67 protein-coding genes, 1 tRNA gene and 1 pseudogene are annotated in these 42,964 nt (G+C 38.9%); 44 read left to right on the top strand and 25 right to left on the bottom strand.

What is annotated here, in order from left to right:
- The 17 genes and pseudogenes from QMG11_RS16605 to QMG11_RS16525 form a co-directional block, all read right to left on the bottom strand.
- The coding region (locus tag QMG11_RS16605) for a YopX family protein (RefSeq protein WP_281837442.1) at nucleotides 1-323 on the bottom strand (323 nt) is incomplete at its 3' end.
- Between the two features lie 9 nt (nucleotides 324-332).
- A complete protein-coding gene (locus QMG11_RS16600; RefSeq protein WP_281837441.1) occupies nucleotides 333-629 on the bottom strand; it encodes a hypothetical protein in 297 nt (98 codons plus the stop codon).
- Nucleotides 614-844 (bottom strand): hypothetical protein, encoded by a 231-nt coding sequence (locus tag QMG11_RS16595; protein ID WP_281837440.1) that lies wholly within the window; start codon nucleotides 842-844, stop codon nucleotides 614-616. The genes QMG11_RS16600 and QMG11_RS16595 overlap by 16 nt, the downstream gene beginning before the upstream one ends.
- A 60-nt stretch (nucleotides 845-904) precedes the next feature.
- Nucleotides 905-1,480, bottom strand: coding sequence for a DNA cytosine methyltransferase (locus tag QMG11_RS16590; protein WP_281837439.1), 576 nt, complete (start codon nucleotides 1,478-1,480; stop codon nucleotides 905-907).
- 72 nt (nucleotides 1,481-1,552) lie between these two features.
- A pseudogene (locus QMG11_RS16585) lies at nucleotides 1,553-1,603 on the bottom strand (hypothetical protein); the annotation flags it as partial.
- 16 nt (nucleotides 1,604-1,619) lie between these two features.
- Entirely contained in the window at nucleotides 1,620-1,862 is a 243-nt protein-coding gene (locus QMG11_RS16580; protein ID WP_281837438.1) for a DNA cytosine methyltransferase, read from the bottom strand.
- Nucleotides 1,863-1,910: 48 nt separating this feature from the next.
- Entirely contained in the window at nucleotides 1,911-2,141 is a 231-nt protein-coding gene (locus QMG11_RS16575; RefSeq protein ID WP_281837437.1) for a helix-turn-helix transcriptional regulator, read from the bottom strand.
- A 22-nt stretch (nucleotides 2,142-2,163) separates the two neighbouring features.
- A complete protein-coding gene (locus QMG11_RS16570; RefSeq protein WP_281837436.1) occupies nucleotides 2,164-2,445 on the bottom strand; it encodes a hypothetical protein in 282 nt (93 codons plus the stop codon).
- A gap of 22 nt (nucleotides 2,446-2,467) precedes the next feature.
- On the bottom strand, nucleotides 2,468-2,710 hold the full coding sequence (locus QMG11_RS16565; protein ID WP_281837435.1) for a hypothetical protein: 243 nt from the start codon (nucleotides 2,708-2,710) through the stop codon (nucleotides 2,468-2,470).
- 117 nt (nucleotides 2,711-2,827) lie between these two features.
- Nucleotides 2,828-3,808, bottom strand: a complete 981-nt coding sequence (locus QMG11_RS16560) for a tyrosine-type recombinase/integrase (protein WP_281837434.1) — start codon at nucleotides 3,806-3,808, stop codon at nucleotides 2,828-2,830.
- 10 nt (nucleotides 3,809-3,818) lie between these two features.
- Nucleotides 3,819-3,995 (bottom strand): hypothetical protein, encoded by a 177-nt coding sequence (locus tag QMG11_RS16555; RefSeq protein ID WP_281837433.1) that lies wholly within the window; start codon nucleotides 3,993-3,995, stop codon nucleotides 3,819-3,821.
- A gap of 215 nt (nucleotides 3,996-4,210) precedes the next feature.
- On the bottom strand, nucleotides 4,211-5,362 hold the full coding sequence (locus QMG11_RS16550) for a replication initiation protein (RefSeq protein ID WP_281837432.1): 1,152 nt from the start codon (nucleotides 5,360-5,362) through the stop codon (nucleotides 4,211-4,213).
- A gap of 308 nt (nucleotides 5,363-5,670) precedes the next feature.
- Nucleotides 5,671-5,868 (bottom strand): hypothetical protein, encoded by a 198-nt coding sequence (locus QMG11_RS16545; protein WP_281837431.1) that lies wholly within the window; start codon nucleotides 5,866-5,868, stop codon nucleotides 5,671-5,673.
- Nucleotides 5,869-6,082: 214 nt separating this feature from the next.
- A complete protein-coding gene (locus QMG11_RS16540; protein ID WP_281837430.1) occupies nucleotides 6,083-6,880 on the bottom strand; it encodes a Rad52/Rad22 family DNA repair protein in 798 nt (265 codons plus the stop codon).
- A 3-nt stretch (nucleotides 6,881-6,883) separates the two neighbouring features.
- Nucleotides 6,884-7,042 (bottom strand): hypothetical protein, encoded by a 159-nt coding sequence (locus tag QMG11_RS16535; RefSeq protein ID WP_281837429.1) that lies wholly within the window; start codon nucleotides 7,040-7,042, stop codon nucleotides 6,884-6,886.
- 1 nt (nucleotide 7,043) lies between these two features.
- Nucleotides 7,044-7,328, bottom strand: coding sequence for a hypothetical protein (locus QMG11_RS16530; protein WP_281837428.1), 285 nt, complete (start codon nucleotides 7,326-7,328; stop codon nucleotides 7,044-7,046).
- On the bottom strand, nucleotides 7,328-7,462 hold the full coding sequence (locus tag QMG11_RS16525) for a hypothetical protein (RefSeq protein WP_281837427.1): 135 nt from the start codon (nucleotides 7,460-7,462) through the stop codon (nucleotides 7,328-7,330). The genes QMG11_RS16530 and QMG11_RS16525 overlap by 1 nt, the downstream gene beginning before the upstream one ends.
- A gap of 354 nt (nucleotides 7,463-7,816) precedes the next feature.
- On the opposite strand from QMG11_RS16525, the gene QMG11_RS16520 reads away from it, so the two are divergent.
- Nucleotides 7,817-8,197 carry a helix-turn-helix domain-containing protein gene (locus QMG11_RS16520; RefSeq protein ID WP_281837426.1) on the top strand — a complete coding sequence of 127 codons (381 nt, stop codon included), beginning with the start codon at nucleotides 7,817-7,819 and terminating at the stop codon, nucleotides 8,195-8,197.
- Nucleotides 8,198-8,283: 86 nt separating this feature from the next.
- Here QMG11_RS16520 and QMG11_RS16515 read toward each other — a convergent pair whose 3' ends face one another.
- Nucleotides 8,284-8,430, bottom strand: coding sequence for a hypothetical protein (locus QMG11_RS16515; RefSeq protein WP_281837425.1), 147 nt, complete (start codon nucleotides 8,428-8,430; stop codon nucleotides 8,284-8,286).
- On the bottom strand, nucleotides 8,427-9,356 hold the full coding sequence (locus QMG11_RS16510; protein WP_281837424.1) for a tetratricopeptide repeat protein: 930 nt from the start codon (nucleotides 9,354-9,356) through the stop codon (nucleotides 8,427-8,429). Before QMG11_RS16510 ends, QMG11_RS16515 begins: the two co-directional genes overlap by 4 nt.
- A 455-nt stretch (nucleotides 9,357-9,811) precedes the next feature.
- Between QMG11_RS16510 and QMG11_RS16505 the strand changes: the two genes are divergently transcribed.
- The 28 genes from QMG11_RS16505 (at nucleotide 9,812) to QMG11_RS16370 (ending at nucleotide 26,419) form a co-directional block, all read left to right on the top strand.
- Nucleotides 9,812-10,348 (top strand): hypothetical protein, encoded by a 537-nt coding sequence (locus QMG11_RS16505; protein WP_281837423.1) that lies wholly within the window; start codon nucleotides 9,812-9,814, stop codon nucleotides 10,346-10,348.
- Nucleotides 10,345-10,515: a hypothetical protein gene (locus QMG11_RS16500; RefSeq protein WP_281837422.1), complete on the top strand. Its 171-nt coding sequence runs from the start codon at nucleotides 10,345-10,347 to the stop codon at nucleotides 10,513-10,515. Before QMG11_RS16505 ends, QMG11_RS16500 begins: the two co-directional genes overlap by 4 nt.
- 398 nt (nucleotides 10,516-10,913) lie before the next feature.
- Nucleotides 10,914-11,126 carry a hypothetical protein gene (locus QMG11_RS16495; protein ID WP_281837421.1) on the top strand — a complete coding sequence of 71 codons (213 nt, stop codon included), beginning with the start codon at nucleotides 10,914-10,916 and terminating at the stop codon, nucleotides 11,124-11,126.
- Complete coding sequence (locus QMG11_RS16490; protein ID WP_281837420.1) at nucleotides 11,117-11,296, top strand: hypothetical protein; 180 nt, start codon at nucleotides 11,117-11,119, stop codon at nucleotides 11,294-11,296. Before QMG11_RS16495 ends, QMG11_RS16490 begins: the two co-directional genes overlap by 10 nt.
- Nucleotides 11,297-11,308: 12 nt before the next feature.
- Nucleotides 11,309-11,461 carry a hypothetical protein gene (locus QMG11_RS16485; RefSeq protein WP_281837419.1) on the top strand — a complete coding sequence of 51 codons (153 nt, stop codon included), beginning with the start codon at nucleotides 11,309-11,311 and terminating at the stop codon, nucleotides 11,459-11,461.
- Between the two features lie 120 nt (nucleotides 11,462-11,581).
- Nucleotides 11,582-11,655, top strand: a tRNA-OTHER gene (locus QMG11_RS16480).
- A gap of 239 nt (nucleotides 11,656-11,894) precedes the next feature.
- A complete protein-coding gene (locus QMG11_RS16475) occupies nucleotides 11,895-12,146 on the top strand; it encodes a hypothetical protein (protein ID WP_281837418.1) in 252 nt (83 codons plus the stop codon).
- A complete protein-coding gene (locus tag QMG11_RS16470) occupies nucleotides 12,133-12,288 on the top strand; it encodes a hypothetical protein (RefSeq protein WP_281837417.1) in 156 nt (51 codons plus the stop codon). The genes QMG11_RS16475 and QMG11_RS16470 overlap by 14 nt, the downstream gene beginning before the upstream one ends.
- Before the next feature lie 80 nt (nucleotides 12,289-12,368).
- Nucleotides 12,369-13,514 carry a hypothetical protein gene (locus QMG11_RS16465; protein WP_281837416.1) on the top strand — a complete coding sequence of 382 codons (1,146 nt, stop codon included), beginning with the start codon at nucleotides 12,369-12,371 and terminating at the stop codon, nucleotides 13,512-13,514.
- A gap of 178 nt (nucleotides 13,515-13,692) precedes the next feature.
- Nucleotides 13,693-14,352, top strand: coding sequence for a hypothetical protein (locus QMG11_RS16460; protein WP_281837415.1), 660 nt, complete (start codon nucleotides 13,693-13,695; stop codon nucleotides 14,350-14,352).
- Nucleotides 14,353-14,459: 107 nt separating this feature from the next.
- On the top strand, nucleotides 14,460-14,684 hold the full coding sequence (locus tag QMG11_RS16455) for a hypothetical protein (protein ID WP_281837414.1): 225 nt from the start codon (nucleotides 14,460-14,462) through the stop codon (nucleotides 14,682-14,684).
- Nucleotides 14,684-14,860: a hypothetical protein gene (locus tag QMG11_RS16450; RefSeq protein ID WP_281837413.1), complete on the top strand. Its 177-nt coding sequence runs from the start codon at nucleotides 14,684-14,686 to the stop codon at nucleotides 14,858-14,860. Before QMG11_RS16455 ends, QMG11_RS16450 begins: the two co-directional genes overlap by 1 nt.
- A 227-nt stretch (nucleotides 14,861-15,087) precedes the next feature.
- Complete coding sequence (locus QMG11_RS16445; RefSeq protein WP_281837412.1) at nucleotides 15,088-15,774, top strand: recombinase family protein; 687 nt, start codon at nucleotides 15,088-15,090, stop codon at nucleotides 15,772-15,774.
- A gap of 132 nt (nucleotides 15,775-15,906) precedes the next feature.
- Complete coding sequence (locus QMG11_RS16440) at nucleotides 15,907-17,217, top strand: terminase large subunit domain-containing protein (RefSeq protein WP_281837411.1); 1,311 nt, start codon at nucleotides 15,907-15,909, stop codon at nucleotides 17,215-17,217.
- Nucleotides 17,218-17,227: 10 nt separating this feature from the next.
- A complete protein-coding gene (locus QMG11_RS16435) occupies nucleotides 17,228-18,514 on the top strand; it encodes an anti-CBASS protein Acb1 family protein (RefSeq protein ID WP_281837410.1) in 1,287 nt (428 codons plus the stop codon).
- The gene (locus QMG11_RS16430) at nucleotides 18,504-19,250 is read left to right on the top strand and encodes a putative phage head morphogenesis protein (protein ID WP_281837409.1); all 747 of its coding nucleotides are present in this window, start codon (nucleotides 18,504-18,506) and stop codon (nucleotides 19,248-19,250) included. The genes QMG11_RS16435 and QMG11_RS16430 overlap by 11 nt, the downstream gene beginning before the upstream one ends.
- 167 nt (nucleotides 19,251-19,417) lie before the next feature.
- Complete coding sequence (locus tag QMG11_RS16425) at nucleotides 19,418-20,695, top strand: XkdF-like putative serine protease domain-containing protein (RefSeq protein ID WP_281837408.1); 1,278 nt, start codon at nucleotides 19,418-19,420, stop codon at nucleotides 20,693-20,695.
- Between the two features lie 3 nt (nucleotides 20,696-20,698).
- Nucleotides 20,699-21,139 (top strand): structural cement protein Gp24, encoded by a 441-nt coding sequence (locus QMG11_RS16420; protein WP_281837407.1) that lies wholly within the window; start codon nucleotides 20,699-20,701, stop codon nucleotides 21,137-21,139.
- 16 nt (nucleotides 21,140-21,155) lie between these two features.
- Nucleotides 21,156-22,061 carry an encapsulin gene (locus QMG11_RS16415; RefSeq protein ID WP_281837406.1) on the top strand — a complete coding sequence of 302 codons (906 nt, stop codon included), beginning with the start codon at nucleotides 21,156-21,158 and terminating at the stop codon, nucleotides 22,059-22,061.
- A gap of 15 nt (nucleotides 22,062-22,076) precedes the next feature.
- Complete coding sequence (locus QMG11_RS16410; RefSeq protein ID WP_281837405.1) at nucleotides 22,077-22,487, top strand: hypothetical protein; 411 nt, start codon at nucleotides 22,077-22,079, stop codon at nucleotides 22,485-22,487.
- A gap of 9 nt (nucleotides 22,488-22,496) precedes the next feature.
- Nucleotides 22,497-22,877: a DUF4054 domain-containing protein gene (locus QMG11_RS16405; protein ID WP_281837404.1), complete on the top strand. Its 381-nt coding sequence runs from the start codon at nucleotides 22,497-22,499 to the stop codon at nucleotides 22,875-22,877.
- Between the two features lie 12 nt (nucleotides 22,878-22,889).
- Entirely contained in the window at nucleotides 22,890-23,171 is a 282-nt protein-coding gene (locus QMG11_RS16400; RefSeq protein WP_281837403.1) for a hypothetical protein, read from the top strand.
- The gene (locus tag QMG11_RS16395; RefSeq protein WP_281837402.1) at nucleotides 23,107-23,622 is read left to right on the top strand and encodes a hypothetical protein; all 516 of its coding nucleotides are present in this window, start codon (nucleotides 23,107-23,109) and stop codon (nucleotides 23,620-23,622) included. Before QMG11_RS16400 ends, QMG11_RS16395 begins: the two co-directional genes overlap by 65 nt.
- Entirely contained in the window at nucleotides 23,619-23,960 is a 342-nt protein-coding gene (locus tag QMG11_RS16390) for a hypothetical protein (protein ID WP_281837401.1), read from the top strand. The genes QMG11_RS16395 and QMG11_RS16390 overlap by 4 nt, the downstream gene beginning before the upstream one ends.
- Nucleotides 23,953-24,510 carry a hypothetical protein gene (locus QMG11_RS16385; protein WP_281837400.1) on the top strand — a complete coding sequence of 186 codons (558 nt, stop codon included), beginning with the start codon at nucleotides 23,953-23,955 and terminating at the stop codon, nucleotides 24,508-24,510. The genes QMG11_RS16390 and QMG11_RS16385 overlap by 8 nt, the downstream gene beginning before the upstream one ends.
- Nucleotide 24,511: 1 nt before the next feature.
- On the top strand, nucleotides 24,512-25,558 hold the full coding sequence (locus QMG11_RS16380; protein WP_281837399.1) for a hypothetical protein: 1,047 nt from the start codon (nucleotides 24,512-24,514) through the stop codon (nucleotides 25,556-25,558).
- Nucleotides 25,559-25,572: 14 nt separating this feature from the next.
- A complete protein-coding gene (locus QMG11_RS16375) occupies nucleotides 25,573-26,007 on the top strand; it encodes a hypothetical protein (protein ID WP_281837398.1) in 435 nt (144 codons plus the stop codon).
- A 13-nt stretch (nucleotides 26,008-26,020) separates the two neighbouring features.
- Nucleotides 26,021-26,419 carry a hypothetical protein gene (locus QMG11_RS16370; protein WP_281837397.1) on the top strand — a complete coding sequence of 133 codons (399 nt, stop codon included), beginning with the start codon at nucleotides 26,021-26,023 and terminating at the stop codon, nucleotides 26,417-26,419.
- A 242-nt stretch (nucleotides 26,420-26,661) separates the two neighbouring features.
- Here the strand turns inward: QMG11_RS16370 and QMG11_RS16365 are convergent, their stop codons facing one another.
- Entirely contained in the window at nucleotides 26,662-27,111 is a 450-nt protein-coding gene (locus QMG11_RS16365; RefSeq protein ID WP_281837396.1) for a hypothetical protein, read from the bottom strand.
- Between the two features lie 73 nt (nucleotides 27,112-27,184).
- Here QMG11_RS16365 and QMG11_RS16360 point away from each other — a divergent pair, with 73 nt between their 5' ends.
- From QMG11_RS16360 to QMG11_RS16290, 15 genes are all read left to right on the top strand, one after another.
- The gene (locus QMG11_RS16360; RefSeq protein ID WP_281837395.1) at nucleotides 27,185-29,341 is read left to right on the top strand and encodes a phage tail tape measure protein; all 2,157 of its coding nucleotides are present in this window, start codon (nucleotides 27,185-27,187) and stop codon (nucleotides 29,339-29,341) included.
- The gene (locus QMG11_RS16355; protein WP_281837394.1) at nucleotides 29,334-29,969 is read left to right on the top strand and encodes a phage baseplate protein; all 636 of its coding nucleotides are present in this window, start codon (nucleotides 29,334-29,336) and stop codon (nucleotides 29,967-29,969) included. Before QMG11_RS16360 ends, QMG11_RS16355 begins: the two co-directional genes overlap by 8 nt.
- Nucleotides 29,966-30,346 carry a hypothetical protein gene (locus QMG11_RS16350; protein ID WP_281837393.1) on the top strand — a complete coding sequence of 127 codons (381 nt, stop codon included), beginning with the start codon at nucleotides 29,966-29,968 and terminating at the stop codon, nucleotides 30,344-30,346. The genes QMG11_RS16355 and QMG11_RS16350 overlap by 4 nt, the downstream gene beginning before the upstream one ends.
- Nucleotides 30,346-31,149 carry a hypothetical protein gene (locus tag QMG11_RS16345; RefSeq protein WP_281837392.1) on the top strand — a complete coding sequence of 268 codons (804 nt, stop codon included), beginning with the start codon at nucleotides 30,346-30,348 and terminating at the stop codon, nucleotides 31,147-31,149. The genes QMG11_RS16350 and QMG11_RS16345 overlap by 1 nt, the downstream gene beginning before the upstream one ends.
- 5 nt (nucleotides 31,150-31,154) lie before the next feature.
- Nucleotides 31,155-31,787 carry a hypothetical protein gene (locus QMG11_RS16340; protein ID WP_281837391.1) on the top strand — a complete coding sequence of 211 codons (633 nt, stop codon included), beginning with the start codon at nucleotides 31,155-31,157 and terminating at the stop codon, nucleotides 31,785-31,787.
- An 11-nt stretch (nucleotides 31,788-31,798) separates the two neighbouring features.
- Nucleotides 31,799-32,152 carry a contractile injection system sheath initiator gene (locus tag QMG11_RS16335; RefSeq protein WP_281837390.1) on the top strand — a complete coding sequence of 118 codons (354 nt, stop codon included), beginning with the start codon at nucleotides 31,799-31,801 and terminating at the stop codon, nucleotides 32,150-32,152.
- 1 nt (nucleotide 32,153) lies between these two features.
- On the top strand, nucleotides 32,154-33,338 hold the full coding sequence (locus tag QMG11_RS16330) for a baseplate J/gp47 family protein (RefSeq protein WP_281837389.1): 1,185 nt from the start codon (nucleotides 32,154-32,156) through the stop codon (nucleotides 33,336-33,338).
- On the top strand, nucleotides 33,335-33,901 hold the full coding sequence (locus tag QMG11_RS16325; protein WP_281837388.1) for a hypothetical protein: 567 nt from the start codon (nucleotides 33,335-33,337) through the stop codon (nucleotides 33,899-33,901). The genes QMG11_RS16330 and QMG11_RS16325 overlap by 4 nt, the downstream gene beginning before the upstream one ends.
- 15 nt (nucleotides 33,902-33,916) lie before the next feature.
- Nucleotides 33,917-34,621: a hypothetical protein gene (locus QMG11_RS16320; RefSeq protein WP_281837387.1), complete on the top strand. Its 705-nt coding sequence runs from the start codon at nucleotides 33,917-33,919 to the stop codon at nucleotides 34,619-34,621.
- A 123-nt stretch (nucleotides 34,622-34,744) separates the two neighbouring features.
- Nucleotides 34,745-35,401 carry a hypothetical protein gene (locus tag QMG11_RS16315; RefSeq protein ID WP_281837386.1) on the top strand — a complete coding sequence of 219 codons (657 nt, stop codon included), beginning with the start codon at nucleotides 34,745-34,747 and terminating at the stop codon, nucleotides 35,399-35,401.
- Nucleotides 35,402-35,410: 9 nt separating this feature from the next.
- Nucleotides 35,411-36,931, top strand: a complete 1,521-nt coding sequence (locus QMG11_RS16310; protein ID WP_281837385.1) for a hypothetical protein — start codon at nucleotides 35,411-35,413, stop codon at nucleotides 36,929-36,931.
- A 9-nt stretch (nucleotides 36,932-36,940) separates the two neighbouring features.
- Nucleotides 36,941-37,573, top strand: a complete 633-nt coding sequence (locus QMG11_RS16305; protein ID WP_281837384.1) for a DUF4376 domain-containing protein — start codon at nucleotides 36,941-36,943, stop codon at nucleotides 37,571-37,573.
- Nucleotides 37,574-37,624: 51 nt separating this feature from the next.
- Nucleotides 37,625-37,879, top strand: coding sequence for a hypothetical protein (locus QMG11_RS16300; protein WP_281837383.1), 255 nt, complete (start codon nucleotides 37,625-37,627; stop codon nucleotides 37,877-37,879).
- Nucleotides 37,880-38,278, top strand: coding sequence for a M15 family metallopeptidase (locus QMG11_RS16295; protein ID WP_281837382.1), 399 nt, complete (start codon nucleotides 37,880-37,882; stop codon nucleotides 38,276-38,278).
- Between the two features lie 8 nt (nucleotides 38,279-38,286).
- Nucleotides 38,287-38,706 carry a 3TM-type holin gene (locus QMG11_RS16290; protein WP_281837381.1) on the top strand — a complete coding sequence of 140 codons (420 nt, stop codon included), beginning with the start codon at nucleotides 38,287-38,289 and terminating at the stop codon, nucleotides 38,704-38,706.
- A gap of 13 nt (nucleotides 38,707-38,719) precedes the next feature.
- Here QMG11_RS16290 and QMG11_RS16285 read toward each other — a convergent pair whose 3' ends face one another.
- The 5 genes from QMG11_RS16285 to QMG11_RS16265 all read right to left on the bottom strand — a co-directional run bounded on the left by QMG11_RS16285 (nucleotide 38,720) and on the right by QMG11_RS16265 (nucleotide 42,761).
- Nucleotides 38,720-38,881 (bottom strand): hypothetical protein, encoded by a 162-nt coding sequence (locus QMG11_RS16285; RefSeq protein WP_281837380.1) that lies wholly within the window; start codon nucleotides 38,879-38,881, stop codon nucleotides 38,720-38,722.
- Nucleotides 38,882-38,989: 108 nt separating this feature from the next.
- On the bottom strand, nucleotides 38,990-39,685 hold the full coding sequence (locus tag QMG11_RS16280; protein WP_281837379.1) for a hypothetical protein: 696 nt from the start codon (nucleotides 39,683-39,685) through the stop codon (nucleotides 38,990-38,992).
- On the bottom strand, nucleotides 39,678-40,382 hold the full coding sequence (locus QMG11_RS16275; RefSeq protein WP_281837378.1) for a ParA family protein: 705 nt from the start codon (nucleotides 40,380-40,382) through the stop codon (nucleotides 39,678-39,680). Before QMG11_RS16275 ends, QMG11_RS16280 begins: the two co-directional genes overlap by 8 nt.
- 1 nt (nucleotide 40,383) lies before the next feature.
- A complete protein-coding gene (locus tag QMG11_RS16270; protein WP_281837377.1) occupies nucleotides 40,384-42,039 on the bottom strand; it encodes a replication initiation protein in 1,656 nt (551 codons plus the stop codon).
- 425 nt (nucleotides 42,040-42,464) lie between these two features.
- Nucleotides 42,465-42,761, bottom strand: coding sequence for a hypothetical protein (locus tag QMG11_RS16265; RefSeq protein WP_281837376.1), 297 nt, complete (start codon nucleotides 42,759-42,761; stop codon nucleotides 42,465-42,467).
- Nucleotides 42,762-42,964 lie beyond the last annotated feature (203 nt).

Below are 42,964 nucleotides of genomic sequence, written 5' to 3'. Positions count from 1 at the left end.
CCTATAATTTCATATCTTGTATGACCATGTTTTGATTCTATTGTGTTTATCCAAGGGATTTGTTTTAAATTTTTATAACTTATGCAAAACCCATTTCTCCAATAAATTACGGTTGCTTCCTGAACTCCGTCACTTATAACATCCCCTTCATAGATCTCTTTCCCATTCTTATCCTTGATGCCTGTATATTGCTCTAAGACAGCCTCATCCTTCCATTCGGCATTCCCATAGCTTATGAAGCCGTCTTGATTTATATTCCAGTAAGGCTCCTTAGAATACTTCTTCTCTAACTTATCCCAAATCCTAAACTTGACCTCTCTCATAGCCCCTCCTTAGTTGTTCCTGTGGTCCTCCCAGGTAATCACATAGATTCCCTCATACTTAGATACATCCTTTACAACCCTTTGGAATAACTCATAGTCCATAGTAGCCAGGAAGATCTTCACTACCAGCCTGTCTATCTTGCCGGCTATATAATCATCCAGGATGTTGAACCTCTCATCTAGGTCCCTCAGCCTCACAGTATTGTTTTTAATGCCGTTCTTCTCTTTATGGTAGAACTCAGGGGCACTCTTAAACTTTACTACTCCAACATTTCCATATACCTCATTGTTTAGTCTCTCAAACATGATTCCCTCCTACCAACAATTTTCAAATCCTCCGCAGCCTCTGGGACCTCTACAGATTCTTTTAATTCAGTCCACTTTTTAATATCTTCCTCTATCAGATCTTCGATATCTTGCCTATGTACATAGCCTTTAGACTTAACATATTCTTTGAATTTTTCTAGCATTTCTAATTCTTTATTACATTCTTGTATTATCTTTTCATAGCTTTTATTCATGCTGCCCCCTCTCCGGTGGGACTCACCACCGGATAAACTTTTGATTTGTTATTATAGTTTCTATCCTCTCAATTCTGATTTCTCCACAATCTCAAAATCAAAATCATTACTCTTCAGGATAGCCCCGAGCCTCCCTGCATTTACCATATCGCAGTCTTTAACCTTTATGAGAATGTTCATAAGGTCTGGCTGCTTTTCTTTAGCTTTTAACCCTTCGAAAATGTGGGATATTACCGGTATTGTCCAGCCGTTCCCTAGCATCCTGTACCTCTGTGTATCGGATACGCCCTCTGTGTACCCGTCAGGAAGCCCCTGAAGCCTCTCACACTCTTTTACGGTTAACTTCCTATAGTTAGGGTTATCTATATGAGGCTCCCCCTCAAAAACGAGCTGCCTCCTTGATTTCTCAAAGTACTGTCTGGGATTCCCTCCCTTGAAGTAGTTGGCATCTATACAGTAGGCTTTATCCCTGTCTACATTCCCATACTCTACAATATCTTTCAGTAGGATCCCTTTATCTTTCGGTTCCTCCACTTTCCAGTTAAACCAGTAATACCTCTGCCTGTTGTGGGCTGTCAGTAAAGAGGAGTTTATAAATACAGGCTCAACTCCCAAAAAACCACTGATAACATCCATACTACTCTTCTTCATTTTTACATTTTCAAGCATGAATTTTACATTTGGATTAATAGCTTTTATATGATCTAGAATATTCATAAATTCAAAGAACAAAGCTGATCTAGGGTCATCGAAGGCCAGTTGTTTTCCTGCAAAACTAAATCCTTGGCAGGGACTCCCCCCCTATTACTAAATCAATGCTGCCCCAGTTTATATCCCACTCTCTCCACTTTGTGACATCCCCTAATCTATAAGGAGTGTCTTGTGGCCAGTTCTTATCGGCCACCTGGATAGCATATAGGTCTATTTCACTGCTATAGTATCTCTTTACGGGGATCCCTGCCCTCTCTAAGGCTATTCTCCCGCAGCTCTTGCCATCAAATAAGCTTAATACTTTCATTACCCCTCCACTCCGGGGGAGGTCCCCCGGCCCAAATATCTATTTTACTTACTCTTGATTTAAAATAACAAATATTTCTTGTAGATCCTGGAGCTCATCCATTGATAGGTTGAACTCTCTTTTAATTTTTCGATAGAGCTCATAATCAAACCTATACTTGCTGCTCTCCACTCCACTCAATTCAGCAGTTCCTATCCCTAATCTTCTAGCCATAGTAGTAAGGTTTAAGTCTTCTTTTTTTCTTATTTGTTTTAGAAAATGCCCTAGAACATTCTTCATTGGTACTCCCCTCTCAAAATCCTTATTTTATCCAATCTTCCAATTTGTATTTATTTCTCATAGAGAGACCTACGTCTCCATTCTCTAAATCTTGTAGACACTTATCTATATCTTCTTGCTTTAAATAATCATAACTGTTAAAAACCATATTGTTTGTAGATCTGATTCTTTCCTTTCTATCGATTATTGTATAGACAGCTCTTCCAAATTGATTTTTAACACATATTGCGTATCTAGCACTTAAAGCCTTTACAACAAACTTTATTTTAGAGCCATCCAACGATAACTTATCTCCTATTTGCATAATCTCACCTCAAATTCTTATTTTATCCGGTCACTCCTTCAAAATACTCTTCAAATGTTTCTGTATCCATTTCTAGCCATTCATTATCACTATCCAGCTTAACTCCGTCATATATTGTTATCCAGGATTTACCACTCAATTGGAAGATGGTTCCTTTTTTTACTGTCATTTCCTCGCCTGTATGCCCTCCATCACCGTCACAAACTTCACAGGTGTAGTCTTTTTTTAACTTGTAATGCCCTTCAACATTGTACTTTTCTAACATAGCTCCTCCTATAGGATCACCGGGAAAACTAACCCGTCAATATCACCAGTTTTATCAGTGTCAAAATATTCTAATTCCCCCTCTAGTTAACAATTCATCATTTGTAACGGTGGTGGCCTATGCCGCCACCATCTCTATAATTTTCTCCATTATCTCCACACTGTCATCTTTCAGGTACTGCTCAGTTGTAGCCAAGTCGCTGTGACCTAGTATTATTTGGATCTCCTTTTGGGAGAACTTCCTAAAGTTAAGCCTCTCGTCTTCACCTTTTTTCAACCCTTCAGCCCGGGACCTCCTCAAAACATGGGGAGAGATATCTTTCTCTATAAGCTTTCCGGCACTCTTTATTCTGGAGGACAGTGATTTTATGGTTATAGCCCTCTTTAAGTCTTTATTTGATTTATTCACTATCATGGGATAGATGAAGAGTTTCTCTACATCATCCTCTCCCCTCTGCTCCAGCCACATCCTTATGAGTTCCTTGGTATCGTTGTGAAACATGAGGGTTGTTTCTTTCTTCTGGCCCTTTCTGATTATCTTGTTGGTTACATTCCCGGAAAGGATATTATTCTTGGTTACCTGGTCCAATTCTGAGATCCTCGCTCCACTATCATATGCCAACCCGACCATTACAGCACACTGCAGCTGTCCCTTCTCCAGGAGCTTTGTAAGTATGGTCCTCACCTCGCTCCTGTTTAGCCACTTCTTTTCTCTTACTAGCTTCTTAGGCATCCTCTTAAGCCTTCTCATAGGGTTTTTGTTGTAGTGTTTCCATTCCTCTTCTTCATCCTCGATATAATCGAGGCAGCTTGTTACTGCACTAAGTATAGAGTTAATCCGTGAGTTACTCAGAGCAAGCTCATCTTGAAACATAATCGACATACTCCTCCAGTCTCTCCGAGACATTTCTAAGATGCTCTTATTTTCATAATTCTCTAGGATCAGCATAGCCACATGTCTTAGAAGGTTCCTGTACTCCAGTATAGTTCTCTGAGTCAATGCTTTACCTCTACATTCGCTTATGTAGTCATCTATTACGGCTTTAGTTTCCTTATTTATTTTTTTAAACTTTTCTTTTGTGTATTTAATTTTTACCATTACAAGCTCCTTACATTTTTCTTAATATATAGCTTTCAGGGACTTTGTAATCCCCTCCATTGCATGAGATAATACAAGTGTTCCCTACCTGGGCTTCCAGAATGTCTTTTACTTCACCGTCTAAAACCATGTCGCTTTCAAAACTATTAACAAAATAAACTTTGTCTCCTATGTTTGCTGGTTTCATAATGATCTCTCCTTTACTCCTATTAAAAAAAACGGTATATTACTAATACAATAAACTTTATAAGGTGGTGATTTTTATGCACGATACAGGTAGTGTAGGTTTTGACCATGACGCTGGCGGTTCAGACTTCTCTCATGGAGAGAATGGTGGATTTAATTCCCATGACCCCGGTGGCGGATAAGGAGATCTTTTAAAGGTCTCCTTTTTATATCCTCCTATTTTTCTAAGCTTGCCTTTAGCAGATATTGAACTTTCATAGAATTAAATATCTTCCTGTGAACCGGATTAAATGCCTTTGTATTAGTATCTTTAAGATAGAGCTCCTCGGCCTTTTTAAGCAGTTCAGGGGTCTCTACTACTTCTACCTTTTCTTCAGGTGGACCCTCAACAGGCTTTTCAGCCACCTGCGGAGGTTTAGGGGGGGCCGGCTTTTTCTCCTCCTCTGCCTCAAGATTTTCAAGAATCTTATTTAGATAAGCAACCAAGTTGCTTTTAATAGGAGTTAGCAGCCCTTTGTAGGCGATTCTCAAGATCTTCTTAACAACTTCTTCTCCCTCAGAGTCCACCTTTTTAATAATCCATGCATCCACTTTGGGGTTCCAAGCCTCTAGGATAAACCTGTTTCTCTTAGCTTTTTCAATTGCTATCAGTATTCCATCAGGTAGCCGGTATGCATCTTCTGATTTAGCAGCCTTGGCTTTTAAGAGCTTGAAATCATACTTGAAGATCACATGAGTAGCCTTTCTTCCTGATTTCTTAAAGTTGATTTCCTTCACCTCTGGGCACTCTTTTTTTATGAACTCGAAGACCTTTTTCTCTATGTGAGAATTTTTATATGTCTCCGGAATCTGGAAGAGAATTTTAAACCTTTCTATATCCAGGATAAAGTCTTTCCGGTGGTTAAAAGCACTCAATAGGAGCCTGGCTCTTATAGCGAAATAGGAATCCAGCTTCATTAACTCGTCCAGGTCAATTTTTGAAAAGGATCTCATATTGAAAAGCTGTTCCTGAAGGTCTTTGTTGAACTGTACAATAATATCTTCCCTGGCATTGTTGTACTCAAGGTATGAAAATAGAGAGTAGTTTCTGTACTTATCATCATCTATCTTCATGAAAAAACTTTTAGATTTAATACCATTTAAGATCTTGTTTAAATAATCAAAGCGATTACTGTTACTTAAATTAGGATAAAGATCCCCTGGAGTTAATTCTACATTAAGAGATTTATTCTCCTGTAATCTAAAAATCAAATTTAAAAATAACTTGATTTCATTTGGGGACCACTTATCCCTTTTTAAAAACTTTGAGTTAGTGTTTCCAAAAACTCCGTTAGTGATATCTCTTGAAATCTCTACATTTTTATTCAAAATAATCTCCCCTTTTTACTAGTAGGTTTTTAGTAAAGAGTAGTAAAGAGTAGTATAGCGTTTTTGTGCTTCTCTGTACTCCAACAAATTCAAAGCCTACAGATCGATTTAAAAAATGAAAGGTGACGTTTATACAGGTAAAGGTGACGTTTATACACCTTTAGGTGACGTTTATACACCCCAAAGGTGACGTTTATACAGGGTAAAGGTGACGTTTATACACCCCTGTTTTAAGTCTTTACCTGCCATCATCAGCTAGGAGGTGGTAAACTCTCCTAGGACTCCCCCAGGAGGAGGAGTTTCGGCTCTTAAAATAATTTTCTAGCTTTAAATGCTGCCTTATTAATATCATATGAATGTTCATCCTTAATATCATGGAGGTCTGCCTTAGCCAAAAGACAGGCTTTATTCGGAGTAACTCCCTGCCAAGTTCCAACATAAATTTCTATCCCGTTATACAACATGAAAACATCATAAAAACCTACTTGGTTTAACATCTTTGTCATCTTTCCTCCTTAAGCGTATACTCTATGTGGCTAGTGGATACATGAACATACCCACCAGCCTTAATATAGTGGCAACATTTACCGTTTTTCCAGCCAAGATGAACTACCCTAGAGGAGCTTCCAAAGTGGGCCCGGATCCTTTCTTTAGCAATTTTATCTAAAGGGATAGAGTCATCCATGCTTTTCCATCCTGTTCGCTTCCATGTATAAGGCATTAGCTCACCCTAGCTTTCCATCTTTTGTTTTCAGGTGTAGCTTCATCAAGGATCTTTATTGCTGCTTTGATATCTTCAAACTTTCCTTCATGGGCGTAACCATAGAAATACTTGATTTGATCAGGACTATTTTTATAAACAATTCCAAGGGCCGTACCTTTCAATTTTCCAATTGGCCACTTTAAATGCGAGGCTTTATCAAGAGTCATCTCAGAAGTATCATGAGTGGTTGTTGGCGGTTGTGATTTCTTTTGAGCTTCAGTAGTTGTTGTAGTGGTAGCTTGCTTGTCACACTCATTAGTGTAAGCCCAATATGGTAATGTAGGCTCCTTCCACCACATCCATTGACCACCTTTCATTTTCGATTTGTGCCATCCTATAGTGTCTTTTGGCTTATCCTTCTGAACCTCTTCAGCATACATTTTAGGAAGTTTATAGAGGTATCTCCCGATCCCAAATCCAGAGGAAGCCACTCTTTTAAGTGCTCCAGAACATCCGCCCTTAAGTGCATTTGGCTCCCCAATCTTACCTGTAAGTTCAGCACCGTCCTCCTTGATGATCTCACGACCATCATATATGGCCTTGAGTCTGCATAGAACACCCGATGGAGTCTCTCTATAAGCTACTGACCATCCATCGAACCCGAAGCAGTTATCAAGCCTTTCCTGTATTGCTCTAGCTTGCACGTAAGTAGCAACCTGAACCCAATATTTGCCGTTTGATTCACCAGAAGCCTGAACCTTGAATTCAAGCTCCTCCTTATCGAAAACTGCTTGCAATTTATTTTGTGTCATCATTGGTTAACACCTCCCTAGAAGGAAAGCAGCCGCATCGGACTGCACCTCTTCTATAGATTCGTGTACTTGATTTTCACTTTGAATATCCTCTTGATCCAACTTACCATTTTCAACTTCCTCCCAAAGATTATTCCAATTTCCAAAGTCTGTTGTACTTCTCATATTAAGCCACCCCCAGGGTAAGTTGCTTAAGCTTAAGGCTTGCTAGGTAGTGGATCTCCCCTTCAATCTTAGCAATTTCTTCAGGACCACCAACCTTCTTAACCCACTCTAAGGATCTCTCCCTGCTCGCTATGAGGTCCTCAATTGGTAGGTTAAAGTTGTAATGGCTAACGAATTCCATCTTATCAATATCAGATAGAGCAACCATTGCTTCTCCATGATCCTTGTAGGAGATTCCTTGTTTCCTTAAGTAACCATCGAATTGAACCATTGAATCTCTCTTCATTAGTATGCACCTCCTGTTAACTTAAGCATTTTAGCTTGAGCTTCTTCAAGAGTGGCACCTGTGACAGTAATAGACCCTCCTAAGCACTTTAGAGAAACTTCCCATGTTCCATTATTCAATTTTCTTTGTTTCATTTTGTTACCTCCTTGACTATTAGCCAAGCAAGTGGTAGACTTGAAGTGCGAATTCTGGTCGGCCACTGGTCGGCTTTTTTTTGTTTTTTTAACTTAAATTTGCTAATTTTTAAATAATTTTTAAAAAAATTATTTGTTTTTGAGTTAAAAATTGAATTTAAATATTCAATTCTCTTACTCACATTAACCTATTTCAATTTAATAATAACCTTTTTTTGGTTAATTGTCAAATTTAAAATAACTTATTTTTAGTTATTTTTAGATAAGGTTGACACAATTGGAGGTTAAAAGTATAATTTGAATATAAAATATAACTTTAGTTTAGTTAATTGTTGCGAATTAGGAGGAAGTTGAATGGATAAAATTAGAACGACGGGTGAAATAATTATAGAATATTTAGAAAGAAACGGTAAAACTCAAAAACAAATTGCAGAAGAATGTGGAAAAAGTCAGCCTTTTATCAATAAAATTGTAAAAAATAAAACCAATCCACCAGAAGATTTTTTGAGTTATTTTACTGAAAAATACAATGTTACAGATCAAGATTTATCAGATATTTATAGTTATGAAGAATATAGAAAAATTTCCCCAGATTGGAAAAGAAAAATTTTTGATTTAATGGAAGAAAATAAAAAATTACAAGAACAAGTAGATGAATTAAAAGATTTAGAAAGATTTAAAGAAGCCTTTACAATGATTGCATTAGAAAATTTTGGTAAAAAGAAAGAAAAGTAAAAACTTTTTTGAAAATTATTAAGTGATTTTAAATTATAGATTAGTTATAAAAAAGGCAAGCCTATTTTTTAGGCTTGCCTTTTTACTTAGTTAAGAGTTTTAAAATCCTCTCCAATAATGGTTATTATGCCAGCAGATCCTTCGTTATGAGATCTACTAGAAGCTTTTTCTTTACTGAATGCAGAAGTTGCAAGAACAAGCAATAGAGATAAAAAAATCAGTGTTTTTTTCATACGGTCACCTCCCTTCTTTCTAGTAAGTTAATCAATTCGCTGTCAGCAAATTGTTTATATTTTGAATATGTTTCCAAAATATCAGGTAAAGAAAATTTATTTCCTAAAATTCCAGCTTTTAAAGCTTCGATCTTATTTGCAATGTCTATGTCTTTTTCAGCTTCATACTCTAATGCAGCCATTTTCAAGTATCTAAAAGTTTTTACTCTATTCCCTAGTTTTTTATAGTAGTCGTGTAGCAAAAAACTTCTTGTGACCTTGTAGTTATTATTGTCAGTAAGAAGAAACTCAGGTTCTATCTCCTCTAGAATTTTTTTTGCTTTAGAAAAGTCTCCTTGATTCTTATAAAGTTCAAATAGGTTAAAATGAGCATGGATGAAGTCATCTTTGTCATCTGAATTTTTTATAATGCCTTTATAAATTGAGATAGCTTTGTCTACCTTCCCTGCTAACTCATAATTAACACCCAACTGTATTCGAACTTGGTTGTTTCTTTCTAATACTTTTATAGCTTCATCATAATTTTTAAGGTAGTTGTAACTTAGTGATAAGTTAACAAACAAACAAGCTGAATAAAAGTCATTTTTTTTATGAAAATCAGTTCTATAAATAACCTTTTCATAGAAATCTACATTTTCTTCGTAAGCTAAATTATAGTTGTTAGCAAGAACGTAAGCATGAGAAATGAAAAGTAGATCTTCTCCCTCCAACACGCCGATAGCCTCATCAATAATTAAATCTAAGATTTCTTTCATTTCTTTTTTCTTCGAGAAATCGATCATTCTTTCTAAAAGGCTAATACAAACCTCGAATACCTGTTCACCAAAATCATGATAGCTAGTTTTAAAAAAATTAGCTAGTTCTATTATGCTCTCAGAATCAGAAAGTTCAATTTTTGCGAGCATATAAGTACTGTGTTTTTCCAAATAACTCCACCCCCCACATAATATTTTACTATGAAATATTGACAAGTAACTATTAATAAGTTATTATTCTAATATAAATAACTTATTAAAGGTTAATTTATACGCTCTAAAAAGCATTTATTAACTACAAGAAGAGTATACTATTTCAAAAAGATAAAATCAATATATTTTTATCAATTTTATTAATGGATTTATTATCTATGAATACAGATAGACCTATCCATATTTATAGATAGTTGTTTCATTTTGAAGTATACTCTTTAGTTGAAAATTTGTAAAGTAATAACTATGTTGTCATTTTCAACTGTGACAAAATCTCAATATTTACAATGTTTACATTATAAGCTTGTTATTTCATTACTGCAAGCGAATGTGTAATCCCTAGATTACACTTTTTTTCAAAAATTCATATTTTTTTTATCGTTGTATAGTATTTTAGGAGTGAGGTGATAGGAATGAGGACAACGGCCGAAAACATCACACTAAAGAAAGGCGAAACAATGAAATTAGAAGGGTTGGCAATAGTCGGTTCCGGATCTGTAGAGTTGATATTACAGGGGAAACCGATTTGGGTATACCCTACCCGCTCAACAGTAGGATATGAGCTTGTTTTTAAGGAGCTTGAATCTGTATTTCCTAAGATAAGAGCCTTGGATGATACAGAGATAACCTATATAGAATCTTCAGAACTCAGGAGACTCTACAAGGAGAATAAAAGATTTAAAAAATCCGCAGATAAAGCTATAACGTTAACAATAAAAGCATTATTGAAAGAGGTCCTAACGCATAGCAATACTACATTCGATATAGCTCTTAAGAGGCTTGTAGAGAGTGCAAGGGGAACTTACTGTCCTGTAAATATAGCCCAGCTTTGTAAAGAGTGGGGCTATAGTAGAAACCAATTCTATAAAGCTGTAAAGAAGCTGAAGGAATTGGGAATCTACTATAAAGGGCACTGCCTCATAAAGGAGGAAGAGGAGGTGAAAGAGTGATAGGGTTATTTTTCTACAACTTCCTGAAAGATCTCATAGATATCCAGTTGATATTTATAAAGGTTATCAGGAAGGTGAAAAAAGAGAGGGTCCGGGAGAAGCCCAGGGAAAAAATACCAGTCCTGAAGATGTGGCCAGATCCGAGGGAAGGGATCCGCTGTAGCTGATATCAGGTCATTGGGTGATTGAACAATATATAATTAATAACTTTGTTTATGCATAGTGAGGAGAGAATTTAAAAATTAAGGAGGTGAAGGCCTCTTAATTTCATGAATACTTGTAGCTCTCCTCCTGATGTACCACCTAGCGGGTCTCATCCAAGAGGCCAGAGGTGCGATTCCTCTGTGGTGAAAACTAATACTTTCCCTTTAGATAATTTGAGAGTCATTAAGACTCTCATAGAGCAGCAATATTTTTCTGGCCAGAGGCCACCAAAATACTGAATAAGATTGCCATCTTAGCTGTTCTATGAGATTTTTAAATCTCAATCCAAGCACCAAAGGTTTAGGGGCACAACGCCCCTAAAGCCCCCCTGAAAATCAATAATAAAATGAGGGGTGAGATAATGTTAGGAAATAGAGTTTTTCAAAATGAAATGATTGTTGGAATGGCTAAGGTCCTTAAAGTTCCAATTGAGAAAGAATCAGAAGTTTATATTCTCTACAAGAACGAAAGGGACAGGGTCCATAGGAAGGAATACTTCAGGGGTAGCCCAGATGATACATACCAAAAGTTGCTTCAAATTGAAGAATATAGGAGGGGGGAAGCGTGGGGATAAAAAACATTAAGATGATCAACATCAGAAAAAAGGATCCAAAGGAACTGGATGCAGCTCTCGCTGAAGTTAATAGTAATAAGCTTATAGAGGGAAGTGTGAAGTTTTGGGAGTCCATAGACAGGACTACAGGGGAAAAAGAGTTTTGCTACAGTGCTTTATCCAGAATATAAGGAGGGAGTAAGATGCAACTAGCTAAAGGAGAGTTAATTCACGATATAAAAGATCGATTTAGATTTTCATTAACAGAATTAAGAAAAGGCCTTATGGATTTTGAGTTAGACCTTGTTTACCAGGCGTATCCAAAGTTGTCTAAAAAAGAGATAGACAATATTTAAAAAGAGTTTAGTCAGGGAAAATTTAAGGCTAAAGCCAAGAAGAAAGAAACTTACAAACAGCCACAAGAGGGGATGTATAGAGGGGTCATAAGTGGAAGAGTCATTATAGGATAACAGTATGCACTGGTAGCTCAGTTGGTTAGAAGCACCGTGATGGTAAGCGGTGGGCTCGGGTTCGAATCCCGACTGGTGCAACCTAGGTACACCTCCTTAATATATATAAGCGGGAGCATTAGCTCTCGTGTAGTTGGCTAAAAGGACAGAGCCTTTGCTCGAATAGTCAAAACCTTTTGCGTTGGCCAACTACACGAGATTTAATATCTCACACAAAGAGGCCTCCTTTTATAAGGAGGCCAACCCTATGGGGTAAAGGAGGGTTAAAATTAAAAAGAGACTAGATGAAATCTTTCAATCTCTAGAAGTAGTAGGGACATTGGCCCTCCACGAACAATTTGAAAAGATTATTGAAGAGGTTGAGGAGCTGGATTATGCATTGCAGTGTGAGTGCGAAGAAAGGGTTACTCAAGAAGCAATAGACGTAATGAGAGCCTTAAAAGGATTCTTAGATATACTTGCGGAAAAACATGGAATAGATGTCAATGAGGCTCTCTTAGAGAATGACGGGAGCGTTACGAGTAGATATGCAGTGGCGAAAAGGAGGAATGGGTTAAGTGAAAGAGGTTAGGTGCAGTTGTGGGAAGCTTCTTGCAAAAATTAGTGGTGAAAGGTTGGAAATAGATGGAGAAACAAAGGTTTCCATATCTATTAATGATTATGAAATAAAATGCCTTAAGTGCAAGAATGTAAAAAAAGGAAAAATTAAATAAAAAATTAGAGACTCACGAAGTCCCGGCAAGGAGCGATCCAAGCCTGGGGCTTTTTATTTTTTGGAGGTGAAGAAAAGTATGTGGATTACCAAGACGTAGATTTCCAAAAACTCTGGCTGGAGTGCTATGAAAAGGTGTATAGAGCCTGCTTTTCTCAGTTGAAATATACAGAAGAGAAGAAACTTAAGATACCTGAGAACCATAGAGAGCTTCAAAAGATTGGAGCCGACAAGATCAGGTTGAAGGTGCTTGAAAAGGGCATCCATGGGCTTGAGTCAAGAAACTGGAAGGTTAATATCCGTGGGGACAACTTTACGAAGCTCTACTCAGGGATTACCGGCAGAACCCACTGGTGTTTTCTAGAGATCAATCCAGCTAAGGTTTTATATGGAAACAATATCAGGAATGTAAGGAGCAGGGACCTTATCAATAAAGTATTCAAAAGAGCTTTTCAAGAGATAGAGGAGCTAGGATATACGATAGATCCCGATCATGTAGAACTTTCTCACCTGGAAGCTAACGAGATACTAATCCTAGATCCTAAGGATATCAATCAAGATACTGTAAGAATCATCACCGACGATATATCTAAGGGACACTTTAGGACTAAGAGTAGCTTACACAAGCAGTCCCTGAAACCAAATGGGTTTGAGATAGGAACCAGGGAGAAGGGGATAACCGGGTACGATAAGCACCTGGAGATTCTGAAAAAGGAGCTGAAGAAGAGAAACAGGAAGCTTCCATCAATGAAGGAGCTCCGTAAGCTAGCAGCAGACTATATGATCTTTTTTAGGTTAGAGGCCAAAAGAGGTCCCGAATCCCTTAAAAATATTCTTGGAGAAGAAGGGGTTAAACTAAGTAGCTTCCTAGAGAACCCCGAGGAAGTACTAGATAAAGTGTTTACATCTACTATAAAGGAAGCAGGACTTACAGAAGAGAGGGTAGTAGAGATCAACTCCAAGAAGGTAAAAAGCTTGGCACTTAAGTTCAAGAGGTATAAAAAAAAGTCTGATAGGGGCTTTATTGTGAGGTTCCTCAAGGACTACCAGTCTCAGGTGTGGGGGTTAGATCAGCTTTATGGTGTAGTGGATCATATTGGAGGGGACAGAAAGCTTAGATACAAGAGGAAAAAAAGTTTAAAAGCAAACTATGAAGAGATTAAAAATTCAGAGAATAAAAGCTTAGATGCCTTTAGATGTTTAAAAAATTTCATTGAAAACATCTAAATTTATTTGTCGCCTAAAAATTCTATTATAGTCGACGCTCAAAAATACAACTATCTAAGCAATATAAGGGAATATAGAGGATTCATGAATAAAAAACGATACCCCCACTCCCTTACTATAAGTAGGAAGTTGTAACAAAAAACTTGGATATTACTTGGATGAAATGGAGGGGATTAAGTTGAGTACAGATATCTGGAAAATTATAAGAAAAGAATATGAAACCACATTAACCTCCTACCAGAAGTTATCTGACAAACATGGGTACACCAAGAATGCTATAGCCACCAGATCCAAGAAGGAAGGCTGGATAAAGTTTAAAAAAAGAAGAGAGATAATCCAGAGAGCAGCTGAAGAGTTGTTTGCAGAAGAATCGACCTCGAAGGTGCTGGACCTCATTAGGAAAGAAGATGGCTCCCTGGAAAAAATTCAGGTTGAAATCGATAAGGATGTCCCTTTTGCAGATATCATCCAGATGGTTACAGAAATATCAGGAGGAGCTGAGGAAACTAAAATTGGCCTAAAAGTAAAAATGGACGGAACCATCAAGTCCTTAGCAGAAACTGCAATGATGATTGGAAATAAGAGAAGAGAATTAAGAGGAGTCCTACCTCTAAAGGACAGAGAATTATTGAAACTGAAGAAGGAAGAGCTTGAACATAAAAAATATGTGGATTATCAAAAGCTTACTCTTGATAGAGAAGCTCTTGAAGTTAAGAAAAAAGAGTCATTAGGAGATGCTTTAGAAACTGAGGAGAAGCAAAAGCAGATAGAGGAGAATCAAGAGGATTTCTTCAATTCACTTTTCCACGATGGGGAAGATATGTTTTCACAGGAGTAACTCAAGGGAGATGATTATGGATTATTGCATTGAAGTGAAAGGGATAATGTATATTTGGTGTGATTATATCAGAGACTATCGGCCAATAGAGCCAAGCGAGGTTTAATATGTGGAAATTAACTATAGCAGATCCAACCGGAAAGAAAGACCTTGAGCCAAGGCATTATGACAATTATGATGCAGCTGAACTTGAAAGAGTGGGATATTCAATGAATGGTTATCAAACTTGTCTGCAGTATGTGGGGCCAGAGGCAAAGTGTTTCCAGTGTGCTTTGATACAAGATCACACATGTTCAGAGACCTGTCCTTACCACAAGGAGGTTGATATGTAATGAAGCTATGGGAATGTATACATTATAGAAAACTGGCTCATCACGAGCCATCTTGTCAGAAAGGGATCCCGTTACATCTATGCAGCGGAGACTGTGGACAGAATATGACACTTGGAGAATGGAGGGAGATCCTCAAAAAGATTCCATATAAGAAAAAGATTGGTGATGCAACATAATTTTGCAAGAGGGGTGGATTTTTAAAAAAAGATCTACTCTTTGTGCAAAATTGTAATTTGTACAATAGGACATTGGAAACTGAATATTTTTAATCGATAAACAGTATTAAAAGTAAGTTCATTAAAAATGTATCAAAAATTATTTACTTTAGCTCTTGTTTACTATATAATTAAAGTAGTGAAAGTTACTTTAGTTACATTAGATACAAAAAAAAGGGGGGAGGAATATGATTTTTGGTTATGCGAGGGTTTCAACAGAAAATCAAAGACTCGGAAGACAGATAGATAATATTTTTGATAAATACCCAGAGGCTCACATCTTTAAAGAAAAATTTACAGGAACTACAACAGATAGGCCAGAGTTCTCAAAATTAATAAAAGAGGCTAGAGAGGGAGATAAAATAGTTTTTGACTCTATATCAAGAATGAGTAGAAATTCAAGTGAAGGAGTTGGACTTTATAAAAGTCTTATGGAAAATAATATCGACTTGATATTTTTAAAAGAACCTCATATTAATACAGAAGTGATAAAAAGAGCAATAATGAAAGCTCATAGCTTTAAGCTTGAAAATGATGGTAATAAACTTTTAAAAAGAACAGAGGAGTTTATAAAAGATATTCTTCTTATTCAAGTTGAGGAACAGATTGAAATAGTTTTTAATCAATCAGAGAAAGAAGTTAAGGATCTTCAAAATAGAATTTCAGAAGGAATGAGAAAGGCAAAGGCTAACGGCTCAAGGATAGGAACTGAGAAAGGTAGAACCTTTGAAACAAAGAAGTCAATTGAAATGAAAGAGAAAATAAGAAAGATGTCTAAAAAGTTTGATGGGGTTATGAAGGATAAAGAAGTCATTGAGATTTTAAGACTCTCAAGAAATACGTATTATAAATATGTAAAAGAAATGAATAAATAATTTTTAGTACCGCTTATCGATTAAAGATAGGCGGTTTTTTATTATCACTTATTTTTTATAAAAATTTTACAGGTACAAACATAGGGGGACTTCATTTGGAAGCCCTTAAAATCAGTCTGAGGAGGTCAAATTTTGATAAGGCGTGTTGATTTTAGATTTAACTTTAAGAAATTCAAGAAAAAATCAAAAAACCTTGTCTTGATGTACTCCTCGGAGCACTTTAGGAAAAAGTTTAAGGGAGTAGTTGCACATGGAGCTGTAAGAAGTTCTAAAACTTTCTCTCTTGCCCTTGGACAGATACTTTATGTTAACCAGACAGGAGAGAATACACTTAACCTCTGGGGAGGAGTATCTAAAGAAGCCATCGATGGTAACTATGTTACTCCTTCCTTGGACCTTCTTAGGTCTATAGGGTTTTCCTGTAAAAGAAGTGGTAACGAGGTAGAGGTTTATCTGCCTAGGTCCACGAGAATCACCAGAAAGCTGGGGCTCAGGGCAGGTGTAAGAAACTACTACGAGATCAAGGGAGGAGATACTGTCAGATCAGAGAGCAAGGTCCAGGGTAGAACCTACTACACTATCCTGATAGATGAGGCTCCCAAGTGTGACAGGCAGTACATTCGGCAGGCTATGGCTAGAACGGTTTCCTATGGTATTGATGGAAAGGTGTTCCTTACAGGGAACCCAGAGGGGTCTAAAAAGCATTGGTTCCATAAAGAATATATAGCTGGAGCAGCTAAAAAGCTACTATTTCCTATCCATTTCAAGCTAGAAGACAATGGTAGTTTAACCGAGAAACAGATCAGCCTAGCTAAAACTATGTACTCTGGGGTTTTCTATCGGAGGATGATCGAAGGGGAATGGGTAGCAGCTGAGGGGCTGGTTTATGACTGCGTAACTGAGGCAAACTACATCACTTCAGATCAAGTACCGCAAGGGGCTCTAGATGTATATCTATCCCTCGACTACGGTAACTCAAATGCTTTCAGTTGTGGGCTATGGGTGAAAAAGCGAGGGGATGACAAAGCATACAGAATCGACCAGTACTACTATAACGCTAAGAAAGCCGGCAAGAAGAAGTCAGCAGCTCAATACGTTAAAGAGATCATAAAGATGATGGAACACTATGGCCTGGAGCCTTGGGAAGCAGAAGGGATTGTGGTCGATCCATCAGCCCCTATAAAACCTGAGCTTGAAGAAGGGGGCTTCTATGTAATCGATGCAGACAACAATGTATTGGAAGGTATACAGGAGACGTATGAAGCCCTGGCAGAAAGAAGATTGCTTATAGTCAAAGAGAATTGCGAGAGCTGGTGTGAAGAGGTTGAGCTTTATGCATGGGACGAAAAAGCCTCTGAACAGGGAGAAGATAAGGTCATGAAGATGTGGGATCACACAATGGATGAGACTAGATACTTTACTAAAACAGTATTAGCAGCATAGGAGGGAATGTGTGGCAAGAAAAAAAAGAATTCAAAAGAATAGGGCTGAGCCCAAAGGACAAATAGTTACAAATAAAAGCTTGAAAAATAAAGAGGGAAGAGGTTTTGATTCTTTGAGCATAGATCCAACAAAGGTAGACAACCTTAATTTCAAGCAAGAAAAAACATACTATGACAACAATGAATTTATTCAAAGAATAATCTCTATTCCCATTCTGGATGCTGCCAAGGATGGAATAAAAATTCTTTTTGATAATGAGGGAGATCAAGAGAGGTTTAAAAACTACATCCAGGATAAAGACCTAGACATTGAAAAGCTCGCTATAAGAATGGGAATAATAAGCCGTAAACATGGAACCTCAATCATGTACGGAGTTTTCGATGAGTTGGGAGGAGCCTCTCTATCTGAGGATCTGGGAAGAATAACTGGAGTAAGAAAATTTAATGTCCAGGGGTCTAATGTCATCCAAGAGATTAAGTATAACGACGACTTTCTGAGTGAAGATTTTGGAGACATAAAAGTTTTGAAGCTTAGTAAGAAGCCTTTTGGGGACGTGGTGGTCCACAAATCAAGAGTCCACCTCCTCCATAATAGAGGGGGAAAGACAAAAAAAGGAACGGGCATCTCACAGCTTCAAAAGCTACGAATGGAGCTAATGATGACTCACACTATAAAATGGAGCCTGGCTGAGATTGCCTACAGACTTAACTGGATCTTCTTTAAGACAAAAAAAGCTGTGGCTGGCCAAGATCAGGAACAGGAGGAGTTCCTTAAAGATATCAATACCAAAACTCAAGCCTTTATAAGTAGAGAGGATGGTGTAGAGTCGATAAATGCTGGAACGGGTGTTAATCCAGTTAACTGGTATCAGTTTGTCATGGAAGTAATATCCTCTTGTACTGGTATCCCCAAGCAAAGGCTCTTAGGCCAGCAGAAAGGAGTTTTGGCAGCTGGCCAGGAGGATAGAGAACAGTATTTTCAGATGTTAGAAGTTACTAGAAAGAGAGATATGGAGCCTACCATTAACTTCATAGTAAAAAAAGTAGCTGAAGCAATCAATCTTGGAAAATATGAGATTCAGTGGGGAGACTTAAGAGCACTATCTGAAAAGGATTCTATTGATCTGGCTGATGCAAAAGTAGAACTTCTTAACAAGCTTATAGATGCCTTTAATAAGTTAGCAGGAACAAAGGGAAGAGAAACAGCTAGGGCAGCAGTATTTGAGCTTGCAAACTCCCTGGACTTTGACGAGGGAATGCTGGAGCAGCTCGCCAAGGTGACTGGACATGAATCTTGATTTATCTTTTGATGAGAAATTTAAAAAAGGCCTGCTTAAGCTTGTTGATGACTTTGGGGAGGATCTTATTGATACCCCAGGGACAGAAGAAGAGGTACTGGAGCAGCTTCAAAGTGACCACCAGGTTTCTGATGAAGAGAAATCTGAAGCCCTAGCACTTGTAGCAGCTTTATTCCTACAGGGAACCGAGGAGTTAAACACAGCGTTCCAGGGAGAGGTGGAGACGGTGGCTGAGGAATACTCACATGATGAATGGATCATAGGAGCTTATTCTGCAGCTATAGCAGCGAACCAATTCCACAAGCAGACTGTACTCAATAAGTTTATAGCTGCAGTGGCTGAGTTCAAAGATACGAGCAGCCTCACACACATAGATATAAAAATAGAAGTTGATAAAAGGATAAAGGAGTTTTTGACTCAGGCCGTGGCAGAGGGGAAAAAGGTTACTGAGGGAAAGATGGCTTTCTGGGCTTCAGATCAGACAGGAAACCTTGTGAGAGAAACTTCTAAGGGGCTTTTTAAAGCTAACGGGATGGAGTATTACATCTGGATGACCCAAGGGGATGACAAAGTTAGACCAGAGCATGATGCGTTGGGAGAAACGCTGAGAAAATGGGGCGAAGGATTGGAGCCTGGGGAAGATTGGGCGTGTCGTTGCTATCCTGTAGTTCCTACTAAAACCCAGATCTTAAAGTTTAAGAAGACCGGGAACAATAAAGTTTTATCAGCAGCTTAAGCGAAGTTCGTAAAACAAAAATATGCGAACTTCGATTATAAAGCTAATGTTTTCAATGGGTAGAGACCACCTTCTAAAGCGTGGACAGTTTTAAGAGGTTTTCCTCGGACAAACACCCTTAAAATTAATAAAAAGTACCAAAATTCAAGTACAAAAAAGGAGTTGAAATGAAGGTAAAAAAGTCGATTGAAATGAAGAATTTGAACTTGAGTGCTCTATCAGCTGTAAAAGAGCCCAATATAGAACTTGACTGGCTAGTTACCAAGGGGAAAACAAAGCAGCTTAAATTCATAGCAAAGTCTCAGATCCTTAAGGGAGAGGCAATTTTAAAAAGCCTTGGACTTGATAATATTGAGCTTGGCGAAGGAGAGCACCTGGCTGTTTCCTGTGCTTATCCAGCATACAAAGCTGATTATGATGATAACTTTGCAATCCCAGAGGAGATCGCAAAGGGTATTAATACCCTAGTTGAGTCAGGGAATATGGTTGATACAGAGCATAATTGGCAAGAGAACGAAGAGATTAAGATAATCAAGCATATTCAATTAGAAGAAGCTACTACCTACGAGGATGAGAAGGGGGAGATCCAGGAACTCGAGAAGGGCTCTTGGATTGCAGCTGCAATCGTAAAAGGGAACTCCTGGGAGAAGATCCAATCAGAGGAACTTAATGGATGGTCTATAGGAGGAATGGCAGAATTTGACGACCAGGATGTAAACCTTGGAGAAATAGCCAAGGATAAAAAAGGGTTTATCAATCTTATGAAGAGTATCTTTGGTCTTGAACCTGTAACTAAAGGGGTTCTTAGTGACCAAATAAATTCACAAAAGATTCTTGATACAGCTTCAGACCTCTGGTGGTCCTTACATGACATTCTCTGGTATGAGGGCGATATTCCAAAATTCAAGCAAGGTTTAGATGAATTTTCTGGCATTCTTGACAATTTAAGTTCACAGATGGAAGCTGGAGAAATTATTAAACATATAAAGAAATCTAAAAAAGCAGGAGGAGAAGATATGACAGAGCAAGAAATACAAGCACTAGTTAAAAAGTCAATGGAACCTTTAGAAAAGAAAATTGAAACCCTTGAGACTGAAAATTCAGAGCTAAAAAACAACCAGGCAGAGGTTGAGAAAAACAAGAAGAATGAGGCAGCACAGACTCAAATCAAAAAGTATATCGAGTTTGGGGAGTCTATGGGGCTTGCCAATGTAGAAATCGAAGGGGAACACACTCCAGGAGAAGTGGCCCTAGAGGTTCTTAAGTCTGTCAACATTGGCTCTGAAGATATGACAGAGGCACAAGCCGAAGCACGAATCGAAGCTGAGATCGATATCAGGAAGAGTGCAAGCACTTCGAATGTAAAGGTTGAAAAGTCTAAGCCAGGTACACCTGGAGGAGCCACTTTATCAGAAGTTACCAAAAGCATAAAGGAGGGGAAGTAATAAATGAAAATAGGAGCTGACAATATTATTTCAGGAATGCCAGGACAAACAGGATATCCGAGAGTAGATTCTCAGGAGCTTTCAGAGGGGGTTGTAGAGTTCGGAAGGGTTGTAATTCCAGGAACTACGGCCCAGCAGCTTAAGCCAATGGCTTTGGTTACAGACTCCCCTGTAGGGATTGCTCTGTTTGACAACTACGCTCAAGAGGTATCTGAGGCCGACCAGTATGGCGATGGGGTTTCCATGAGCTACAGGAAACAAGGGACAGTCAAGCTGAAGCTTGGAGAGGCTGTTGAAAAGCATGATCTTTTATCTGTATCTGCAGATGGGAAAACATTCTTTAAAAAAGATAATGCCGGTAAAGCAAATATACCAGCTAGAGCTCTAGAAAGTGGAGTATTAGGCGACATTATCGAAGTATACGTGGACTTTTTAACACTTTAAATTTAGGAGGGAATAGATGATAAAAGTAACTAAATCAAGCGGTGGAGGAGTAACAAGACTCGTGGAGCCTTTCAACTCTGCTCTAGAAACAAGCATCATGGAAAGACAAGGGAAGATCGATGCCAGGCTGCACATTCCACAGATAGATCCATCAAGGTTTAGAAACCTAACAGTCAGCAAAAAAACAGTAACATATCAAAAAGTGGATTACTCCGGTGAAGTAAAGGTTTCAGATGGCAGATCAGAGGACTTAGGAAGAATTAGGGCTTCAAAGAAAAAGCACATAGCTCACCTTCACTTCCTTGGAATAGGTGTCGAGCTAGGGCCGGATGAAGTAGATGCCATTGAGGGAGGAGACGTAATCCCTATTGCTGATACTAACAAAGCCGTAGACATCATTTTAAGAGCAGAGGATAAAGTGCTCTTCTCAGGGTATGCCCCACTTGGAAGAATCGGGTTAGCCAATCTTCCGGGGAGAAGAAGTTATTCTGTAGTTACTGGAGCCGCTGGATTTACTTGGGCCAAGAAGACTGGTCCTGAGATTCTTAAGGACGTTATAGAATCCATAGCTGACTTTAACAAGGATGGAAAGTATGAAGCAAATAAGCTTCTTGTAAATAGAGCTTTCTGGCCTAAGTTAAAAGAAGACTATTCGGACAAATCATCTGTAACAATAGAAGAGAAGATCAAGGCTCTTATCAATATAGAGTATTCCTACGGGGTAGTTGATGATTCTGGTGTTGAAGCTGTATCTCTAGTAGAAGAAGCTCCTGAGAACTATGGATTCATTGAAGTTGAGGCAGCTTCAGCTCAAGCTGAGTATCCAGACAAGAGAAAGACTGTTGTTCCTGTTGAAGAGAAGGTTTCTGAGGTCATCGGGTTCAATCCTGAAGCTGTAATGTATTTAGATGGTGTTAAATAATAAGGGGGAGCAGTAATGAAGAAAATTTTTATAAAATCCGGGGTAAAAGCTAACTTAACTGTGCCACAGGCAAAGATGGTCATCCCATTTGGGGCTCACACCGTGGAAGTATCGGAAGACCAGATCCAAAGTTTAGAGGAGTGGCTAAAGAACCCTTCTATCAAAAGAAGAGTGGCTAAAAAAGAGATTGAGGTCAGGTTTGAAGAAATCTCAAAGGAAGAGCTCAACTCTGAAGGCTTAAAGCTACAAGAAAAAGAGCAGCTTGAGGAGACCTTCAAGGAAAAGTACGGTTACATCTCTGCTTTGGCTGGAGAGGAGCTCGAGGCTCTGTATGAGGAGATTCTAGGCAGCAAGCCAGGAAACAGAACTGACGAAACTCGTAAGGATGAGATCGTGAAGCACTTGAGAGAAAAAGAGGGGCTGTAAGGAGGGGACATGGCAGCAGATAAAAATAACATCTTATCCATATATCCTGGGGCGAAGCATCTGCCTGAAGAGACCATTACATATTGGATCGGATATACAGGAAATAAAATATCCGACTGTATCCCTGAAGCTGAAAGAGACCATGCACATGGTCTCTTGGCTTCCCACTACCTTTATACAGTAGCTGATTCAGAAGGGCTGGCCAATGTAGAGAGCGTGAAGCTTAAGGATAAGGTAGAGAAAAAGTTTTACCGAAGAGGCGGTTTTAAATCAAAGGTTGAGAACAACTATGATTTAACACCTTATGGCCGTGCTTATAAGGAATTAATCGACTCACACTGCAATAGTAACGTTGGCAGCGATGAGAATAATAGCTTTTTAGTGAGATAGGAGGTAGAAAAATTGGCAAAAGTAAAAATAGTGGCCAGTAGAGACATCAACATCAATATAGGTCATTTAAAGCAAAAGCTAGAAAAAGATAAAGAAACCGAGGTCGAGCTTACAGATAGAGAGGTGGAGGTCATCCTGGTAAAGCTTGGTAAAAAAGAACCTATCTGCACTGAGATTAAAATAGGTGGTAAAACCCTGAAGGGTATCCTAGAAGAGCAGGAGAAAGCTAATGAAAGTAAAAGTGAAGAGGAAGCCAAACCAGAACCTAAGAAAAAGGCTGACAAAAAAAATTAATGTTAAGGTAGGGTATTTTGCTGAAGATAAAGGTAAAAGCCCTATCGACAACGAGGAGGGGAGCAGCTTTGATATGGTTGCCCTGGTTAATACTCTCAATGACGGGACCAACAGTGCCGGAAGGAACAAGAGGGTCAAGATCCCAGCGAGGCCTTTCATGGATATCTCAGCCATAAAGATAAGAAAGCAAGCCTTAGACACTGCCATCACAGGGATTAGGGCTGTTGTGAGAGAAGAAAAAACCATGAGAGAAGTAGGGAATCAGATCGGCAGAGATGGAGCAAGCACCATCAAGGCTGTTATAAGGGATACCGTTTCTCCTAGTAATAGCCCTGTTACAGTATGGCTCAAAGGGAAGAACGATCCTCTGGTTGACACCGGAGAGATGCAAAAGAGGGCTGGAGCAAAAGTTAATGGAGGAAAGACAATGAAGCTAGGTGATAAATCATGATACTGGTGGCTTATGACTACTTTAAGGAGTTCGAAGTACCTCTTTCCCTTATAAAAAAGACATATGAAACCGTAGCCTATAAGAATGTCAAAACTACAGTGTCTGAAGTCAATTTTAAAGCTATCAAGCTGGATCTTGACTCTGACATCAAAGAAGAACTTGGGCTTGTGGATGGAGGGTGTGAGCTACTAGTAAAGTTTGATTCTGAGGTTGTGGCAGATCTAAAGCAAGGGGCCGAGTTTAAGTATGGTGATAGATCCTACATTGTAGAAAAAATAGACCCTTCAGAGTATAGCGACTGCCGTTCTTTTATCTGTAAGGAGGTGATCTATGGATAACGAAACAGCTTGGAGGATCTTCTTCGGAGATCTTATTAAAAATATAACAGGGATTGAAAATGTGCTTGAAGATGGCAACGACCTACTTCCTGAACAAGAAAAAGTATATCCAAAGGTCAGATTTACTCTTACAGAGGTTGAAAAGAGCACCTCAAAGGTTGTCACAAGGGATAGAAGGATGCCTTCTGCAGATCCTGATTTCAAATATGACATTGAGAGGAGTTATATCTACACTCCTCTTTGGCTTTGCTCCATAAACATAGCAGACAAAGAAGAAAACAATTCTCTGGACAAGGTTGGGAGGGCGGTCCTGAATAGAAGAAGGATCCTTCAATATCTCCGAACCCATTACAAGGAACATGAGAACTTCGATTTCTATAAAAACAGCTCATTTAAGAGAGCTCCAGGAACAGACCTGAGCGGATACACGAACTCTCAGGCCTTATATCATAAAAAATTAAATATCGAATTTACCTTCTCAATCATAGATACAGACGTTATCGCTACTATTGAAAGGGTGGAGACAGATTATACAGTGAAGGAGGATTAAGATGTCACGATTTTCAAATACGCAGTCTATAGACAAAACAAAAATAATGGCCGGAGACGATCATTCTAAGGTACTTATCCTAGATATAGGAAAGGATATCCCCTATACAGAGTTCAAGGACCCGCAGGAGCTTATAGAGGGGGATACACCTCTTCTTGCAGTGACAGATGAAGCTTACAAGGTAGCGGTAGCCATGCACGCTCAGATCCCCACACCTAAGATAAAAGCTGTTTATGGGGAAGACAAGGCTACTTCCACCAACACCACAGCGGAGGAGATCTTCTTAAACCTTTATGAACAAGGGAAGGATAACTTTTCAGCTGTAACCAATGCTTTCTATGGCGTTGATGATATTAAGTCAGCTTGCAAGGTAGTGGCGATCAAGCCGATTACAGCTGTAATCCAGTTAGACAAGGGGACTTCCCTTACTGCAGCTAAAACACTTCGTCAGGAGATAAACCTCAAAAAGGTACTTCTTGTGATGACGGATAAAGATGATCACCTTGCCGGAAGAATATGCGGAGGGATATACCCTTTCTTCCCAGGCAGCCAAAATACAAATGGAATGGTTCTCCAGGGGGCTCAGATAGCCGGATACACCACTACAGAAGTGAACGAGATGGAAGCTCTAGGGATTGTGACATATGCCGTTGGAAGCAGATCCGGGGGGATCGACTACGGAGCTTGTACTCAAAGTAAGGGAACAGATGGGACATGGCACGATATAGCTATTGGAGAGCAGTGGCTAATCAAAGAGAATAATAGAAGAACTAATAACGAGATTATGAGTAACAAATCTATAGGGTATGACGATGATGGAACTTCAATCTTTACATCTGTAGTCCAGACCCTTGCTACTGAAGCTGTTATAGGTGGGTTTTTCCTTGGAAACAAAGATAAAACCCCTAAAGACTTCAAAATGGGAATCACACCTGTTGATGATATTCCTAAAGATACTTTAGGACAAAGGGTTTATAAGCAAAAAGCATCGGTAAGAGTTCTCAATAAGATTCACAAAGTAGAAACTGAATTTGAATTACTTAACTAAAAAGGAGGTAACAGATGTTTGGAACAGACGTAAATGATTTAGGAAACGTAAACATCGTCATAAGTGCTACCGGATTAGCCACAGTTAACCTAAAAAACCTTGATGATGATGGTTATACATATAAAACAGGATATAAGACGGAGAGTAAGACAACTACATCAGGCTTTACAGCCCATTCGGTTCAGAGGGAGCCAGGAAGTATTGGTTTTAACCTCCCAAGGGATTCAGACGAATACGATGCTATTGAAACTTTTATAAATGGTTGGTTTGAGTTGCCTAAAAGACCAGCGATCCAAATCGTGGTGAATGACAGGAACAACAATTCTACCGTAACAGGAATTAATATGGCTCCTGCTGGGGATCATGAGGGTGGTAGAAACAACTCGGCAGATCAAGGGTTTGGGTTAACGTTTAATGGAGTAGTTAAGAAAGCTCCAATTGGAGTATAGGGAGGATTAGTCAATGAGTGATACACAGAAAAAAAACAGCGTAGCTGAACCAATTGAAACTTACAGGCCTGGAGCAAATGTAAATATTCAGCTCGAATACTTCGGAGGGGAGAAAGATGATTTTACAGTTAAGCTCCCTGGCGGATTGGAGATTTTAGAGCTGAAGGAAGCAGCTCTTGAGGCTACTGCAGATGAAGATAAAAAGGATAAGAAGGTCAAGTTTAAGCTAGGGCTTAAAAAGGACTCGCTTATCATAAAGCTTTTCTTCGAGAACCATGTTGTTTCAGGGAGGAAGTCGATGGCTTCACTGTCTAAGGCTACTCCTAAGTGTCTCCAGGAGCTTTTAAGATGGATAGAGGATAACATTTTCTCTCAAATCCCCTCTGATACACCTGAAGAGGCAGACGAATAAAAAGACTGGAGCAGCTGAGTACAAGGTCGATTACGACAGGTATCTCAATTTATGTGGTCATTATAAATCGGTTGTATATGAACTGGCCAGAACTCAGAAAAGGACCCCGTGGGAGATAGAAGGTAGCGGCCCTCCTACTCCTTCCCAGGTTCTTGAGTTCTACTGTTATGTCAAGAAGGTTGCTGAGGAAGAAGAGAAGGGGAATGAAAATTAAAAAAGCCACCTAAATGGTGGCTTTGAGATTACTTAGTATAAAAAGGAAGCTTTTCAGGCTCGATAAACAGGTTATAGTTTTCAATATATTTTTCATATTGAGTTTCAGACAACATCATAGTAAGTATTTCAACTTCCATATTTGGATTACTATTACCAGCATTATTGGCTACAGCATAAGCTCCTGATCCTACTTTCATTCCAGGAAGATAGAAGTGGATAAAGTAGTTTTTGTTTTTATAGTTTTTCTCTTTGTAATCTTGTGCTAATCTCTGTAATTCTTTAGGTCCTGGGAACTTCCCGTCTTTTGTATAAACTTCAATATCAGCGGAATATTTTCCAGACTTCAAAATTTCCTCTGTCAACACTTTATGCTTTAAGAGGGCTGGTCGACTTACTGCAGAAAGGACTACTCCTACTAAGATAATACAAGCATAAAATATACCAATCCATTTTAATACTTTTAAGAATTTTTTCATAAATTCCTCCTTGGAGTTTATTTTTGGCAATTATAACAAATAAATCATTCAAATTCAATTAAAGGAGGTGTACATGTCTGACAGAGTTATAGAAAGTACTTATATAGAAGTAGAGTTAAATCTTAAGCCGGAAGAGTGGAAAAAGATTACTGAAGCTATAAAAAAGTTAAAGCTCCTTATGAAATCTATGGGGAAGGATACGGATAAAGTATTTTCCAATGCTGCAGGAGCTTTAAAATCAGTGTCAAAAAGTATTACGGCTGTTAAGAGAAACTCTACTCAGCTCACAAATACTCTTAATAAAGTAAACAGAAGTGCTGGACGATCTGTGGGTACTTTTGGCAGAATCTTTAAATCTGTTAGAAAAGTCAATACAGAGCTAGGCGACACGGAACGGAAATCTGGGAAATTTGCTGAATTTGCCAAGAGAGCCGGAGCAGCCTTAGCAGCTATTGGCATGGGTAAAAAAGGTGTAGAAACCTTTGCATCTTTGGAAGAGCAACTATTAAGAACTCAGATGATTATAGGTGCTTCAGATGCTGAGTTTAAAAAGCTGCAGGCTACTGTAGAGCAGCTGGGGAAGAAGACTCAATTCTCAGCTAAAGAGGTGGCCATTGCAAGTAAGCTCCTGGCACGAAGTGGATTAGATGCTAATAAAATAATGTCTACTCTTCCGGCTGTCCTGGACTTAGCAATCGCCACAGAGTATGATCTTGCAAATTCAGCCAGTGCAGTAACAGAAGCTATGGCAGCCTTTGGCTACGGGGCTAAAGATGCCTATAAAATAGTAGATATGTTTACTACAGCAACAAATAGAGCAAATATCTCTATGACAAGTCTTCAAGCTGATCTTAAAAATGTTCAGGCCAGTGCAGGAGGACTTGGAGTTACATTGGAAGATGTAACAGCCATGATAGCTCTCATGGGAAATCTCGGACTGAAGGGTGGAGAAGCAGGTACGGCTTTAAATAGTTTCTTTACAAGTATCAAGCAAAATGCTGAAGACGGATTCCTGAATTTCGGTGACTTTAAGATAAGGCTTACTACTGATGAGGGAGATCTCAGAGATGTAAATAAAATCTTCAGTGAAATCACTGAAAACCTCAAGGGGATGGGAAGCTTTGAAGCTGCACAAGCAGTAAGTGAGTTATTTAATGTACGTGGAGAGAAAGCTATTTCAACCTTTGTTAAGTTACTAAAAGAAAATAACAGCTCTCTGGAGGACTTCCGTAATCTGATCAGCAGCTCTGAAGGGGCAGCAAGAGAAAGTGCTGCAAAGCTAGAGGGAGCAACCTCAGGATCCTTAGCAAGGATAAGAGCTTCAATGGAGAGTATTTTCAAGTCTATAGGAAGCATAATGACACCTGTGGTCATTGTTTTAGATAACTTGCTTCAACTCTTGGCACTATTTGCAGACACCCTCGTGGGGAAAGTAGCTCTAGGAATAGGATTTACAGTCTTAGGGTTTGTAGCAATGGCTGGGGCAGGAGCAAAGGCTTTCACAATGTTAAAGGATGGTTGGGGAGCAGCCACAGACCTTATACCAGCTTTAAAAAAGCTCGGTGGAGTTATAAAGTGGAATGCTATCTGGAGTAAGGTTCTCACTTTAGAGTTCTGGCTTATAGCTGCAGCTGTAGTCGCATTCTTAGCTGTTGGCTATGACCTCTGGAAATTCTTTAAAGGAGGAAAAAGTTACATTGGAGAATTTGTTAAGGGATTCCAGGAATGGTATGACTCTTTAGGATATTTCCAACAACTTTTCTTAGACTGGATCACATTTATTCCAAGAGCATTTTGGGCTGTCGTGAAGAGTATTTTTAAAGGTGCTGAATGGCTCATAAACAAAGCTATGGCTCTTTTTGGGAAAGATACTCAAAAGAATTTGAAGGTAGCTGTTAATAGTGATGAAATGAAAAACCTTGATCTCGATGAAGTTCAGAAAAACATTAAAGTAGCCTCTGAAAGTGAGGAGCTTAAGAAAAAAATGAGTGAAAATTCTGAGGACACCCTTGGAATTGACTCTATCGATGGAACAAGCTTTACAATTCCACAAAACAAGAGTGTAACTGAAAAGCACTATCATCAAAAGAAGGTTGAGCTTCATCCTGGAGCAGTAGTTATCCAGGGGAGTGGATTAAGCGAGGAGCAGCTAGAAGCTGTCGTAAGGAAAGCTATAAGAGGAGAAATCGCAAGCGATGCAGCTGAATTGGGGGTAGATATGGATGACTAGAGAGTGGGAAATTAATTACGATATAGCTTTAGGGGATGTCTATTTCCATGCTTTTAGTTACTCTGTTGCCTCTGGGAACCAGTTCACACAAGAAGTTATCCCAGATAATTCAACACTTTCCGACCACAAGAAAAAGAAGCAAGTCGGGGTATCAATATCTGCAATATTCATTGGTGACGATTTCCAAAGCCGTTACGATGCTTTGAAAGAGCTAGAGGATTCAGATGATACCTACGACTTTTATGTAAGGCCTAAATTTGAAGGTGGGAAGAGAGAGTTTATAAGGAACTGTGGAATAGAAACAATCACCAAGGAGGTTGGTGCAGAAGAAAACTGTATCTACTGCACTATAGTTCTTAAACAAATCAGTAAGGGGTCTGTGGCTGTATCTAAGACCTCTTACGAGGCTCCTCCAGCTCCAGTTCCAAAGAAAGAGAAGAAACCTTCAAACGTAAAATTAGAGCCCGAAGTGCCTAGTGAAGTAGAGAAAGAAAAAGCAGTGGAAACTTTAACAGAGGAAAAGTATGGCGATACTTATCTATATAACTACGTAGATGACTACTACGATGGGGGAGCTGCTATCGATTACAATGGTGATGAATCCCTTGATTCAGGAGGTTTATTATGAGGTTAAAAATACCTTTTAAATTCAAAAATATAAAAACCACCTCTGAGAGAGTAAGGTTTGATTTTGCAGGCCATATTTTCAATATAGAGGTGGAATACCTCCCTTTCAGGCTTCATCATAATGGAGTAGAGGCGGGGGATCTGAAAAAGGAAGACGGAATCTTCTACATGAACTTTTATAACGAGGAAGGGGAGCTTGTAGAGGCTGGAAGGGCCATCTCACACTACGTTGACCTTTCAGATATGTATAAAAGAAAAATGGATATAGAAGAGGGCTTCAAAATAATGTGTATTCCTGTCTCACAGAAAGCTTTTAAAGCTGGAGAGGTAACTTATGAGACTATTACCTCCGGAGCTTCGATACTGGCGGTGGTGTAATGAAAGAATTATTTGGAAGATATAAAACTGTAGAAATCCAAGCAAGGAACAAAAAAAAGAATATTATCGATGTCACAAAAGCAAAAATAGAAAACAACACATTTAGAATAGACTTTGAAATAAACACCAAGAAAGAGGCGGACAGTAACTCTTGCTGGTTTAAGATATATAACCCACCTGAAAACTTTAAAACCCTCCTGGTCAAAGGAAACTCTGTATACTTGGAAGCTGGATATAAAAATAAATACGATAACATCTTCCAGGGAGTTATAGAGAAAGTTATTGTCGAGGACACAGAGGTGGACATAGTGAGAAAGGTGGTCTGTGCTACAGACAATAACCTCTGGTACAGAGAATATGTCTCTATCTCGCACGATGCAGGGTATCTGAGCACCATTCTTAGTGATATAACGAGTAAGTTTGGCCTCACATGGGCTATAAAGAAAATCAATAAGGATGTCTATTACGTTTATGGGAAAAGCTATTCCGGAGACCTTAAAACCTTACTGGCCACTCTAGCCGATGATTCTGGGTGTGAGTTCTATGTTTCCAATGGCCATTGTTATATGTATCCGAAGGGCGGCAAGGTTACTAAATCAATTGAAGTAAGTGCAGATACTGGCCTCAAATACATAAAGGAAAATGACGAGTATCTAGAGGGAGAGATGCTGCTAGATCATGAAATCAAAGAGGGAATCAAAGTTATAGCAGATTATAGAGAGAATACGTATGAGCTCATCGTCACAGAGGTAAGGTTTACCTCTAGTGATTCAGGCCATAGAGTATGGTTTAAAGGGAAGTGATAAGCTTGAAAATTAAAAAATTAATACAGAACTTTCTAGGGACTGAGCTTGAGAAGATCCACACCTTAGCTATTGGAAAGGCCACAAGTGTTGATAATGAGAAGATGATATGCACTATCGAGGTTCTTCAATACTTCAGCTTCCGTGGAGAACTCCATGAAGTTCCAAAGGTTTTCAACGTTCCTCTTACCCAGCCTCTCTGGGGAGGGCGGTATGTTATAAAAGCTCCTTTTCAGGAAGAAGACAAGTTTATCATAGGCTTCACAGAGGTAGATAGTTATGCGGCTGTCTCAGGAAATAACGTAAGGAAGCAGGAGACAAGAAGAAGGTATAGCCTCGATGACACTATCATTTTAGGCTATCTTCCAAAGAACGGATTCGATCGAGTTAAGGAATTTCAAAATGACCTCCTCCTTATAGACAGACAAACGGGCTATCACATAAGAATAGGAGATGAAGGGATTAACACTAAGGGTCCTTTCAACCACCAGGGGAGCATGGTTGTTAATGGCCCTCTAGGAGTCACTGAGGATATTACTGCAGGAGGTACTGTTACCTGTAAAGATGTGATAACCGAGAAAGGAAGCTACAATGGTCTGTGGGATGCTTACTATAACCACTTAAAATCTATGCACTAAGGAGGTAGAATGTGCAAGCTTTTTTAATGAAAGATGGAGACCTGGTCTTGGGTAGTAACAACCACCTTGTTAGAGCCACAGAAGTGGAGACGATAGCTCAGACAGCGGCTCATTGGATCGATACCAACCTGGGAGAAGACTATATCGATCCTCATGTAGGAATCAGGTATCTTGGCCTAGGAGGAGCTATAGGGAAGCCTATTAACCAGGTAACAATAGAACAAGAAATATTAACTGCCCTTCTCAATACAGAGGGTGTCAGAAGAGCGGAGATAAAAGAAACTGAATTTGATGAAGCCAGGAGGATTTATAAACCTGGTTACATTCTTTACTTAGAGGACAACACAGTCCTGGAAAGGGGGTAGTATGGGAGTAAAATACGGGGTCGTCCCAGGCGTGGGTTTTGTGAGAAAGACCTTTGACCAGCGAGTAGAAGACTGTATAGCAAGAGCCAAGAGTGCTTGGGGGAATAGCTGGGAGCCTCAAGAAACTGCAGGGGAATGGATGCTTATAAAAAACGTCCTCTATGAAGTAGACCAGGCTCACCAAGGGCAGCAAGAGCTCTATACATACATGGACGACGAAGCAGCTAAAGACAATATCCAGGATTCGAAATATAAACTGATAGGTCTTAAAAGAAAAGATAAGACTTATTCTTTTGTGGTTGTAAATTTCGTAGGGACTCCTGGTCACATTGTTAAAACAGGTTATTTAGCAAAGGATAGTGTAAAAAGCAAGGAGTATCAACTGACTGAAGATGTCACCTTTGATGCGAATGGTAATGGTTCTGGCCAATTTAAATCTCTGGAAAAGGGAGAGGACTCAAGAATCGACCCTGAGACTCTCACAATACCTATAACGGTAGATCCCGATGTAAATACTATAACAAATCTTCTCGCCTCCTCTGGAGGACTAGAAAATGAAACGAACGACCAATTCAGGGCAAGAAAGGAAAGGTTTCTTCAGGAAAGTGAGTCGAGTAATGCTCCTGCTATCCGGAATGCTGTACTTAACCTTGATTCCGTTTCAAAGTGTGAAACTTATGAGAACTATGAAGCAACTCGAATGGAAGAGTATGATCTTGAACCTGGGGAAACTCGGACTATCGTTCAAGGGATAAACTCTGAGGAAGTAGCCAAAGCTATCTTTAGCGTAGTAGCAGCCGGAATACCAACTGTAGGGCAATATAACTATGTTGTACAAGGAAAAAATGCACAACCAAAAAAAACATTCTTCGACTTAGCCATTAACAAAATTATCTATGCAAAGGTGGAGGTTTCAGAGTTGGCAGATGGCCAGACGTTAACTCCAGAGCTCCAGGACCAAATAAAAGCAATAGTCTTGGATTACTTTGCAAATCTGAATATAAAGCAGACAATTTCTGCCACTAAGCTTGCCTCTCTAATAACAAGCTCCATCAAGGAAATATTTGACTGCATGGTCTTCATTAACACCACTGAAGATTTTACTACTTGGATTAGATATATAAAGCCAGCTTACAACGAAATAGGATATACGGATATCGATAAGATATCGGTGATGAGTACATGAGAGATTTAAAGGAGTCTTTCAAAAAGAGGGTCCCCCTCTGGTTTGATACAGGGGACGAGAGCACAAATATGAAGATCTGGAGCATTATCCAGCCAGAGCTTGAAGAGCTCCACAATATCAATGAAGAGTTAAAGCAGCTACAAGATATAGATCAATGCTTTGGGAATTTTGTGGATATTCACGGCAAGAACATGGTGGAGAGTAGAAGAGGACAGTCCGATCCAACTTACATCAAGAGGATAAAAGGGAAATACCCTCGACTCAAAGCTAAGTCAGATCACAATAGTGTCTGCGAAGTTATCTCTGAGGTTCTTGGATGCGATATAGAGAAAATCAAGCTTTATTCTTTACAAAGCAGACACCTGAGAGTTGAAATTACTATATCAGACCTAACAAAAGAACAGGCCGAGGAGCTTGTCATATCTGCCAAAGCTCACGGAGTAATCGTTGATGAAATTATCATCACCGAGATAGACAATGTTTTCAGGTTTTCTCCTTCAAGCGAGATCATTTACAATTCTGAAAACGGGTTCAATGTTGGAAAGATCAGTTCAATACTATAAAGGAGGAAGGACACAATGTCTGATGAATTAAAGAATTTGGATTGGGATATAGACGGTTCTCACTCAATAGAACCACTACCCAATATAAAAGAAAATGGTTATCCCCAGGGGGCTGCTCCTCCTACAGAGAATTTCAACTGGATATTTAGAACCATAGACCGCTGGATAAAGTTTTTAAAGGGTGAGGTTGATGGCAAAGAGCCTGCTTTCAGTAAAAAAACAGCCTTTAATAAAGATTATGGCAACAAGGCAGGGACTATCATGGACGGAGCCCAGGGAACAGAGGTCAACCTTATTGATGGAGGGCCCTTGGCTGGTAAAACGACCTTATACAATACTCACAAGTACTATGATGTGGCCGGAGACTGGCACACACCTAAAGCTCCTACCCTTTCATGGGGAGGTGGAGGCACTCCAACAGGAGATTTGAGGCCTCCTACATGGAAGAACCACCAAGAACAATTAGAGAATTTGTATGTTCAGAGGTCGTGGAACATGGATGAATCCTCAATAGGTGAGTTTGTCGAATATGCACTCCCAATTGGAGTATCTGCAGCAACACATGGAATAGCAGGAATAACAGACAGAGGAACCTCAGGAGCTAGCCAAGCAACTTATAAGTATCATTTTCAAGGTAGCAGTATTTTTATAAAAGCTATTATGGTTCTAGGTAATGGAAGTACAGGGCTTGGATTCGATATAATTTTTATTAGGAAATAAATTCTAAATTTGTTTCCAAAGGAGGGAAAATGAAGATAACTTTATTGATATGGGTTCTATGCTCTCTTAGCTTCCTTTCAGGAGCTTGGTGGGCTAGTAGAAAAGGTTAAAAGGGGGAAGGATTTGAATAAGAAGTATTTTCTGTTTTCAAAGACAGAAACTGAAAATAATAATTGTGCAAAGCTTATAAGAGACTGCACTTTAACACCTGAGAAGTTTCAATCTTCTTGTGATAGTAAGTATGAGAAGATGTTCCAAGAATACGATAAGGGGTCTGAAGAACTTGTGAGTATATACAGCCCTGAGAGTCACTACGTGCATTACGGGACTCCACTGAAGCTTCCCAAGTGGGATGGAAAGGAAATAAGAGAGAAGACAACTGAAGAGGGGAAGATTGATGGCAATATCCCTCTAGTAGATGGAGAAAAGATAGAAGCAGGAAAGCTGGTGGTAGTTCCATCGCCTGGAGATGGGTATAAGTGGCACGAAGGAGCATGGATAACTGAGAGACAGTATGGGATAGATACAGGCAGCATAACCCTCGATAGTGAGAAGGAGGCAGCTAGGGTCCAGAGGGAGAAAGAATACACGGCTTATCATAAATTCACTAATAATCTATTTATGGGAGTGGAAGATCCAATCACCCCTCAAATAGAAGAAGAGATACAGGTATGGCATCAAGCCTGGAAGGATGTCCCAAACAACTATACCGATGTCACCATCACTATAACAGAATCTTATCCAACAAGGCCGGAAAAGTTTAATTATTATCAAGATTAGGAGGCAGCAATGAAAGTAGATGGAATTTGGAGAGAAGTACCTGCACTAAAAGGAACCTTCTGGAATAAAGATCCAGAAGAGACGATATTATTTGTGAATACTCTCAACTCTCCTACAGAAGAAGAGGCGAAAGATTTTCTTCCACTTGAACCAAGGAAAAGTGAGTATAGGTCAGTTTCTGTTAATAAGATTTGGGTCAAAACACTAACTGGAAAAGAGGTTGAATTATCAATCTCGGGTTTTATATCGAGTAACTCAGGAGATGGAAGTGTTCCCACTGAGCTTACTGAGCAAGTTAATGGGAACACGGAACAATTACAGAATTGTACCCAAGCTCTAGACAGCTCCATTGTGGCTTATATAGGTCCGCAGGGGATATCTGGGAATGTTGTCGGGGCGAACCCGATTAACGTTGGGGGTAACGTTATTGAAGGGGATGGGGTCTCCTTCGTAAAGTCTGAGGACGGGTTCGGTATAGGGGAAGGGTATGAAAATATTATCACTCCTCAGAATTATTCGACGAAAAGTACTGTTACAAAAAATGGGGCCGGGGACTACACTTTTGAAATTCTTGATCCCAATTCTTGTTATATCACTGTAGCTTCTCCTAACACTGTAGACGTTATAAGCACTTATTCATATGGTTTTTACTTCGATATGCCGGATAACATAACACTTTCTGCACATACTTGGACGGGAACTTTTGATGTAGATTCCGAGAAAGGTGAACTAACTGCTACAGGTGTTAATAATCAGACTGCTACTTATATTAAGATAGACGGGGCTATTGTAGGAGATAAGATAAGGATTAAGAAGGCAATATACTCTAAAACAGGGAACAAAGTACCATTTGTTCCCCACTCCTTCCGAGGAGGTGAGTTAGTTATAGGTGAGACGTGGGATAGTTTTTCTCATACGTTCATAAGCTATAATAAAGGCAATCAGAGTACTTCCGGTTATGTTCTTGATAACATAGAAGGAAGATACCATTCAACATCTAGTGGCTCTAACATAGGCAAAGATTATATTTGTATTATTTCAAAAGGGAAAATAAAAACTTATCACATTGGTGGAACAATGCAGGAAAGAGATGTATATAATTCTTCTCATTTCCAAGGATTAAAAATAAATAAATCATCCACGAATCCACTTAACGCTAATCCTGATTTAATATGTTTTTTAGCACTAGCAAGGGAATTAACAATCGAAGAGGAATTACAATTGATTGATATTATTGAAAGTGGAAACTACACACTTCCTCCACACTTGCAGGGTACCACATTCCCAATCGAGGGAATGGTCAGGCGTGGAGACAAATATGGAATTGTTAACCCATATGTCTTTGCAGCAGCAGAGAGACTACTGGCTTATACCGGAGAAGATCACGACTTCGAGGTGCTTGTAGAGGGTGAAAGTGCTCTTAAAGTTGTATCTGTGACAGCAGGAGTGAGTTCAGACCCTTCTGTGATAAGGGTAGACGGTAACGAGATCGTGGCGAATGTTAATCTTAAGAAGTTTAGAAGGATATAGGAGGGAGCTATGAGAGTATACAAGAAAAAAAAGATGGATCCACATTATAGATACCCCTCTTACATTCAGCTCTGGAAGTTGTTGGAGGAAGTAAGGGAGCCTGTGGAGGTAGAAGAGGGGGTAGTAGAGGAAAAGGTAACTGGATACTATTACGACACATTAGAACTACCTCACAGGATTGAGTTTGATCAGCTCAGAGAAGTAGACGAGGAAGGGAATGTAATTGTTGAGGATTATATTACAGAGAACCGTGAGAGCTTATTGGTAGAAGCTAGGGGATTAGAGCTTGAGGCTGCAAAATCAAAAAAAGAACTCGAAATCACGAACCACAGGGACAAGGTGAGAGCAGAACACCTTGTCGAGTGGGAAGGTCATAAGCAGAGAATAAGGAAAGAGGACACATCCGACCTGGATACGATTAAGACCCTAGCAGGAATTAACGGCAATCAATATTGGTTCTTTTCGGATAAGTCTGTGGAGCAGCTAACACCGGGCCAGATAACAAGCTTAGGGGACACTATGCATATAGCCGTGATGGAGCTATATAGAAAAGAAGCTGCTATGAAAACAGAGATTAACTCTATGCTGACAGTAGAAGAGGTACAGGCCTATTCTATAGCGGAGTTATGGGGACAAATCTAATTTTGTTCCGGTGTAGGGGAGAGATAATAAAAAAACTTATGAGGAGGGATTATGGTTTCATTAGTCCAGTTAATACTAGAAGATCCTACGAGGGGGCTTTTTGCCCTCCTCCTTCTGTTCTGCCTCCACCTTTGGAGAGAGCAGGGGAAAATAAAAACAGAGATTAAAAGTGTTGAGAGGATCCTTGATAAGAAAAAGTTAGATAGAGAAGACTTTGACATGTACAATGCCGGGCACTCTAAGGAGCATGAGGGCATTTTAGCACACCTGAAGACAGCCATCGAGCTGCTCAAAGGAGGAAAATAGATGAATAGATTAGGGAGTAGGAGTCATAAAAATATAAGTAATATAGATCCTAAGCTGGCTGTGATAATTGGAGCGGTCCTTGCGGAGGGGAATGTAGATTTCACCATCACCCACGGCTTCAGAAGCTTACAGGAGCAGCAGAGCCTATACGCTCAAGGAAGGACTAAGAAGGGGCCGGTAGTTACTAAGTGTGACGGTGTAAAAAAGAAATCCTACCACCAGACAGGGAAGGCAATAGACTTTATACCCTTCCCCTTTGACGGGGATTGGAATAATACAGAGCAGTTTAAGAGGGTAGGGGAGGAGCTCCTAAGGGTAGGAAAGGCTCTTGGTTATAACTGCAGCTACGGAGGCCACTGGAAATCATTTAAGGACTGGCCTCACTTCCAACTAGATTAGGAGGTATTATGATTAGTGAAGCGTTAAGATTAGGTAACACCATAGTAGATAAGCTCTTCCCAGACAAGGAGGAAGCAGCCAGACAAAAGATAAAGCTCCTGGAGTTGGAGCAAGAGGGGAAGTTTAAAAGTGAGGATCTGAGGTATGCAGCTATCATGGAGGAGGCAAGGTCTGCGGATAAGTGGACCAGCAGGGCAAGACCTGCCTTCATGTATGTAATGTACATTTTCATTCTCTCAGCTATCCCTATGGGGCTCTTATTTGCCTTCTCAGCAGATGTTGCTATCAATGTAACCAAGGGCGTCAAGATGTATCTAGAAGCTATCCCACAGGACCTCTATGATGTCTTTATGTGGTGTTATCTAGGGTATGGAGGGTACAGGACAATTGACAAAGTAGCAGTGAATAAAAAAAAGCTCAGGGAATAACCCTGGGCTTTTATTATCTATTAATTATTTTATACAAACCATAAAAAAATAAAATCACCAACAAGAATGGAGCACCAAACCCTAAGACTATTCCTGTATAATAGCCTATCTCCGCAGGGTTTATAAGAATAAAAGTTACCATTAACACCAAAAGTATAATTATTAACTTTTTCATTTCCCCTCCTAGTCTAGCTCTAATCCAACAAACACTCTGTCATATTATTCCGCTCCCAACTCTCCAGAGCAACCTCTCCCCCAAAGAAGTCAAGTTGATATGCGGTTATTACTTTCCCTCTTCTTCTTTTTCTTCCTGCCACTTTGAAAGGATTCTTTCAACCTTCTTCATATCCTTTTCAAAGGATTCTGCATTCTCATCCGATACTTTTTCAAGGGATACGGCTCTCCAAAGCTTAGAAACACTCTTATAAACTTTCTCAGTTTCTTTCGGATTATATACAGGTATATCTATTACAGGAGTAGGCACTAACATAACTTCTAACTCTTCTCTTGTAATGCCGTCATCAATAATAGATATTATACCGCTAAAGTCATTATGTCTATAAACCGAATCTATCACTTTCACCGGGAGGGTTGCCACAAAAGCTTTCCCTTTATCAGAATTTACAAGGGTATACATCTGGTGTCTTCTTCTATGCCTAAGGGCTGTCATTCTGTTGAAACCATTTCCTTCTAACCAGGCTACGTAGGTTCCATCATGTTGGTTTTTCCCGCCTAATTTTTGGAATACCTCTTCAAAAACCTTCCCTAAAGAAAGGGAAGTTTTGGCTTGGAGGGTTTGTAGTTCTATTGATTTTTCTAAAAGATACTTATTAAGACCCTCGTTATCTGTAAGATTAAAATCCCCTATCACTTCCGCTTGTAACACGATGTTACCAGCAGCAGGCTTCGGAACACTTTCTGTTTTTTTTCTAAAGCTACCCGATTGTTTCTTGAGCCTAGCCATTACGTCACTATTCATTTATAATCCCCCCTATAATATTCCCATAAATCTCCTGTAGAGGCTGTGCTTTCTTAGCTCCAGTTTCAAAAATAGTTTTACCTTTTTCTGATAAAGTTTCCTCAACTACACTTTCAGGTATAGGATCTGCCAAAACTACTCCTGTATCCGAAAAGAAACTATTAAGATCTTCATAGTATTTTTTATTTAATCTGGTATTTCTTACAAGGTTAGGGACCACTAGAGTGATTTTCTCTCCTTCTGCTTTATTTATAAGTCTCATAATACCAGCTGTACTTAGTTTGTCCAATTTTATTGGAACTATGATCTCATCTGTTATTTCTAATATCACATCATTCAAAACATTAAATACAGGAGCACAGTCTACAATAATATAATCATACTCCTCTTTGAACTTGTCAAAAGCTGCCTTTATTTTCTTTTTAAGGTTGTTCCCAAAAATATCAGTTTCCACAGGTAGATAGTCCAAATTCTCTCTTATTTTAATTTTAACGTCCTCGCCTGTTTGGATGTGATGTTTCAGACCTTTATCATCTTCAAACCATTTTCCGAGGAGAATAAGGCTGTCATTTTGTGCGTCTGAAGTTATCAGAGCTACTTTATTTTCCAAAAGGGCCAGCCCATGAGCTATATTTTTAGAAAGAGTTGATTTTCCTACTCCTCCCTTATTATTTTTTATAGTTACTATTTTTCCCATACTACTCCCCCATTATAGATTTTTTTAAAACTTTAACAATATAAGTCTTCTTTATTGTCATAAAGATTTTTTCATGCATTTTATCAAATTTTTTAGTATTTGTTTCAGTTATATATAGTTCTTTTGCTTTACCTTCAATTTCCTGTTGCTTATCTTTCTTCATATCCAAGAACATATTATATAATAGTTCAGTGGCTGGGTCACTCTGAGGCTCTGAGGCTGCCTCCTTGGATCCCTGAGAAGGTATCTCTTCTATTATCTCAGCCTCTAGCACCTCAGACTCTGTAGGAGTTTCTATAAGGTCTATCACTTCATCTTTTGGGCTATTTTTCATTATACCATTTATGTATTGGACTAATGTAGTCTTGATCTCTCCGGCAAGCCCCTTGTACAATTCTTTTAAAATAAAGATTGCATAACCTTCGCCTTCTTCTCTCAGTATCTTTTGTATCTTATTGTCAGCTCTTTTATTCCAAGCTTTTGATACATAGATATTCTTTTTAGCTTTTGAGATCTCCTCCAGTACCTTCTTATTGGATTCAAGTTTTTCCTCTCTTTCCTCCTTAGGGATAACTTTTAGTTCCTCCCCTTTCACTTGGGATTTCATAACAGGAAAAAATTTTATCCTACTGTATCTATTCTTTGGGATAAATTCATATTGAGTGTGGATCCCTGATGTTTTTTCAACCTCCTCCAGTGTAGGAGTAAGGAATTTCTTTACCAGGTTAGTTTTATTCCCGTAAGACTTAGGCAATGAAAAGAAATTAAACATTTCCTCTTTATTGAGCTCCACCTCTCCTCTTTTTAGGTGGTCCTTTAGTAAGCCGTACATTCTTATAGTATAGGTCCCAGTCAACTCATGAACTACTACTCCCTCTAGCGGAACATATACCTCAGGGATAAGGAGAAGTTCAAGTATCTCTCTGGGGATCTGATACACCAGCCAGGTCATATTATTTTTCTTATCATGAGTAAATCTTACTGAAGCCAGCAAGTTGGATACAACCTCAACATCTAGATTTTTTTTATTTATATAGTTGAACTCCAGGACTGTCTTAGCTGCATTCTTTATATCTTTCTTTAGCATGGTACTGTTGGTATTTATAGAATTAGCTAATGCAGTAAAATCTACTGTTTTAAAATCCAGATAATCTTTTATAGCAGTGTCCTTGCAATATCTCTTTATTTCTCCTATTATCTCATCCACTTCTTGGCTCGTTATTAAAAGTTGCTTTTGTCTATCTGCAACTTTTGTTAAAACCCCGTTTTGAATATTGGAGGTCAACCTTTTGATTTCATCTTCATTGTTAGTTTGTGCTAGTATTCCCTTCTCCTGGAACTCTAGAACCTCATTAGCTACTTTTGTCAAAGCCTCAGTATCGAACTCAGAATGTTCAATTCCATATTGCTTTTTATTGCTAAAGGCATTCTCAAGCAAGTGGTCATATTTATCCTGGGAGACTCCAAGATCTTTCATTTTTTCGGTAAATCCCTCTTTAAACTTTTTTCTTAAATCCTGTTGGGCTCTTAATAGGAGGGCAAATATACTTTTTTCTACCCCAATTTTATAGTACTTACCTTCTTTTAATTTAAAGGTGGTTAAAGCAGAGTGTTGATTTAATACGGTTTCTTTTTTCTTCTTAGAATTATTAATCATAACAAACTCCCTGTTTGTAGTTTTAAAGTTTTAAAGTTCTATAGTTTTCCGACCCATCTAGCCCTTATTTTTAAAGCCCGGATGAAGTCAAAAGCAACTTTCTTTAACAGAAAAACAACTTTTAATAACAGAGAGACAACTTTTGTTAATTCAAAAGCAACTTTTAATAACATATAAGCAACTTTTAATAATTCAATAACAACTTTTATTAACAAGTTATTCTATCTGCAACTTTCTTTAAAACCCTCTTATGAAACACTATTAATTATAGCCTTTTAGACTATGAAAAACAACTTTTTTTAAAACCTTTCAGAGGTTTTTTACAACTCCTTTAATTTTGGGAAGAAAATAGAGTTATTAAAAGTTGCTTTTTAAATAAAAAGAGCCCTTCCCAGGGCTCCTAACTTCCACAAAATTGAATTTGTTTACGTTCCTTTAAACCACTTATCAAACTCTTCTTCAAAGTACTTTTTAGATTTCTCATCATACTCTTGAGCTGTTTTTTCATCTATTCCAAGAGCTCCTATCGCTCCACTATCTAAACAATTTGATAAAAAGCTATATATCCTCATATATCCCATTCTACCAGTGTCTTGTCTAAACTCTTTAAGCTCTATAAGCCATTCTGCCAGCTGCTTATGCTCTAATGAGCATTCACTACACTCTGACTTAGAAACTTCCTCAGCGTGTCTAATAGCTTCATCTAGCGTCATTTTTCCCACTCTTCTCTACCTCCCCCCCTCCGGTGGGATCCCACCGGATAAAATTGAAATTTGTTCCTATCCTTCGTGTATATTCCCTATAATTTCATATCTTGTATGACCATGTTTTGATTCTATTGTGTTTATCCAAGGGATTTGTTTTAAATTTTTATAACTTATGCAAAACCCATTTCTCCAATAAATTACGGTTGCTTCCTGAACTC

The organism is Propionigenium maris DSM 9537 (assembly GCF_027925155.1).
GTDB lineage: Bacteria > Fusobacteriota > Fusobacteriia > Fusobacteriales > Fusobacteriaceae > Propionigenium > Propionigenium maris.
The sequence above is the reverse complement of the archived record's forward strand: the minus strand, read 5'-3'. Positions and strand labels throughout refer to the sequence as shown.

Excerpts from the sequence above, each read along its gene's own strand:
- QMG11_RS16600 (WP_281837441.1), bottom strand. The coding sequence starts at position 629 with ATGTTTGAGAGACTAAACAATGAGGTATATGGAAATGTTGGAGTAGTA.
- QMG11_RS16595 (WP_281837440.1), bottom strand. The coding sequence starts at position 844 with ATGAATAAAAGCTATGAAAAGATAATACAAGAATGTAATAAAGAATTA.
- QMG11_RS16590 (WP_281837439.1), bottom strand. The coding sequence starts at position 1,480 with ATGGATGTTATCAGTGGTTTTTTGGGAGTTGAGCCTGTATTTATAAAC.
- QMG11_RS16580 (WP_281837438.1), bottom strand. The coding sequence starts at position 1,862 with ATGAAAGTATTAAGCTTATTTGATGGCAAGAGCTGCGGGAGAATAGCC.
- QMG11_RS16575 (WP_281837437.1), bottom strand. The coding sequence starts at position 2,141 with ATGAAGAATGTTCTAGGGCATTTTCTAAAACAAATAAGAAAAAAAGAA.
- QMG11_RS16570 (WP_281837436.1), bottom strand. The coding sequence starts at position 2,445 with ATGCAAATAGGAGATAAGTTATCGTTGGATGGCTCTAAAATAAAGTTT.
- QMG11_RS16565 (WP_281837435.1), bottom strand. The coding sequence starts at position 2,710 with ATGTTAGAAAAGTACAATGTTGAAGGGCATTACAAGTTAAAAAAAGAC.
- QMG11_RS16560 (WP_281837434.1), bottom strand. The coding sequence starts at position 3,808 with ATGGTAAAAATTAAATACACAAAAGAAAAGTTTAAAAAAATAAATAAG.
- QMG11_RS16555 (WP_281837433.1), bottom strand. The coding sequence starts at position 3,995 with ATGAAACCAGCAAACATAGGAGACAAAGTTTATTTTGTTAATAGTTTT.
- QMG11_RS16545 (WP_281837431.1), bottom strand. The coding sequence starts at position 5,868 with ATGACAAAGATGTTAAACCAAGTAGGTTTTTATGATGTTTTCATGTTG.
- QMG11_RS16540 (WP_281837430.1), bottom strand. The coding sequence starts at position 6,880 with ATGATGACACAAAATAAATTGCAAGCAGTTTTCGATAAGGAGGAGCTT.
- QMG11_RS16535 (WP_281837429.1), bottom strand. The coding sequence starts at position 7,042 with ATGAGAAGTACAACAGACTTTGGAAATTGGAATAATCTTTGGGAGGAA.
- QMG11_RS16530 (WP_281837428.1), bottom strand. The coding sequence starts at position 7,328 with ATGAAGAGAGATTCAATGGTTCAATTCGATGGTTACTTAAGGAAACAA.
- QMG11_RS16525 (WP_281837427.1), bottom strand. The coding sequence starts at position 7,462 with ATGAAACAAAGAAAATTGAATAATGGAACATGGGAAGTTTCTCTAAAG.
- QMG11_RS16520 (WP_281837426.1), top strand. The coding sequence starts at position 7,817 with ATGGATAAAATTAGAACGACGGGTGAAATAATTATAGAATATTTAGAA.
- QMG11_RS16515 (WP_281837425.1), bottom strand. The coding sequence starts at position 8,430 with ATGAAAAAAACACTGATTTTTTTATCTCTATTGCTTGTTCTTGCAACT.
- QMG11_RS16505 (WP_281837423.1), top strand. The coding sequence starts at position 9,812 with ATGAGGACAACGGCCGAAAACATCACACTAAAGAAAGGCGAAACAATG.
- QMG11_RS16495 (WP_281837421.1), top strand. The coding sequence starts at position 10,914 with ATGTTAGGAAATAGAGTTTTTCAAAATGAAATGATTGTTGGAATGGCT.
- QMG11_RS16485 (WP_281837419.1), top strand. The coding sequence starts at position 11,309 with ATGCAACTAGCTAAAGGAGAGTTAATTCACGATATAAAAGATCGATTT.
- QMG11_RS16455 (WP_281837414.1), top strand. The coding sequence starts at position 14,460 with ATGTGGAAATTAACTATAGCAGATCCAACCGGAAAGAAAGACCTTGAG.
- QMG11_RS16450 (WP_281837413.1), top strand. The coding sequence starts at position 14,684 with ATGAAGCTATGGGAATGTATACATTATAGAAAACTGGCTCATCACGAG.
- QMG11_RS16445 (WP_281837412.1), top strand. The coding sequence starts at position 15,088 with ATGATTTTTGGTTATGCGAGGGTTTCAACAGAAAATCAAAGACTCGGA.
- QMG11_RS16430 (WP_281837409.1), top strand. The coding sequence starts at position 18,504 with ATGAATCTTGATTTATCTTTTGATGAGAAATTTAAAAAAGGCCTGCTT.
- QMG11_RS16425 (WP_281837408.1), top strand. The coding sequence starts at position 19,418 with ATGAAGGTAAAAAAGTCGATTGAAATGAAGAATTTGAACTTGAGTGCT.
- QMG11_RS16420 (WP_281837407.1), top strand. The coding sequence starts at position 20,699 with ATGAAAATAGGAGCTGACAATATTATTTCAGGAATGCCAGGACAAACA.
- QMG11_RS16415 (WP_281837406.1), top strand. The coding sequence starts at position 21,156 with ATGATAAAAGTAACTAAATCAAGCGGTGGAGGAGTAACAAGACTCGTG.
- QMG11_RS16410 (WP_281837405.1), top strand. The coding sequence starts at position 22,077 with ATGAAGAAAATTTTTATAAAATCCGGGGTAAAAGCTAACTTAACTGTG.
- QMG11_RS16405 (WP_281837404.1), top strand. The coding sequence starts at position 22,497 with ATGGCAGCAGATAAAAATAACATCTTATCCATATATCCTGGGGCGAAG.
- QMG11_RS16395 (WP_281837402.1), top strand. The coding sequence starts at position 23,107 with ATGAAAGTAAAAGTGAAGAGGAAGCCAAACCAGAACCTAAGAAAAAGG.
- QMG11_RS16390 (WP_281837401.1), top strand. The coding sequence starts at position 23,619 with ATGATACTGGTGGCTTATGACTACTTTAAGGAGTTCGAAGTACCTCTT.
- QMG11_RS16385 (WP_281837400.1), top strand. The coding sequence starts at position 23,953 with ATGGATAACGAAACAGCTTGGAGGATCTTCTTCGGAGATCTTATTAAA.
- QMG11_RS16380 (WP_281837399.1), top strand. The coding sequence starts at position 24,512 with ATGTCACGATTTTCAAATACGCAGTCTATAGACAAAACAAAAATAATG.
- QMG11_RS16375 (WP_281837398.1), top strand. The coding sequence starts at position 25,573 with ATGTTTGGAACAGACGTAAATGATTTAGGAAACGTAAACATCGTCATA.
- QMG11_RS16370 (WP_281837397.1), top strand. The coding sequence starts at position 26,021 with ATGAGTGATACACAGAAAAAAAACAGCGTAGCTGAACCAATTGAAACT.
- QMG11_RS16365 (WP_281837396.1), bottom strand. The coding sequence starts at position 27,111 with ATGAAAAAATTCTTAAAAGTATTAAAATGGATTGGTATATTTTATGCT.
- QMG11_RS16360 (WP_281837395.1), top strand. The coding sequence starts at position 27,185 with ATGTCTGACAGAGTTATAGAAAGTACTTATATAGAAGTAGAGTTAAAT.
- QMG11_RS16355 (WP_281837394.1), top strand. The coding sequence starts at position 29,334 with ATGACTAGAGAGTGGGAAATTAATTACGATATAGCTTTAGGGGATGTC.
- QMG11_RS16350 (WP_281837393.1), top strand. The coding sequence starts at position 29,966 with ATGAGGTTAAAAATACCTTTTAAATTCAAAAATATAAAAACCACCTCT.
- QMG11_RS16345 (WP_281837392.1), top strand. The coding sequence starts at position 30,346 with ATGAAAGAATTATTTGGAAGATATAAAACTGTAGAAATCCAAGCAAGG.
- QMG11_RS16330 (WP_281837389.1), top strand. The coding sequence starts at position 32,154 with ATGGGAGTAAAATACGGGGTCGTCCCAGGCGTGGGTTTTGTGAGAAAG.
- QMG11_RS16325 (WP_281837388.1), top strand. The coding sequence starts at position 33,335 with ATGAGAGATTTAAAGGAGTCTTTCAAAAAGAGGGTCCCCCTCTGGTTT.
- QMG11_RS16320 (WP_281837387.1), top strand. The coding sequence starts at position 33,917 with ATGTCTGATGAATTAAAGAATTTGGATTGGGATATAGACGGTTCTCAC.
- QMG11_RS16310 (WP_281837385.1), top strand. The coding sequence starts at position 35,411 with ATGAAAGTAGATGGAATTTGGAGAGAAGTACCTGCACTAAAAGGAACC.
- QMG11_RS16305 (WP_281837384.1), top strand. The coding sequence starts at position 36,941 with ATGAGAGTATACAAGAAAAAAAAGATGGATCCACATTATAGATACCCC.
- QMG11_RS16300 (WP_281837383.1), top strand. The coding sequence starts at position 37,625 with ATGGTTTCATTAGTCCAGTTAATACTAGAAGATCCTACGAGGGGGCTT.
- QMG11_RS16295 (WP_281837382.1), top strand. The coding sequence starts at position 37,880 with ATGAATAGATTAGGGAGTAGGAGTCATAAAAATATAAGTAATATAGAT.
- QMG11_RS16290 (WP_281837381.1), top strand. The coding sequence starts at position 38,287 with ATGATTAGTGAAGCGTTAAGATTAGGTAACACCATAGTAGATAAGCTC.
- QMG11_RS16285 (WP_281837380.1), bottom strand. The coding sequence starts at position 38,881 with ATGAAAAAGTTAATAATTATACTTTTGGTGTTAATGGTAACTTTTATT.
- QMG11_RS16280 (WP_281837379.1), bottom strand. The coding sequence starts at position 39,685 with ATGAATAGTGACGTAATGGCTAGGCTCAAGAAACAATCGGGTAGCTTT.
- QMG11_RS16275 (WP_281837378.1), bottom strand. The coding sequence starts at position 40,382 with ATGGGAAAAATAGTAACTATAAAAAATAATAAGGGAGGAGTAGGAAAA.
- QMG11_RS16270 (WP_281837377.1), bottom strand. The coding sequence starts at position 42,039 with ATGATTAATAATTCTAAGAAGAAAAAAGAAACCGTATTAAATCAACAC.